The organism is Actinoplanes siamensis (genome assembly GCF_016862395.1).
In the GTDB taxonomy this organism is placed as follows: Bacteria; Actinomycetota; Actinomycetes; order Mycobacteriales; family Micromonosporaceae; genus Actinoplanes; species Actinoplanes siamensis.
The window spans coordinates 113,459-169,235 of record NZ_BOMW01000021.1 but is presented as its reverse complement, the minus strand read 5'-3'; the positions used below and the strand labels follow the sequence as shown (position 1 = coordinate 169,235).

53 protein-coding genes, 2 pseudogenes and 2 riboswitches (2 of these 57 cut by a window edge) are annotated in these 55,777 nt (G+C 70.8%); of the genes and pseudogenes, 28 read left to right on the top strand and 27 right to left on the bottom strand.

The window, feature by feature from the left end:
* Both Asi03nite_RS11995 and Asi03nite_RS11990 read right to left on the bottom strand, forming a co-directional pair.
* Positions 1–139, bottom strand: partial view of a DEAD/DEAH box helicase gene (locus Asi03nite_RS11995; RefSeq protein ID WP_203679023.1) — the start only. The gene continues 2,363 nt to the left of window position 1, outside the view; 139 of the gene's 2,502 nt are visible here — the first part of the coding sequence; it begins with the start codon at positions 137–139; its stop codon lies beyond the left edge, outside the window.
* Positions 140–353: 214 nt separating this feature from the next.
* Positions 354–707 carry a BlaI/MecI/CopY family transcriptional regulator gene (locus Asi03nite_RS11990; protein WP_239102629.1) on the bottom strand — a complete coding sequence of 118 codons (354 nt, stop codon included), beginning with the start codon at positions 705–707 and terminating at the stop codon, positions 354–356.
* A gap of 402 nt (positions 708–1,109) precedes the next feature.
* On the opposite strand from Asi03nite_RS11990, the gene Asi03nite_RS11985 reads away from it, so the two are divergent.
* Complete coding sequence (locus tag Asi03nite_RS11985) at positions 1,110–1,469, top strand: hypothetical protein (RefSeq protein ID WP_203679094.1); 360 nt, start codon at positions 1,110–1,112, stop codon at positions 1,467–1,469.
* 33 nt (positions 1,470–1,502) lie between these two features.
* Positions 1,503–2,399 carry a M48 family metalloprotease gene (locus tag Asi03nite_RS11980; protein WP_203679022.1) on the top strand — a complete coding sequence of 299 codons (897 nt, stop codon included), beginning with the start codon at positions 1,503–1,505 and terminating at the stop codon, positions 2,397–2,399.
* 109 nt (positions 2,400–2,508) lie between these two features.
* On the opposite strand, the gene Asi03nite_RS11975 is transcribed toward Asi03nite_RS11980, so the two are convergent.
* Positions 2,509–3,936, bottom strand: a complete 1,428-nt coding sequence (locus Asi03nite_RS11975) for a GGDEF domain-containing protein (protein WP_203679017.1) — start codon at positions 3,934–3,936, stop codon at positions 2,509–2,511.
* Between the two features lie 4 nt (positions 3,937–3,940).
* A complete protein-coding gene (locus Asi03nite_RS11970) occupies positions 3,941–5,107 on the bottom strand; it encodes an FIST signal transduction protein (protein WP_203679016.1) in 1,167 nt (388 codons plus the stop codon).
* Between the two features lie 116 nt (positions 5,108–5,223).
* Here Asi03nite_RS11970 and Asi03nite_RS11965 point away from each other — a divergent pair, with 116 nt between their 5' ends.
* Complete coding sequence (locus tag Asi03nite_RS11965) at positions 5,224–6,417, top strand: cytochrome P450 (RefSeq protein WP_203679092.1); 1,194 nt, start codon at positions 5,224–5,226, stop codon at positions 6,415–6,417.
* A 12-nt stretch (positions 6,418–6,429) separates the two neighbouring features.
* Here Asi03nite_RS11965 and Asi03nite_RS11960 read toward each other — a convergent pair whose 3' ends face one another.
* Complete coding sequence (locus Asi03nite_RS11960; RefSeq protein WP_203679015.1) at positions 6,430–7,368, bottom strand: TIGR03557 family F420-dependent LLM class oxidoreductase; 939 nt, start codon at positions 7,366–7,368, stop codon at positions 6,430–6,432.
* Positions 7,369–7,515: 147 nt separating this feature from the next.
* Positions 7,516–7,935, bottom strand: coding sequence for a nitroreductase family deazaflavin-dependent oxidoreductase (locus Asi03nite_RS11955; RefSeq protein ID WP_203679008.1), 420 nt, complete (start codon positions 7,933–7,935; stop codon positions 7,516–7,518).
* 275 nt (positions 7,936–8,210) lie between these two features.
* Here Asi03nite_RS11955 and fliQ point away from each other — a divergent pair, with 275 nt between their 5' ends.
* Together fliQ and Asi03nite_RS11945 are read left to right on the top strand one after the other, a co-directional pair.
* On the top strand, positions 8,211–8,480 hold the full coding sequence (fliQ, locus tag Asi03nite_RS11950) for a flagellar biosynthesis protein FliQ (protein WP_203679006.1): 270 nt from the start codon (positions 8,211–8,213) through the stop codon (positions 8,478–8,480).
* 302 nt (positions 8,481–8,782) lie between these two features.
* Entirely contained in the window at positions 8,783–9,322 is a 540-nt protein-coding gene (locus Asi03nite_RS11945; protein ID WP_203679004.1) for a DUF5565 family protein, read from the top strand.
* A 174-nt stretch (positions 9,323–9,496) separates the two neighbouring features.
* Here Asi03nite_RS11945 and Asi03nite_RS11940 read toward each other — a convergent pair whose 3' ends face one another.
* Positions 9,497–10,369 (bottom strand): hypothetical protein, encoded by an 873-nt coding sequence (locus tag Asi03nite_RS11940; protein ID WP_203679003.1) that lies wholly within the window; start codon positions 10,367–10,369, stop codon positions 9,497–9,499.
* 432 nt (positions 10,370–10,801) lie between these two features.
* Between Asi03nite_RS11940 and Asi03nite_RS11935 the strand changes: the two genes are divergently transcribed.
* Genes Asi03nite_RS11935 through Asi03nite_RS11925 form a run of 3 tightly spaced genes read left to right on the top strand, consistent with a single transcriptional unit; the run spans position 10,802 to position 12,519 of the window.
* Entirely contained in the window at positions 10,802–11,803 is a 1,002-nt protein-coding gene (locus tag Asi03nite_RS11935; protein WP_203679001.1) for a zinc-binding dehydrogenase, read from the top strand.
* 24 nt (positions 11,804–11,827) lie between these two features.
* On the top strand, positions 11,828–12,322 hold the full coding sequence (locus Asi03nite_RS11930) for a hypothetical protein (RefSeq protein ID WP_203678998.1): 495 nt from the start codon (positions 11,828–11,830) through the stop codon (positions 12,320–12,322).
* Positions 12,319–12,519: a winged helix-turn-helix transcriptional regulator gene (locus tag Asi03nite_RS11925; protein WP_239102627.1), complete on the top strand. Its 201-nt coding sequence runs from the start codon at positions 12,319–12,321 to the stop codon at positions 12,517–12,519. The genes Asi03nite_RS11930 and Asi03nite_RS11925 overlap by 4 nt, the downstream gene beginning before the upstream one ends.
* Positions 12,520–12,751: 232 nt before the next feature.
* Here Asi03nite_RS11925 and Asi03nite_RS11920 read toward each other — a convergent pair whose 3' ends face one another.
* Entirely contained in the window at positions 12,752–14,398 is a 1,647-nt protein-coding gene (locus Asi03nite_RS11920) for an MDR family MFS transporter (protein WP_203678994.1), read from the bottom strand.
* A 514-nt stretch (positions 14,399–14,912) separates the two neighbouring features.
* Here Asi03nite_RS11920 and Asi03nite_RS11915 point away from each other — a divergent pair.
* The 3 genes from Asi03nite_RS11915 to Asi03nite_RS11905 all read left to right on the top strand — a co-directional run bounded on the left by Asi03nite_RS11915 (position 14,913) and on the right by Asi03nite_RS11905 (position 18,000).
* Positions 14,913–15,362 (top strand): MarR family winged helix-turn-helix transcriptional regulator, encoded by a 450-nt coding sequence (locus tag Asi03nite_RS11915; RefSeq protein ID WP_239102626.1) that lies wholly within the window; start codon positions 14,913–14,915, stop codon positions 15,360–15,362.
* Between the two features lie 53 nt (positions 15,363–15,415).
* Positions 15,416–15,512, top strand: a riboswitch (glycine riboswitch).
* A gap of 4 nt (positions 15,513–15,516) precedes the next feature.
* Positions 15,517–15,600: riboswitch (glycine riboswitch) on the top strand.
* A 35-nt stretch (positions 15,601–15,635) separates the two neighbouring features.
* Positions 15,636–16,682: a glycine cleavage system aminomethyltransferase GcvT gene (gcvT, locus tag Asi03nite_RS11910; RefSeq protein ID WP_203678992.1), complete on the top strand. Its 1,047-nt coding sequence runs from the start codon at positions 15,636–15,638 to the stop codon at positions 16,680–16,682.
* Between the two features lie 7 nt (positions 16,683–16,689).
* Positions 16,690–18,000 (top strand): L-serine ammonia-lyase, encoded by a 1,311-nt coding sequence (locus Asi03nite_RS11905; RefSeq protein ID WP_203678990.1) that lies wholly within the window; start codon positions 16,690–16,692, stop codon positions 17,998–18,000.
* A gap of 93 nt (positions 18,001–18,093) precedes the next feature.
* Here the strand turns inward: Asi03nite_RS11905 and Asi03nite_RS11900 are convergent, their stop codons facing one another.
* From Asi03nite_RS11900 to metX, 3 genes are read right to left on the bottom strand one after another with little or no spacing between them, the layout of a single operon-like run.
* Entirely contained in the window at positions 18,094–18,549 is a 456-nt protein-coding gene (locus tag Asi03nite_RS11900) for a CoA-binding protein (protein WP_239102625.1), read from the bottom strand.
* An 11-nt stretch (positions 18,550–18,560) separates the two neighbouring features.
* On the bottom strand, positions 18,561–19,850 hold the full coding sequence (locus Asi03nite_RS11895) for an O-acetylhomoserine aminocarboxypropyltransferase/cysteine synthase family protein (RefSeq protein ID WP_203678986.1): 1,290 nt from the start codon (positions 19,848–19,850) through the stop codon (positions 18,561–18,563).
* Positions 19,847–21,001, bottom strand: a complete 1,155-nt coding sequence (metX, locus tag Asi03nite_RS11890; protein ID WP_203678984.1) for a homoserine O-acetyltransferase MetX — start codon at positions 20,999–21,001, stop codon at positions 19,847–19,849. Before metX ends, Asi03nite_RS11895 begins: the two co-directional genes overlap by 4 nt.
* 90 nt (positions 21,002–21,091) lie before the next feature.
* Here metX and Asi03nite_RS11885 point away from each other — a divergent pair, with 90 nt between their 5' ends.
* The 4 genes from Asi03nite_RS11885 to Asi03nite_RS11870 all read left to right on the top strand — a co-directional run bounded on the left by Asi03nite_RS11885 (position 21,092) and on the right by Asi03nite_RS11870 (position 26,502).
* Positions 21,092–21,640 carry an OsmC family protein gene (locus Asi03nite_RS11885; RefSeq protein WP_203678982.1) on the top strand — a complete coding sequence of 183 codons (549 nt, stop codon included), beginning with the start codon at positions 21,092–21,094 and terminating at the stop codon, positions 21,638–21,640.
* A gap of 1 nt (position 21,641) precedes the next feature.
* Positions 21,642–22,868: an NAD(P)-binding domain-containing protein gene (locus Asi03nite_RS11880; protein ID WP_203678980.1), complete on the top strand. Its 1,227-nt coding sequence runs from the start codon at positions 21,642–21,644 to the stop codon at positions 22,866–22,868.
* 90 nt (positions 22,869–22,958) lie between these two features.
* Positions 22,959–23,576: a class I SAM-dependent methyltransferase gene (locus Asi03nite_RS11875; RefSeq protein WP_203678978.1), complete on the top strand. Its 618-nt coding sequence runs from the start codon at positions 22,959–22,961 to the stop codon at positions 23,574–23,576.
* Between the two features lie 130 nt (positions 23,577–23,706).
* Positions 23,707–26,502 (top strand): RICIN domain-containing protein, encoded by a 2,796-nt coding sequence (locus Asi03nite_RS11870; protein WP_203678976.1) that lies wholly within the window; start codon positions 23,707–23,709, stop codon positions 26,500–26,502.
* A 140-nt stretch (positions 26,503–26,642) separates the two neighbouring features.
* On the opposite strand, the gene Asi03nite_RS11865 is transcribed toward Asi03nite_RS11870, so the two are convergent.
* Positions 26,643–28,553: a SpoIIE family protein phosphatase gene (locus Asi03nite_RS11865; protein ID WP_203678975.1), complete on the bottom strand. Its 1,911-nt coding sequence runs from the start codon at positions 28,551–28,553 to the stop codon at positions 26,643–26,645.
* Positions 28,554–28,669: 116 nt separating this feature from the next.
* Between Asi03nite_RS11865 and Asi03nite_RS11860 the strand changes: the two genes are divergently transcribed.
* The 4 genes and pseudogenes from Asi03nite_RS11860 to Asi03nite_RS11845 all read left to right on the top strand — a co-directional run bounded on the left by Asi03nite_RS11860 (position 28,670) and on the right by Asi03nite_RS11845 (position 32,221).
* A complete protein-coding gene (locus Asi03nite_RS11860; protein WP_203678973.1) occupies positions 28,670–29,008 on the top strand; it encodes a hypothetical protein in 339 nt (112 codons plus the stop codon).
* Between the two features lie 137 nt (positions 29,009–29,145).
* A complete protein-coding gene (locus Asi03nite_RS11855; RefSeq protein WP_203678971.1) occupies positions 29,146–30,552 on the top strand; it encodes an APC family permease in 1,407 nt (468 codons plus the stop codon).
* Positions 30,549–31,534 (top strand): annotated as a pseudogene (locus Asi03nite_RS11850) (acetamidase/formamidase family protein). The gene Asi03nite_RS11855 and the pseudogene Asi03nite_RS11850 overlap by 4 nt, the downstream one beginning before the upstream one ends.
* 6 nt (positions 31,535–31,540) lie before the next feature.
* On the top strand, positions 31,541–32,221 hold the full coding sequence (locus Asi03nite_RS11845; RefSeq protein ID WP_203678967.1) for a GOLPH3/VPS74 family protein: 681 nt from the start codon (positions 31,541–31,543) through the stop codon (positions 32,219–32,221).
* A gap of 160 nt (positions 32,222–32,381) precedes the next feature.
* Here Asi03nite_RS11845 and Asi03nite_RS11840 read toward each other — a convergent pair whose 3' ends face one another.
* Positions 32,382–33,365 carry an arabinan endo-1,5-alpha-L-arabinosidase gene (locus tag Asi03nite_RS11840; RefSeq protein ID WP_203678965.1) on the bottom strand — a complete coding sequence of 328 codons (984 nt, stop codon included), beginning with the start codon at positions 33,363–33,365 and terminating at the stop codon, positions 32,382–32,384.
* 319 nt (positions 33,366–33,684) lie between these two features.
* On the opposite strand from Asi03nite_RS11840, the gene Asi03nite_RS11835 reads away from it, so the two are divergent.
* A complete protein-coding gene (locus tag Asi03nite_RS11835) occupies positions 33,685–33,828 on the top strand; it encodes a hypothetical protein (protein ID WP_203678963.1) in 144 nt (47 codons plus the stop codon).
* 210 nt (positions 33,829–34,038) lie between these two features.
* Here Asi03nite_RS11835 and Asi03nite_RS11830 read toward each other — a convergent pair whose 3' ends face one another.
* Positions 34,039–34,773: a GH25 family lysozyme gene (locus Asi03nite_RS11830; RefSeq protein WP_203678962.1), complete on the bottom strand. Its 735-nt coding sequence runs from the start codon at positions 34,771–34,773 to the stop codon at positions 34,039–34,041.
* Between the two features lie 1,708 nt (positions 34,774–36,481).
* On the opposite strand from Asi03nite_RS11830, the gene Asi03nite_RS11825 reads away from it, so the two are divergent.
* The 4 genes from Asi03nite_RS11825 to Asi03nite_RS11810 all read left to right on the top strand — a co-directional run bounded on the left by Asi03nite_RS11825 (position 36,482) and on the right by Asi03nite_RS11810 (position 40,049).
* A complete protein-coding gene (locus Asi03nite_RS11825; protein ID WP_203678960.1) occupies positions 36,482–37,258 on the top strand; it encodes an SAM hydrolase/SAM-dependent halogenase family protein in 777 nt (258 codons plus the stop codon).
* Positions 37,259–37,660: 402 nt separating this feature from the next.
* Positions 37,661–38,245, top strand: a complete 585-nt coding sequence (locus Asi03nite_RS11820) for an NADPH-dependent FMN reductase (protein WP_203678958.1) — start codon at positions 37,661–37,663, stop codon at positions 38,243–38,245.
* Positions 38,246–38,592: 347 nt separating this feature from the next.
* Complete coding sequence (locus tag Asi03nite_RS11815) at positions 38,593–39,012, top strand: NUDIX hydrolase (RefSeq protein WP_239102624.1); 420 nt, start codon at positions 38,593–38,595, stop codon at positions 39,010–39,012.
* Between the two features lie 668 nt (positions 39,013–39,680).
* Positions 39,681–40,049, top strand: a complete 369-nt coding sequence (locus tag Asi03nite_RS11810) for a hypothetical protein (RefSeq protein WP_203678955.1) — start codon at positions 39,681–39,683, stop codon at positions 40,047–40,049.
* A gap of 320 nt (positions 40,050–40,369) precedes the next feature.
* On the opposite strand, the gene Asi03nite_RS11805 is transcribed toward Asi03nite_RS11810, so the two are convergent.
* From Asi03nite_RS11805 to Asi03nite_RS11780, 6 genes and pseudogenes are all read right to left on the bottom strand, one after another.
* On the bottom strand, positions 40,370–41,188 hold the full coding sequence (locus Asi03nite_RS11805) for a hypothetical protein (protein ID WP_203678953.1): 819 nt from the start codon (positions 41,186–41,188) through the stop codon (positions 40,370–40,372).
* A gap of 8 nt (positions 41,189–41,196) precedes the next feature.
* Positions 41,197–41,976, bottom strand: a complete 780-nt coding sequence (locus tag Asi03nite_RS11800; RefSeq protein ID WP_203678952.1) for a hypothetical protein — start codon at positions 41,974–41,976, stop codon at positions 41,197–41,199.
* An 87-nt stretch (positions 41,977–42,063) separates the two neighbouring features.
* Positions 42,064–43,209 (bottom strand): PucR family transcriptional regulator, encoded by a 1,146-nt coding sequence (locus Asi03nite_RS11795; RefSeq protein ID WP_203678950.1) that lies wholly within the window; start codon positions 43,207–43,209, stop codon positions 42,064–42,066.
* A 111-nt stretch (positions 43,210–43,320) separates the two neighbouring features.
* Positions 43,321–43,442 (bottom strand): annotated as a pseudogene (locus Asi03nite_RS11790) (VOC family protein); the annotation flags it as partial.
* Positions 43,443–43,705: 263 nt separating this feature from the next.
* Positions 43,706–44,188: a heme-degrading domain-containing protein gene (locus tag Asi03nite_RS11785; RefSeq protein WP_203678948.1), complete on the bottom strand. Its 483-nt coding sequence runs from the start codon at positions 44,186–44,188 to the stop codon at positions 43,706–43,708.
* Positions 44,185–45,249 (bottom strand): Gfo/Idh/MocA family protein, encoded by a 1,065-nt coding sequence (locus Asi03nite_RS11780; RefSeq protein ID WP_203678946.1) that lies wholly within the window; start codon positions 45,247–45,249, stop codon positions 44,185–44,187. Before Asi03nite_RS11780 ends, Asi03nite_RS11785 begins: the two co-directional genes overlap by 4 nt.
* A 56-nt stretch (positions 45,250–45,305) precedes the next feature.
* On the opposite strand from Asi03nite_RS11780, the gene Asi03nite_RS11775 reads away from it, so the two are divergent.
* The gene (locus tag Asi03nite_RS11775) at positions 45,306–46,430 is read left to right on the top strand and encodes an ROK family transcriptional regulator (RefSeq protein ID WP_203678944.1); all 1,125 of its coding nucleotides are present in this window, start codon (positions 45,306–45,308) and stop codon (positions 46,428–46,430) included.
* A 527-nt stretch (positions 46,431–46,957) separates the two neighbouring features.
* Positions 46,958–47,875 (top strand): CHAP domain-containing protein, encoded by a 918-nt coding sequence (locus Asi03nite_RS11770; RefSeq protein ID WP_203678942.1) that lies wholly within the window; start codon positions 46,958–46,960, stop codon positions 47,873–47,875.
* Between the two features lie 284 nt (positions 47,876–48,159).
* Here Asi03nite_RS11770 and Asi03nite_RS11765 read toward each other — a convergent pair whose 3' ends face one another.
* From Asi03nite_RS11765 to Asi03nite_RS11735, 7 genes are all read right to left on the bottom strand, one after another.
* Entirely contained in the window at positions 48,160–49,311 is a 1,152-nt protein-coding gene (locus tag Asi03nite_RS11765) for an FUSC family protein (protein WP_203678935.1), read from the bottom strand.
* A 168-nt stretch (positions 49,312–49,479) separates the two neighbouring features.
* Positions 49,480–50,664 (bottom strand): acyl-CoA dehydrogenase family protein, encoded by a 1,185-nt coding sequence (locus Asi03nite_RS11760; RefSeq protein WP_203678933.1) that lies wholly within the window; start codon positions 50,662–50,664, stop codon positions 49,480–49,482.
* Positions 50,665–50,679: 15 nt separating this feature from the next.
* Entirely contained in the window at positions 50,680–51,171 is a 492-nt protein-coding gene (locus Asi03nite_RS11755; RefSeq protein WP_203678925.1) for a flavin reductase family protein, read from the bottom strand.
* Between the two features lie 2 nt (positions 51,172–51,173).
* Positions 51,174–52,361: a dimethylsulfone monooxygenase SfnG gene (gene sfnG / locus Asi03nite_RS11750; protein WP_203678924.1), complete on the bottom strand. Its 1,188-nt coding sequence runs from the start codon at positions 52,359–52,361 to the stop codon at positions 51,174–51,176.
* Positions 52,362–52,364: 3 nt separating this feature from the next.
* A complete protein-coding gene (locus Asi03nite_RS11745; RefSeq protein WP_203678923.1) occupies positions 52,365–53,504 on the bottom strand; it encodes an LLM class flavin-dependent oxidoreductase in 1,140 nt (379 codons plus the stop codon).
* Positions 53,505–53,608: 104 nt separating this feature from the next.
* Positions 53,609–54,520 carry a LysR family transcriptional regulator gene (locus Asi03nite_RS11740; RefSeq protein WP_203678922.1) on the bottom strand — a complete coding sequence of 304 codons (912 nt, stop codon included), beginning with the start codon at positions 54,518–54,520 and terminating at the stop codon, positions 53,609–53,611.
* A gap of 60 nt (positions 54,521–54,580) precedes the next feature.
* Positions 54,581–55,006: a response regulator transcription factor gene (locus tag Asi03nite_RS11735; RefSeq protein ID WP_239102623.1), complete on the bottom strand. Its 426-nt coding sequence runs from the start codon at positions 55,004–55,006 to the stop codon at positions 54,581–54,583.
* 116 nt (positions 55,007–55,122) lie between these two features.
* On the opposite strand from Asi03nite_RS11735, the gene Asi03nite_RS11730 reads away from it, so the two are divergent.
* Together Asi03nite_RS11730 and Asi03nite_RS38875 are read left to right on the top strand one after the other, a co-directional pair.
* Positions 55,123–55,413, top strand: a complete 291-nt coding sequence (locus Asi03nite_RS11730; RefSeq protein WP_203678921.1) for a DUF1330 domain-containing protein — start codon at positions 55,123–55,125, stop codon at positions 55,411–55,413.
* A gap of 139 nt (positions 55,414–55,552) precedes the next feature.
* On the top strand, positions 55,553–55,777 hold the 5' end (the start) of the coding sequence (locus Asi03nite_RS38875; RefSeq protein WP_203678920.1) for a CPCC family cysteine-rich protein. 315 nt of this gene lie beyond the right edge of the window; the window shows 225 of its 540 coding nt (coding positions 1–225); its start codon is at positions 55,553–55,555; its stop codon lies beyond the right edge, outside the window.

Below are 55,777 nucleotides of genomic sequence, written 5' to 3'. Positions count from 1 at the left end.
TCTCGATCAGCGCCTCCTCCTGATGCGGGTACAGGGTGATGCCCTGCTCCGTCACCCAGGACTGGAAGGCTTCGAAGACGGCGTCGGGCTCGGCGGGGCCCGAGGAGGCGGAGCCGGGAAGGCGATCGGTCAGCGTCATGATGTTGCAAGTTTGTCAGTTCGCCCCGAACATCGCGTAAAGGGGACCGGCCAGGCCGCCCGCGATGCCGACCACAGCGGCGATGACCGCGACGGTTGCCGCGATGCGTGTGCGCATGTCCGTTTCTCCCAGTCAGCGTCTGATCCTGAAGAGGCGAACTATGCCCGGCGACGGTTGCGGGCCGGGGTGCGATCCGGTTGCATCGCCCGCGGGTTCACTCGTTGAGCAGGTCCCGCAGCAGCTGCTCGTCCTTGGCGTCCAGGTTCCCGACGAAGCGGCGCAGCACCGAGGCGCGGTCCGCCTCGTCCGACAACAGCCGGGTCATCCGGTCGGCGACCAGCGCGGCCGGGCCGTGCGGCGCGCCGTAGCGGAAGGCGCGCCCGTCCCGGTGCCGGGACGCCGAGCCCTTCTCGTAGAGCCGGGTGAGCGTGGTGACCACCGTGCTGTACGACAACTCACCGGACGGTTCCAGGCGGTCGCGGACCTCGCCCGGGGTCATCGGCCGGTCGCCGGCGCCCAGCACCGTCATGATCTCCGTCTCCAACTGGCCCGGCCGCCGTCTGCTCACGATGCGACTGTATCGATCGGCCCGGGGAAAGCGGGAGACCGGGCGGCCGCGCCATGACCGGGCCGCAGCGGGCCCTGGTGGCCTCGAACCTGGTCTACACGATCGGGGCGGCAGGGCTCGTGGCGCAGGCCGGGACGCGCGCCTCGTACCAGATCATGATCCTGGGCATCAGCGCGGCGAGTCTGGCACGCGACCGGCCAGTACCTGGGTGTTTTCGGACTCGGGGCCGGGCTGGCCGAGACGTTCGGCCCGGCGTTGCTGATCTGGCTCTGCATCACCTGGGGACGGCCCGGGTGGTTATGTGACCGGGGCCGTGTTGCCCTGACCGGCTTCGCCGTGCCGGTCGCCGTCCGGCGGGCCGTAAGGTGATCGACTGTGAGTGAGCACGAGCGGGGCTGCACGGTGACCGTCTGCCGGGACTGCTGCTGCGGGAACCCCGGCAAGCACCCGGCCGTCGACCACGACGCGCAGATCGAGAGGTTGCGGTCGGCGCTGGGCCCGGCGCACCGCGTCCGGACCAGCCTCTGCCTGGACGTCTGCGCCCAGTCCAACGTCCTGGTCGTGCAACCCGCCCCGGAGGCGCGGCGGCGTGGCGCGCGGCCGGTCTGGTTCGGGCTGGTGCTCGACGACGTGGTGCTCGACGACATCGCCGGGTATGTCCGGGCCGGTGGGCCGGGGCGGGCGCCGATGTCCCCGATGCTGGAGCTGTCGGTGATCACGGCGCCGGGCGGCGCCCTCGGCGCGGCCGGAGTGAGAGCATGACCTCCGGCTCCCCGCGCGCGGAGAGGTAGCGAGATGTTCGATCATTTCGTCTGGTCGGTGGTCGTCGTCCCACCGCTGGCCGTGATCGTGGTGCGGCTGCTCGCCGACCGGCTCGCGCCCGGACGGGCGGCCTCGGTGATCGCCTGGACGGCGGTGACCGTCGCGGTGACCAGCACGGTCAACCTGCTGCTGCTGGCCGCGCACGCGCTCGCCCAGGTGCCCGCGATCGGCCGGCTGTTCGGCTGGTCCGCCGCTGTCGTCGCGCACGACACGGCCGGCGTCGAGTGGGTGCCGTGGCTGAGCCTGATCCTGCTGGCCGCCGCGGCCGTCTCGGTGGGCCTGCGCTGGCGACGCCAGCGGAAGGTGCTGGCCATGGTCCCGGCCGGCGGCCCGGGAGGCCTGGTGGTCGTGCCCGAGGACGCGCCGCGGGCGTTCGCGGTGCCCGGCGAGCCGGGGCACGTGGTGGTCACCACCGGGATGCGCGCGCTGCTCACCGAGCCGCAGTTCGAGGCGCTGCTCGCCCACGAGAAGGCGCATCTGGCCGAGCGCCATCACCGGCTGGCCCGGGCGGCGGAGCTGGCGGTGGCCGCGCACCCGGCGCTGTGGTGGGTCGGCCGGCACGTCGACTACCTGATCGAGCGGGCCGCCGACGAGCGGGCCGCGGCGTCACTGGGCGGCCGTCGCACGCTGGCCCACGCGATCGGGGTGGCGGCGCTGGCCGGGGCGGGGAGCCCGTTCGCGGCGGCGCTGCACGCGGCGGTGCCGGGTGGGGTCGTACCCCGGCGGGTCGCCCACCTGTTGCGGCCCCGACCGCGTGCCGCGTCGCGGGCCTTCCTGCTGCTGCCGGTCGCGGTGGCGCTGAGTTCGGTGGTCTGGACCGGCGAGGCCGCTCTCGACCTGGTCGAGCTCCTCCACGCCGCGCTTCGCTGAACGCCTGCGCGCGGGGGGGCCTCGACGGTCGTGAGACACCCCGGAACGCCGGCCGCCGGCGTGCGCGCGGAAATCGCCCGGAACGGCCGCGCCCGCCGGGATGGACCGGTCAGGCGGCGTGACGGTCCGTGCCCCGGGAGTCGGCGCGCATGCGCGGCTCGAACGCCCGGCAGGTGCCCGGCATCGTCTTCTTCGCCCGGTACATCGCCAGATCCGCGTCCTCCAGCAGGCCCGCCGCGGTCCGCCCCGGCGCCGCGCAGGCGATGCCCACACTGGCCCGGGTCACCACGGACCGGCCGGCGATCTCGAACGGCTCGCCGATCGCGTCGATCACCCGCTGGGCGATCGTCCACGCCTGCCCGTCGCCGGAGATCGGCTCCAGGAGCACGGCGAACTCGTCACCGCCGAAGCGCGCCGCCATGTCGGTGTCCCGCAGGCAGGCACGCAGCCGGTCCGCGACGCCACGCAGCAGCTCATCCCCGGCGGTGTGCCCGAGAGTGTCGTTGACCTGCTTGAACAGGTCCAGGTCGAGGTAGAGCAGCGCGGCCCCGGCGCCCTCGGCCGCGGCCTGCTCGACCCGCCGCAGGAACAGGGTGCGATTCGGCAGGCGGGTCAGCGGGTCGTGGTGCGCCTCGTGCACGGCGGCCTGGGTGTGCGCTCCGGTCAGCGCCAGGCTGGCCTGTTCGCTGAAGGCCGCGAGGACGTCGCGCCGCTCCGACTCGCGCAGGTCGCCGCCGTGTCCCGCGATCACGAAGGCCCCGGCCAGCCGGTCACCGATGAACACCGGCGCGGCGGACAGCCCGCCGTCCGCGACCGGGCCCCGCGCGTCCATCGCCCGGCCGGCGGCCAGCAGCACGGTGTCGCGGCCCGACGAGGGACAGCCGGACGCGGACGCCACGGTCAGCCGCGCCGGGTCGTCGACGTCGTGCAGCACCAGCGCGGCGACGCCGTCGTCGAGCAGTCGCCGGGCGCCCAGCGTGATGGCGTCCAGCACCTCGCCGAGCGGGGTGCCCTGACCGGCCGCCCGCTGCACCCGCAACAGCGTCTCCAGCAGGCGTTCCCGCCGTTCCAGCGCCTCCAGCAGAACCAGCCGCGCCTCCGCCTCGCGCTCCCGGTCCAGGCGCAGCTGCTGCTCGGCGGCGAGGGTCCGCAGCCCGCGCAGGGCGAGACCGAGCACCTTCGCCATGCCCTGCAGCATCTGCCGTTCCTCGGGCGTGAACGGCTCCCCCGCGCGGGCCACGACCAGACGCTCGTCGTTGCCGCCGGCCAGCGCGTGCACGCTCAGGAAGGCCTCGCCGAGCCCCGGGAACGACGCCGTCCCGGCGCCCACGCGCAGGCCGGTGAACAGGGCCGGGTCGGGGGAGCGGCCCAGGCCCACCGACGCCGTCACGGTGTCGCCGCGGATCACGGCGCCCACCTCGGCGTCGGTGGCCTCGGTGGCCTGTTGCGCCGCGATCCGGGCGGCGGCCGGCTCGTCACCGGCCCGGGTGATGGCGCTGAAGTACTCGCTGAGACGCAGCATCGACCACGCGGTCATGGCGTCAGCTCACGGCCAGGGCGGCCACGGTGAGGTGGTGCATGCCCTTCGCGCCGCGGGTCAGCACGATCTCGCCGTTGGAGTAGAAACCGCTGAACGGGATCGGGTCCAGCGCGGCGCGGAGCCGCTCGGCGGCCCGGTCCGTGTTGTCCTGGCCGAGCGCCATCGGCCGTACACAGCAATCGAAGACCAGGACCCCCAGCGGCGTCGCGCCGTCCAGCGCCTCGGCCGCGGCGCGGCCGGCGGCCGCCGCCGCGTCGACCACCGCGTCCACGTCCTGCTCCATGAGCCACACCATCGCGCCCTCCGGGGTGTCCGCCAGGCTGTAGATGGACCCGGCCTCCGGGTCGCAGGCGAAGATGATCCGGATGTCCTCGCCGGTGCGCCGCGCCAGGCCGAGCGGCCGCACGGCGGCGAACGGGACGAAGGCGCCGGCGTCCCCGGCCAGATCCGGCGAGCCGCCGGTGCGCCGCAGGTAGACGTCGAGCGCCGGCTCCCCGTCGAGTTCCAGAATGGTGCCACCGGCACTGCGGGTGACCACCATCGGCTCGCCCGTGCGGTGCCAGCCGTGCGACATCGCGATCCCGAACGGCGCCGGCGCGCCGAGCGCGGCGCCGAGCACCGCGTTCTTCAGCACCCGGACGTCCGGGCCGGAGCTGAAGAACGCGTACGTCCCGGTCTGCGTCACGTCGTCGCCCGCGCAACCGCCGACCAGCGGGACCCGCGCGCCGGCCACCGAATACGCCCCGCGCACCACCTCCTGCTGGTCGCCGCTGCGCCCGTCGCCGAGCATCAGCAGCACCCGGTGCTCGGCGACGACGTCGTCGAGCGCGCCGGCGAGGGTCTCGCCGGCCCGATAGAGATCCATGCTGTTGTACGGGACGGCCCGCACCGACGCCGCGAACCCGTCCCCGCCGAGCGCGTTCACCACCACGCCCGACCCGCGGCCGACCGCGGTGAACTCGCCGGACGTCGAGCAGCCGATCATCAGCACGTCCCCGCCGGCCGCCGCGTGCACGGCGGCGGCCATCTCCGGCGTCGCGTGCGACAGCGCGGCGAAGACGATCAGCAGGCCGGCGCGGCGCCCGCCGAGCGCCTCGCGGCACGCCTGCGCGCCCGCCTCGGCGGGATCCGCCAGCAGGCTGCGGCCCACCCCGAACCAACGCTTCATCTCGCCCCCTCACGCCGGGCCCGCGGCGGCCCTCAGAGGCAGCACATCGGTCCCGCGTACGGCGATCTGAGCGTTCGGCGGGTGTGGACATCACCGGGCATGATGTCCGGATGGGGATGGACTTCGATACCGCGCTCGCATCACTGTTCCAGCCCGAGGGGCGACTCGATCCGTACCCGGCCTACGACGTGATCCGGGACCGGGCGCCGGCCGTCCAGGCCTTCGAGGGACAGTGGTTCATCACCACGCATGCCCTGGTCAGCCGCCTGTTGCGGGATCCCGGCCTGCGCGTGGCCGACCCGGGCGACTACGACCGTTCCTGGCCGGGCTGGCGGGAGAACCGCGGGGTCGCCTCGGTCGTGCTCTCCATGCTGCAGACCAACCCGCCGGACCACTCCCGGGTGCGCCGCGCGGCCGCCTCGACGTTCACCGCGCGCCGGGTGGCCGCGATGCGCGACGTGATCACCGCCCTGGCCGGGGAGCTGATCGACGAGATGCCCGCCGAGGCGGATTTCATCAGCGCGTTCGCGTACCCGCTGCCGATCGCGGTGATCTGTGCGCTGCTCGGCATCCCGGAGTCGGAGCGGCGCTGGTTCCGGCAGCGGGCCGCCGACCTGACAGTGGTGCTGGAGCCGATCAGCACCGAGGAGGAGATGCGGCGGGCGGACAAGGCCGGCCGGGAGCTGGAGGCGTACTTCACCGGGCTGATCGCCGACCGCCGGCACACGCCGCGGGAGGATCTGACCAGCGCGCTCGTCGCCGCGCAGGACACCCAGCTGACCGGCGAGGAACTGCTCGCGAACCTGGTGCTGCTGCTCGTCGCGGGTTTCGAGACCACGACCAACCTGCTCGGGACCGGGTTGAAGATCCTCCTGGAGCATCCCGGACAGGCTGATCGGTTGCGGTCCTCCGTGGATCTTGCGCCCGCGTTCGTCGAGGAGATCCTGCGGTACGACTCGCCTGTGCAACTGACGTCCCGGTTCACCGGCGAGCCGCTCGAGCTCGGCGACGGTGTGACGCTCGACCGCGGGGTGATGCTGACCATGCTGCTCGGCTCGGCGAACCGGGACCCGGCACGGTACCCCGACCCGCACCGGTTCGACCCGGATCGCCCGAACGTCCAGCCGGTCTCCTTCGGCGGCGGCGCGCACTACTGCCTGGGCGCGCCGCTCGCCCGGCTGGAGGCGCAGGTGGCGTTCCCGCTGCTGCTCAACCGGCTGCCGGGGCTGGCGCTGTCCGGCTCCCCGGTCCGCCGCGATCGCCTGGTGCTGCGCGGGTACTCGTCGCTGCCGGTCACGACCTCGGCTTGAGCTCGCTGCCCGTCACAGCTTCGGCTTGAGCTCGCTGCCGAAGAACTCCAGGAATCCGTCCGGGTCCGGACCCGCGTTCTGCAGGACCAGGTGATCAAAACCAGCCTCGGTATAGGTTTTCACCGCGTCCAGGTAGGGCTGCGGGTCCGGGCCGCAGACGAATTGCCGCTGCACGTCCTCGACGCGCACCGACTCCGACGCCGCGTCGAAGTTCACCGGGTTCGGCAGCTCCGCCATCACCTTCCAGCCGCTCAGCGACCAGCGGGAGGTGCGGTGCGCCTCCGTGGCGGCGGCCTCCACGGTCGGCGCCCAGGCCATCGGGATCTCCGCGTACTTCGGTCCCGTGCCGGTGTAGGCCTCGACGAGATCCTTGCGCGGCTCGGTGGCGAACAGGCCGCTGCCGTGCGTCGATGCGAGCTCGGCGGCCCGCTTGCCGCCGGCCGCGACCGCGATTACCGGCAGCTTCTCCGGCAGGTCGAACACGCGGGCGTCGTCGAGCTGCAGATACTTTCCGCGGTACGACCGGTAGCCGCCCCGCCAGAGCAGGTTGATGATGTCCAGCGCCTCGGCCAGCATCTCGTGCCGGACGCTCACGCTCGGCCAGCCCTGGCCGGTGACGTGCTCGTTGAGCCGTTCACCGGAGCCGATGCCGAGCGTGAACCGGTCGTCCGAGATGATCGCGAGCGTCGCCGCGGCCTGCGCGATGATCGCCGGGTGGTAGCGGACGGTCGGGCAGGTCACCCCGGTGGCCAGGCCGAGCCGGTCGGTACGGGCGGCGATCGCGCTCAGCACGTTCCAGGCGAACGGGGAGTGGCCCTGCTCCTCCAGCCAAGGGTGGTAGTGGTCGCTGATCTCGACGAAGTCGAAGCCGGCCTGTTCGGCGCGGATCGCCTGGCGGATCAGTTCCTTGGGGTCGAAGGCCTCGGCCATGAGTTTGTATCCGAATCGCATGGCCTTCGCCTTCCCGGCCGTCCGGTGGGTAAACGTCGCGTTCGGGGTTGCCTTCGGGATGTCGTGTCCCTCGGCCCGTCGGCTACGTCTCCCGCTCCTCCGTCGGCTCGCTGTTCCCGCGTTGGCCCCCCGGTCCCGCGTCCGTTCTCAGGCGCGTTCGAGGACGACGACCGGGATCTCCCGGCCGGTGTTCTTCTGGTACTCGTCGTAGTCGGGCCAGACCTCGACCATCTTCGCCCACATCGCCGGCTTCTCCTCGGGCGTCGCCACCCGGGCCGTCGCCGGGAAGCGGTCGCCCTTGATCTGCACCTCGACCCGCGGCTCGGCGCTGAGGTTGACGAACCAGGCGGGCGGCGCCGCGGCCCCACCCTTCGACGCGACCACCAGGTACTTTCCTTCGTGCTCACGGAAGATCAGCGCGTGGGTGCGCTGCTCGCCGGACTTGCGGCCCGTGGTGAACAGGATCAGGATCTCGGTCCCGTTGCGCCAGTGGAAACCGTCCTGGCCGTCGGTCTCCAGATACCGCGCCACATGCTGATCGCCGTGCAAATCCATCGCAGAAACCATGCCGTCACCGTACCCGGATCTTGATCTACTTATCCGCGCGCGCCCTCTCCCGCTCGTGATCAGCCTCCTTTCCCTCCCGCCGGCCCCGCTTTCGGCGCAGCCTTCCCCAGGCCCGAAGCGTCTCCTGCCCGGACCCGCCGTCGCAGCCTTGCCCGGCGTCTCCGGCCCGGCAGGGAGGCGGCCCACTTGAGGATTGCGGAGCCGTGAACCCAACCGCAACCGTGCGGCCACCGGTCCGCACTCCCCGGCCCCGCGAAGCGCCCGAACTGATGGGCATGACCGACACGATGGTGGTTGAGCTGGGACTGCAGGCCATGACGATCGCGGCGAAGCTGTCCGCCCCGGTGCTGCTGACCGCGCTGGCGGTCGGCTTCGCGATCTCGCTGTTCCAGTCGGTGACCCAGATCCAGGAGGCCACCCTCTCCTTCGTCCCGAAGGCGGTCGCGATCGGCGCGGTCCTGCTGTTCGCCGGCAACTGGATGCTGCACGAGATGATCACCTACACCACCCAGCTCTTCGAGCGGGTTCCGGACCTGCTCCGCTGACCGCGACGTGCTCCGCCGGCCGCGAGCCATCCCGGATCCCCAGCCGCTTTCCTCCAGCCGGCACCCGCAAGCCCTCTCCAGACCAGGACCCACCCCTCCGCCCCAGCCGCCCCCACGCGGCTGGCCATGAGAGGTGTCTCACGGGTCGGCAGCGGCTCGTGGGCGCCGGCTGGCTTTGCGCGGCTGGTCGTGGGGGTGTCTCGCCGGCTCGGGCGGGTCTCGCCGGGGGACGGGTCCGCGGGGAAGGCGGCGGTGGGCCGGGCGCCGGAAAATCGGTGGACCGCGGCTGCGAGCATTTCGACATGCGCAAGATTCCGACGCTGTTCCAGCGTGACCCTGACGACCGCAAGCGGGTGCTGCCCGTGGCGAACCCGGAATGTGCCTGGGTGCTTGCCGGGGAAGGGGTCGCCACCAGGAAATACGACGGAACCTGCGTGCTCCTCGACGAGGACGGCGTCTGGTGGGCCCGTCGCGAGGTACGCCCCGGCCGGGCGACGCCGCCCGGATATCGGGCCGTCATGACCGACCCCACCACCGGCAAGACCGTGGGCTGGGAGCCGATCGCCCAGTCGTCGTACGCCGCCTGTCACGCCGAGGCCGTGAGCCGCTCGGCGGACTGGAGGCCGGGAACGTACGAGCTGATCGGTCCTAAGATCAACGGCAATCCGGAGCGGACCGGCGGGCACGAGCTGATCGCGCACGCGGACGCGGAACGTTTCGAGACCCCGCGTGACCTGGACGGGCTGCGGGAGTGGATCCTGGCGCACCCGCAGTTCGAGGGGATCGTCTGGCATCATCCGGACGGACGGCGCGCCAAGCTCAAGTACCGCGACTTCGGGTAGCCGGCGCCGGGTCTGCTTCCGGGCCTGGCCGGCGATTACGACCTGGTCACCGCCCACCGGCTGGCGCACAGCCCCGCCCTGACCGGCCGGCCGGACGTCACATCGACGTGCCGGCCCGGCCGGAAACCCCGCACCGGGCCGCGGTCCGGGCGGTGCTCGACGCGCTGCGGGAGATCAGCCGTGGCGGTGGTGCTTCTTGACGAAGGTGTAACCCGGCTCCAAATGCTCGTCGATCTGCTCGGTCTCCAGCGCGCGCTGGTAGGCGGCCATCTGCTTCTCGGAGGGCTGCGCACCGGGCGGCAGTTTGCGGATGAATCCCTTCACCCAGTGTTCCCGCCGGTCGTGGTGCTCGCCGCCCTCGCCGTCCGTCTCGCCGGGATGCTGTGCCGGATCCACCAGCGGCGCGTAGAACAGCAGCTCCACCGGCTCCTCACCGTCGACCGCTGGGTAGGAGGGGCGCCCGCTCGCGTCGGCGCTGCCCTCGACCCGGGTGACATAGCCTTCGCGGATCAGCTGCTCCACCGCGTTCTTCAGCAGGAACGCGCCTTTCTGCCCGCGTCCCAACCCGGCCTGCTTGGCCAGCGCCTCCTCCGGGAACACGGCACTGCCGTCCTCGAAGACCTGGCCCAGCCCGCGGATCGCCCGGAGCACCTGACCCCGGTTCGACGGGCGGGGGTCGTAGTCGCGGGTGACGGTCTGCGGGTCGTACTCGTGGTAGTAGTTGACGCCGTCGATCCGCAGCGGATCCTCCAGGACCCTGGTGCGCAGCACCACCGCGTCGCGCCCGGCCTGCCAGGCGACGTTCACGAACATGCCGGTCCGGATGTCGGCCGGCCAGGTGATCCCGGTGAACCGCCATGCGACGTCCTGCTCGAGCCTGGCCTCGAAGACCTCCCGGGTCGGAGTGATCCCCTTGACCTTGTGCTCCAGGACCACGAGGACCACATCCCGGTCGCGCAGAGCCTCGGCGATCTCCTCCGGGGCGGTGCAGACCGAGCCGTCCAGGTCGGCCCTCCGCAGGGTCACCCGGTGCGTCACCGTACGCATGTTCCCCTCCCGGTAACCGCAGGTCAGATCACGATGCTCGCATGCGCGCCCGGCCGGTCGGCAGCCAGCTCCCGACGATCAGCGCGGTCCGGCCCGTCCGCGCGCCGTGGAGCGACATGTCCGGATCGGCACGCGCCGGAGAGATCAAATGACAGTGCGTCTCGCCGGCAACCGCCCTGGCCACGGCGACGATCCCGTCACCCGGAAGCTGTCGTCAGGCGGCCGGCCCGGCATCGAGCAGGGTGCCGCACCTCCGCATCGTTGCGCCGGACGGCGGCCGACGCGGGCCCGTACCCGTACTCCGGCGAAGAGATCTGATGCCGGAAGCGTGAGCAAACCGCCTGGCGTCGCGCTGGTATGTCCTGACTCGGATCGTCCGCTTTCGTGATACCCCTTTGGTCAAGAGCTGCCGAAAGCTGGAGGAGTCGGAAAATGCTGGCTGGCCGTCTGAACGTGTCCACCCGGACGTTCGCCGTCGAGGAGGTCGAGGAGCCGCACGCGGGACCCGGGCAGGTGCGTATCGCGGTGCGCGCGGCCGGGGTGTGCCTCTCCGACGTGCACCTGATCCAGGGCATTCTCAAGCCGCTGCACCTGGCCGGCGACAGCGTGACCCTCGGGCACGAGACGGCCGGGGTGATCGACGAGGTAGGCGAGGGGGTGGCCGGGCTGACCGTCGGGGAGCGGGTGCTGCTGCAGGCCGGCGAGCTGGCCGGCGGGACCGTGCTGACCCGGGGCGTCGACTACGACGGCGGCTGGGCGCAGTACGCGGTGGCCAGCGCGGTCACCGTGGTGCCGATCCCGGACACCCTGTCGTTCGAGCAGGCCTGCTTCATCCCGGACGCGGTCTCCACCCCGTGGGGCGCGATCACCGCGACCGCCGGGGTGCAGGCGGCCCGGGCCGTCGGTGTGTGGGGTGTCGGCGGGCTCGGCGCGCACGCCGTGCAGCTGCTGCGGATGATCGGCGCGGCTCCGATCGTCGCGGTCGACCCGCTGCCGGCCGCCCGCGAACGTGCCCTGCAGTTCGGCGCCGACCTGGCGCTCGACCCGGCGGACCCGGAGTTCGCCGGCCTGGTCGGGGAGGCCACCGGCGGGACCGGACTGGCGTACGCGTTCGACTTCGCCGGCGTGGCGCCGGTGCGCGTGCAGGCCGCGCGAAGCCTGGCCCGGTGGGGCAAGCTGATCCTGGTCGGGCTCACCGACCAGCCGCTGGTCATCCCGGACGGCACCCGGTTCAGTTATCTGGAGCAGCAGGTCCGCGGGCACTACGGCTCCGGGCCGGAACAGGTGCTGGAGCTGTTGTCGCTGGTCGCGCTGAAGCGCCTGGAGTTCTCCCGGTCGGTGAGCGGGATCCTGCCGCTGACCGAGGCGGCCGAGGCGGTGCGGCAGCTCGACCAGAAGGAGGGTAATCCGATCCGGTTGATTCTCGTGCCCTGAGCGGGAATACGCGACCATGGATCGGTGAGCGGAACCAGGTCGATCGGCTGCTACGGGGAACCGCCGCCGGATCTTCCCGACCCGCGGCGGGAGATCTGGGCGTACGACGGCGCCCTCTCGATTCTGCTCGGCCAGTTGCTGCGCGATGTCGACGGCGTTCCGCCCGAGCGTCGCCCGGGCTGGTGGGCGTCCTGCGTGGAGGAGCTGCGCACCCAGGCGAGGGTCAGTGACCTGTTCTTCGACGTCGCGCTCGGGCTGGACGCCGACGCGCGCGAGGAGCTGGCCGAGATGTTCGACGCCACCGCGGACCGGTTGCGGGAGCGGGCGCCGCGCACGCCCGGCCAGGCCGACGACCCGTACCTGGTGTTCCGCGGCGACCACGCGCACGACGTGGGGCCGATCGCGGAGCTCGGCCAGGCGCTGAGCGCGCTGCTGCGGGGCACCCTGCCGGCGCCGCCGCCCGGCGCCCTGTGGCTTTACGGGGCGCCGGGCGGCCGGACGACGATCAGTCCACGGTGAAGACCGCGGCGCGGGCGCGGTGCAGGGTCGGCCTGATCACCCGGTCCGCGTACGAGGAGAACCCGCCCCGGGTCGAGTACCGGCTGACCCCGCTCGGCCGCAGCCTGCTGACGCTGGTGGACGCGGGCCGGGCGTGGTGCGCCGAGCACCTCGACGACCTGGTCGCCGCCCGGGAGGCCTTCGCCGATCGCGCCTGACCCTCGGTGCGTGCGGCCGTGCTTGCGGCGTGGCGGGGAAGCGGAGCGGAAAAAGGGGCCCAGGCGTTCGTCGCAGTAGGGATGCATCGGTGGCCCGGGGGCGGCCGAAGTGCTGCCTGGGCGGGGACGCCGACGGGCCGGGCGGCGGCTGATGGCTCCGCTGCGCCGGCGGTAGCGCGCGATCCGGCCCCGTCCCGGCGGCGACGGACATGCCGGGACGGGGCGCGGTAGGTCAGCGGCGCGGCGCCGGGTCCTCGTCCCGCGCGACGCCGATCTGGTCGACCGGCGGCGCGCCGTCGATCGCGTCCGCGGCCACGGCTGCCGCCTTGGCCTCGGCCGGCAGGTCCAGGCTGTCCCGCAGCAGGACCGGCCGCATCGCGAGGGCGGCGAGGATGCCGACCACGCCGATGATCGCGGAGATCAGGAAGATGTGGCCGGTGGCGTCGCCGTAGGCGGCGCGGATGATGTGCACGATCGGCTCCGGCAGGGCGCTGAGATTCAGCGTGCCGCCGCCGCTGCCCGAGGCCGGGATGCCGGCCGCGGCCAGGTCGTGGGTGATCTGATCGGTGACCCGGCGGGCCAGCACGGCGCCCAGGACGGAGACCCCGATGGTGCCGCCCAGCGACCGGAAGAAGGCGACAGTGGAGCTGGCCGCGCCGATGTCCTTGAGCGCGACGCTGTTCTGCACGGCGAGCACCAGGTTCTGCATGGCCATGCCGACGCCGGCGCCGACGCCGAACATGCCCAGGCCGACGAACCACAGCGCGGTCCGGTGATCGATAATGCTGAGCACCGCGAAGCCGGCCACCAGGACGACGGCGCCGGCGATGATGTACGGCTTGATCCGGCCGGTCTTGGTGATCAGGCGACCGGAGATGATCGAGGTGAGCAGGACGCCGGCCATCATCGGGATGGTCAGCAGGCCGGCCTCGGTGGGGCTGTAGCCGCGTCCGATCTGGAAGTACTGGCCGAGGAAGACGGCGCCGCCGAACATGGCCATCCCGACCGCGAGGCTGGCCAGGATCGCCAGGGCGGTGTTGCGCTCGCGGATGATCGGCAGCGGCACGATCGGCTCGGCGGCCTTCGACTCGACGAGCACGGCGAGCGCGAGCAGCACCAGCGAGCCGCCGACCATGGCGTAGGTCTGCCAGGAGAGCCAGGCGAACGAGTCGTCCACGAAGGAGATCCAGATCAGCAGGACGCTGACGCCCGCGGCGATCAGGGTGGCGCCCAGGTAATCGATCTTGACGTTCTCCCGGCGCAGGGTCGGCAGGTGCAGGGTGAACTGCAGCAGGGCCAGCGCGATCACGGCGAACGGGACGCCGACGAAGAAGCACCAGCGCCAGCCCAGCCAACCGGTGTCGACGATCAGGCCGCCGAGCAGCGGGCCGCCGACGGTGGCCAGGGCCATCACGCCGCCCAGGTAGCCGTTGTAGCGCCCGCGCTCGCGGGGCGGGATCATCGCGGCGATCGCGACCTGGACCAGGGCCTGCAGGCCGCCGACGCCGATGCCCTGGAAGGCGCGGGCGGCGATCAGCGCGCCGGCGCTCTGCGAGAAGCCGGCGACCATCGAACCGACCACGAAGATGACGATCGAGATCTGGATCAGCAGCTTCTTGTTGAACAGGTCGGCGAGTTTCCCCCAGATCGGGGTGGTCGCGGTCGCGGTGAGCAGGGTGGCGGTGACGACCCAGGTGTACTGCGTCTGGGAGCCGTTCAGCGCTCCGATGATCTTCGGCAGCGCGGTGGAGACGACTGTGCTGCTGAGCATCGCGACGAAGAGCACGAGCAGCAGGCCGCTGAGGGCCTCCAGGGTCTGCCGGTGAGTTTTCGCGTTGCCTTCCGCGGCTGCCGCTGTCGGTGTTGTTGATGCGCTCATGGCGCGGCCTCCGGGGTGGGTTCGGTCGACCTTTTGGTTGCCACAACCAAGTATCTACAAATAGTGCTCACTGAGCAAGTTTTCTCAGGGCGCAAGCATTGGAGGTGGCTTGTGGGAGGCCTCGGGAGACCGGCCCCGGAGTGGGGGCCGTCCTCCAGGGGTGTCTCCCGGGGTCGGGTGGAGCCTCGGAAGTCGGCGGGAGCGGACTTCCTTCTCGAAGTCGATGGCGTCCGGGGCGCCGCCGAACTCGTCGGCGATCTCGCCGGCCACGTCATCCGCGGACGCGGCGGGATAGGGCGCGGCGCCGGCGGGAGTGGACGAGGCGTGGGCTGACGCGGCGCCGGCGGCCGGGGCGTCGGCGGGCGCGGAGCCGGCGGGTGACGACCCGGGCGAAGGCGACCGCGAAGACCGCCCGGGGTTGCTGAACAAGGATTGACCGGGAGCCGCACTCACCGGACCACCTCCGCGTACGACAGGATCTGGATGATTTCCGCACCAGGTTCATAATGAGGTTATGCAAATGGTGAGCGGCGAGAGTCGTGGGTCACAGTTGTTGCCGGTGCTCGCGCAGCTGGTGCGTTTCCTGCGCCAGCTGGAGGGGCCGGACAATCCGAGCTCGGTCGCGCTGTCGGTGCTGCGCCAGCTCGCCGACGAGGGGCCCGGCCGGGTGACAGATCTCGCCCGCGTCACCCGGGCCTCGCAGCCGGGGATGACCCAGCTGGTCGGCCGGCTGGAGAAGTCCGGCCTGGTCCGGCGGGTGCCCGACCCGACCGACGGGCGCGGCGTGCTGGTCGAGGTCACCCAGGAGGGGCGGGATCTGCGAACCCGGACGTACACGCTGTACGCCGCCACGCTCGACGGCCTCTTCGACGAGCTCGACGCCGCGGACAGCGACGCCATCCTGTCGGCGTTGCCGGCGCTGGCCCGCCTCGCCGAAGCCGGCGAGAAGAAGAGTCGATCTTGACGGGTTCCGGGCGGCCCGATAGCGTCCGGGGCACAACCGAAGACTTCGCCGCGACAGCCGCTGCGGGAGAGCACTCGCCGGGAAAACGCGGGTCGCCGAAGGAGCAACTTCTCCCTCAGAATCTCTCAGGCCCAGTACCGCAACGGTCAGGCGACTCTGGAAAGTCAGCGCCGCGAGGCGCTGCGCCCAAGGTGCAAGCCGCTCTCCGCGGTGAACCTCTCAGGCATCGATGACAGAGCGAGGGAGGCCCCGACAACCCCAGGAGCCTCCCCGTTGAGACGCACCGCGCTTCATGACGTGCACCGGCGCCTCGGCGCGACCTTCACCGGCTTCGCCGGATGGGAGATGCCGCTCAGGTACGGCAGCGACGTCGCCGAGCACCACCTCGTACGGAGATCCGCAGGTCTTTTCGATCTCGGCCACATGGGCCAGATCGAGGTCGCCGGGCCGGACGCCGCCGCCTTCCTGGATCACGCTTTGGTCGGCCGGCTCTCCGCGATCGCGATCGGCCGGGCGAAGTACACCATGCTCTGCCACACCACCGGCGGGGTGCTCGACGACCTGGTCGTCTACCGCCTCGAGGAGCAGCGTTTCCTGGTGGTGGCGAACGCCGCGAACGCCGCCGTCGTGCGCGCGATGCTGGGCGAGCACTCGGGCGGGTTCGCGGTGAGCGTCGCCACGCTGGACCGGGCGCTGATCGCGATTCAGGGCCCGGCTGCCGTCAGGATCGTGGGGGAACGCCCACACCTGCGGTACTACGCCGTGGAGCCCGCGCGGCTGGCGGACCGGGACGTGCTGCTGGCGCGCACCGGGTACACCGGCGAGGACGGGTTCGAGATCTACTGCGAGAACGCCGGCGCCGAGGCGATCTGGGCGTGGGCGACCGCGGCCGGGGCGGAACCGGCCGGGCTGGCCTGCCGGGACACGCTGCGGCTGGAGGCCGGCATGCCGCTGTACGGGCACGAGCTCACCGTCCGCACGACGCCGTTCCACGCCGGGCTCGGCCGGGTGGTGGCCCTGGACAAGCGGGACTTCGTCGGCGCGGCCGCCCTGCGCGACGCCGAGCCGGACACGATGCTCGTGGGGCTGGTCACCCGGGGGCGCCGGTCGCCGCGCGCCGGCCACGCCGTGATCGACACCATGACCGGCGCGAAGGTGGGCGAGGTGACCAGCGGCGCGCCGTCGCCGACGCTCGGCCACCCGATCGCGCTGGCATATGTCACGAAAAATCTGGGCAACGCCCGCCTGGCTGTCGATGTGAGAGGCACCCACGAGGATGCCGAGATCGTCGAGCTCCCGTTCTACCAGCGCGCCCGGTAGGAGAATCATGGCTGTCTCGGTCTTCGACCTGTTCTCGATCGGCATCGGCCCGTCCAGCTCGCACACGGTCGGCCCGATGCGCGCGGCGCGGATGTTCACCCGGTTCCTCGACGAGCGGGTGGCAGGCGTCCGCGCGGAGCTCTTCGGCTCGCTGGGCGCGACCGGGCACGGCCACGGGACGCCGCGGGCGGTCCTGCTCGGCCTGATGGGCGAGGACCCGGAGACGGTGGACACCACCCTGGAGCCGCCGGCCGGCGGCCGGATCACCGTCGCCGGCCGCCCGGTGGACGTCGACCTGGTGCTGCACCGGCGGCGGTCGCTGCCGGAGCACCCCAACGGGATGATCTTCACGGCGCTCGGCGCCGGCGGCGCCGAGTTGCTGAGCAGGACCTACTTCTCGATCGGCGGCGGCTTCGTCGTGGATCAGCACCGGGCGTCGGTACGGGCCGACGACACGCCCCTGCGCTACCCGTTCTCGTCCGGCGCCGAGCTGCTGGAGCTGACCCGCACGACCGGGCTGTCGATCTCCCGGCTGATGCTGGCCAACGAGACCGCGTGGCGCCCGGAGTCCGAGGTACGCGACGGGCTGCTCGGCATCTGGACGGTGATGCGCGACTGCGTCCGCGCGGGACTGGACGCCGAGGGAGTGCTGCCCGGCGGGCTCAAGGTGCGCCGCCGGGCCGCCGCGACCGCCCGCCAGCTGCGCGCCGCCGGGGATCCGGCCGTGCACGCGATGGAGTGGCTCACGGCGTACGCCATGGCGGTCAACGAGCAGAACGCGGCCGGAGGTCGCGTGGTGACCGCGCCCACCAACGGCGCCGCGGGCATCATCCCGGCGGTGCTGAGCTACTGCGAGGCGTTCGTGCCGGGCTTCGACGGGGCCGGGGTGGTGCGCTTCCTGCTGGCCGCGGGCGCGATCGGGCTGCTCTTCAAGGAGAACGCGTCGATCTCCGGCGCCGAGGTGGGCTGCCAGGGCGAGGTCGGCTCGGCGTGCGCGATGGCCGCGGCCGGACTGGCCGAGGTGCTCGGCGGCACGCCCGAGCAGGTGGAGAACGCCGCGGAGATCGGGATGGAGCACAACCTCGGGCTGACCTGTGACCCGGTGGGCGGGCTGGTGCAGATCCCGTGCATCGAGCGCAACGGGATGGCCGCGGTGAAGGCGGTGACCGCGGCGAAGATGGCGCTGCGCGGCGACGGGAAGCACCACGTCTCGCTCGACAAGGTCATCAAGACCATGAAGGAGACCGGCGCGGACATGAAGATCAAGTACAAGGAGACGTCCCGCGGCGGGCTCGCGGTCAACGTCATCGAGTGCTGAAAGTCCGGCACCGATGATCACCGTGATGGCGCCGGCGTCGCGCACCACCGGGCACATCCGCGGAAGCTGACACCGCCCGGGCCGCCTGGGGGATCACTGCAGGCCGGTGCGGACCGACGTGATCCGGTGCGTGTTGAAGCCGAGCCAGTGCATCCGGCCCAGGTAGCGGGCGTGCTCGATCTTGAGGCAGCGGTCGGCCACCACCGGCAGGCCGCCGTCGGTGGCGATCCGGAATCCCTCGTCGTCGAGCACGCCGAACTGGCACCAGAGCGCGCCCGCGCCGATCGCCACGGCCTCCCGGGCGATCTCCGGCAGCGCGCTCGGCGCCCGGAAGACGTTCACGATGTCCACGTGACCGGGGATCTCCGACAGGCTCGGGTAGCTGCGCTCGCCGAGGATCTCGGTCTCCCGCGGGTTCACCGGGATCACCTGATAGCCGTGCCGCTTGAGGTAGTACCCGACGAAGTGACTGGCCCGCAGCTCGTTGCCGGACAGCCCGACCACCGCCACCGTCCGCGCGGTGTGCAGCAGCCGTTGGATCGTCGTCACGTCCTGATGGTTCACCGCTGCCCCCGCAATGCCCGGTCCAGGTCCCAGATCAGATCGTCCACCGACTCGATGCCCACCGACAGCCGGATCGTGCCGGGCCCGACCCCGGCGGCGCGCAGCTCGTCGTCGCTGAGCTGGCGGTGCGTGGTGCTGGCCGGGTGGATGATCAGGCTTTTCGCGTCGCCCACGTTGGCCAGGTGCGACCAGAGCGTGACGCCGCGGATCAGGTCCTGGCCACCCGGCCGGCCGCCGGCGGCGTCGAACGAGAACACCGCGCCGGCGCCGAGCGGCAGGTACTTCGCCACGAGCGCCTCGTACTTGCTGCCCGGCAGGCCGGCGTAGGTCACGTTGGAGGCCCGCTCGTGCGCGTCGAGGAACGCCGCGACCCGGCGGGCGTTGGCGACGTGCCGTTCCATCCGAAGCGACAGCGTCTCCAGGCCCTGCAGGAACAGGAACGCGTTGAACGGCGAGAGCGCGCCGCCGAGGTCCCGCAGCGTCTCGGCGCGCAGTTTCATCAGGTAGCCGTACGTCCCGAACGTCTCGTGGAACTTCAGCCCGTGGTACGCCGGGGACGGGTCGGCGATCACCGGGAAGCGCCCGTTGGACCAGTCGAACGTGCCGGACTCGACCACCACGCCGCCGATGCTGGTGCCGTGCCCGCCGAGGAACTTGGTGGCCGAGTGGATCACGATGTCCGCGCCCCACTCGATCGGGCGGCACAGGTACGGCGTCGCGAACGTGTTGTCCACGATCAACGGCAGCCCGTGCTCGTGCGCGACGGCCGCGACCGTGGCGATGTCCAGCACGTTGCCGGCCGGGTTGCCGATCGTCTCGGCGAAGAACGCCTTCGTCTCCGGCCGCACCGCCGCCCGCCAGGCCGCCGGGTCGTCCGGGTCCACCCAGGTCAGCTCCACCCCGAGTTTGCGGAACAGGTGCTTGAGCTGGTTGACCGTGCCGCCGTAGAGCGCCGACGAGGAGACCACGTGGTCGCCCGGCTCCAGCAGGGTGAACAGGGCGGCCGCCTGGGCGGCGATGCCGCTGGCGAACGCCACCGCGCCGGCGCCGCCCTCCAGGCTGGCGACCCGCTCCTCGAAGACCGCCACGGTGGGATTCATGATCCGGGAGTACGTGTTGCCGTACTCCTGCAGGTTGAAATACGCCGCGGCGGATTCCGGATCCTCGAAGACGTAGCTGGTGGTCTGGAAGATCGGCACCGCGCGGGCGCCGGTGTTCGGGTCGGGACGCTGGCCGGCGTGCAACTGGCGGGTCTCGAACCCGAACTCGTGGTCCTCTTCGCTCATGATCGGCCTTCGGCTAGGAACTGGCGGACAACGGGGGTCTGGCGGGCCTCTTCGAGCAGGAAGCAGTCGTGTCCGTAGGGTGCGTCGATCACCTGCAGGTCGACCGGCTTGCCGTGGTTCTTCCACGCGAGCGCGATCTCCTCCGAGGCGGCCGGCGGGTAGAGCCAGTCCGAGCTGAACGCGATCAGCAGCGTCCGGGCCCGGATCGCCGCGGCGGCCGCCGGCAGGTCCAGCTCGAAATAGGTGAGTGCCCTGGACAGGTGCAGGTAGGTGTTGGCGTCGAACCGTTTGACGAACGAGCTGGCCTGGTGGCGCAGATAGCTTTCCACCTGGTACTCCGGCTCGCTCAGCGTGTACCGCAGGTCCCCACCGGACTGCAGCCGCCGCCCGAACCTGCCGGCCAGCGACGGCGCGGAGAGATACGTGACGTGCCCGACCATCCGGGCCACGCCCATCCCCGCGTCCGGCCGTCGCCCGGTCCCGTAGTAGTCGCCGCCCTGCCAGTCCGGATCCCGCATGATCGCCTCCCGGGCGATCGCGTTCCAGGCCACCCCCTGCGGTTGCAGCGCGTGCGTCGAGGCGATCACCACGATGTCGTCGACCTGATCGGGGTAGCGCACCGCCCATTCCAGCGCCTGCATCCCGCCGAGCGAGCCGCCGGCCACCGCGGCCAGGCGCTCGATGCCGAGGGCGTCGAGAAACGCCCGCTGGCACGCGACCATGTCGCCGACGGTGATGACCGGGAAGGTCGAGCCGTACGGCCGGCCGGTGCCCGGGTCGGTCGAGGACGGCCCGGTCGTGCCGCGGCAGCCGCCCAGCAGGTTCGTCGAGACCACGAAGTACCTGTCGGTGTCGAACGCCTTGCCGGGCCCGATCATGCCGTCCCACCAGCCGATCCCTTTCGGGCCGGCGGCGGCCGCGAACCCGTCGCGGGTGCTCTCCGCGGGCGTCACCCGGGAGATGCCGGCGGCGTGGGCGTCGCCGCTGAGGGCATGACAGACCAGGATCACGTTGTCCCGGGCGGGGGAGAGCGTTCCGTAGGTCTCGTAGGCGACCCGGACCTGCTCCAGCCGGCGCCCGGAGTCCAGGGACAGTGATCCCGGTAGATCCAGGTACTGGGTCTCGACGGTGCCGACGGATCCGGGGCTCATAACTTCCCGAAGTTAGGCCAGGTGCCGACTATTGTCTAGCATCTTGATGGGTCTTGTAGAAAGCGGGGCGCAGGGGGAAGGATCCAGGCCATGACGACCATTGATAACGGAGTCAACGTCCAGGCGCTGCTCGACGCGCGGGAGGCGCTCAAGTCGGCCCCCGAGGCCGCCCAGTTCACCTGGCGCGCCTCCAGCACCTGGACCAAGGGCGTGCACAGCACCACCACCGTGCAGAAGTTCTTCGGCCTCGGCCAGGAGCAGACCCACAAGAACGAGACGGTCTTCGCCGCCGACCACCCGGAGGTGTTCGCCGCCGAGGACAACGGCATCACCCCGATCGAGTACCTTCTGGTCGGCCTGGCCGGCTGCCTCACCGCGGGCGTCGCGTCGGTCGCCCAGAACCGGGGCATCCAGCTGCGCTCGGTGGAGGCCACCGTCGAGGGCAACCACGACATCCGGGGCATCCTCGGCGCCGACAGCGACGTGCGCAACGGATTCAACGACGTCAAGGTGACCTTCCACATCGACGCCGACGCCTCCAAGGAGGAGATCGAGGCGCTGGTGGCCCAGTCCCAGAAGCGCTCGGCGGTCTTCGACGCGCTGACCAACCCGACAGACGTCACCGTGGAAGTCGCCTGAGTTGTCCGTCGAGCGCGTCACCACTGTCGTCGTCGGCGCCGGGCACGCCGGCCTGGCCGCCAGCCACTTCCTCACCGCCCGGTCGATCGACCACGTCGTCCTCGAACGCGGCGAGGTGGCGAACTCGTGGCGGCGCGAACGCTGGGACTCGATGCGACTGCTCACGCCGAACTGGCTGACCCGGCTGCCCGGCCTGGCCTACGCCGGCCCGGACCCGGACGGCTACCTGACGGCCGGCGAGGTGTCCGCTTTCATCGAGCACTTCGCCGCCGTCGCCCGAGCCCCGGTGCGGGCTCGCACGAACGTCGAACACCTCGGGCGTACGGACACCGGTTATCGCCTCACCACCAGCGGCGGCGAGCTGGAGTGCCGGTCGGTCGTGCTGGCCACCGGCGCCTGCAACGTCCCCACCGTGCCGGCGTTCGCGGCAGCCGTGCCGTCCGGGGTGGAGCAGCTGACGCCGTTCGGCTACCGCGACCCCTCCTCGGTGCCGGAGGGCGGCGTCCTGGTCGTCGGCGGGTCGGCGACCGGCGTCCAGATCGCGGCCGAGCTGCAGCGATCCGGGCGGCAGGTGGTGTTGTCGACAGGCGGGCACGTCCGGCTGCCCCGCCTGCACCGCGGCCGTGACGTGCTGTGGTGGATGGACCGCTCGGGGGTCTGGGACCAGCGATACGACGAGATCGAGGATCTGCCCCGGGCGCGGCGGCTCCCGTCGCCGCAGCTGGTCGGCAGCCCGGCGCGCGAGACGCTGGATCTCAACGCGCTCACCGATCTGGGCGTCTCGCTGGTGGGCCGGTGGGCCGCGGTCCGGGACGGCTGGGCGCTGTTCTCCGGTGGGCTGCGGAATGTCTGCTCGCTCGCCGACCTGAAGATGAACCGACTGTTGTCCGGGTTCGATCAGTGGGCCGGGATCACTGAGCCGGGCGTTCCGCTCGCGCCGACCCGCGTGCCGGACCGGCCGCGGCTGAGGCTGGACCTGCGCGGCGGCGAGATCAGGACGATCGTCTGGGCCACCGGTTTCCGCCCCGACTACAGCTGGCTCGACGTTCCGGTGCTCGACGGGAAGGGCCGGTTGCGCCACGAGGGCGGGGTGGTGGACAGCCCGGGGTTGTACGCGCTCGGCCTCCCGCTGCTGCGCCGCCGCCGCTCCACGTTCCTCAACGGCATCGAGGACGACGCCCGGGCCGTCACCGATCACCTGGCCGGGGCCCTGGCCGTGGCCCGCTGATCACGCGGTGGTTGCCCGAGCGGAACCTCGACGGTCATCCGGGGCGCCCCCTCCAGCGGCTCGTCGATCGCGTGGGCCTATGGTCGCGCGATGGATCTGGCAGAGGTTCGGGACGCTTACGGCTCGCTTTCGCGGCTTTACATCTCGCTGGTCGGCTCCATCGAGCAGGTGCACGCCGACGATCTGGACATCATCGGGCGGCACCTGACGATCCGGCCCGGCCGGGTGCTCGACCTGGGCTGCGGGCCCGGCCACCTGACCGGACACCTCCGGTCGCTCGGGGTCGACGCGGTGGGCGTCGACATGGTTCCCGAGTTCATCGCTCACGCGCGGGCGACCCATCCGGACGGTGAGTACCACCTCGCGTCGATGCGGGACCTCGGCGTGGCGGACGGTTCCGTCGCCGGGATCCTGTCCTGGTTCTCGCTGATCCATCTGCCGCCGGAGCAGGTCGACGAGGCGCTGGCCGGGTTCCGGCGGATGCTCGCGCCCGGCGGGGTGCTGGTGATCGGGTTCTTCCCGGGTGATGCGGTGGCCGCCTTCGACCACAAGGTGGTGACGGCTTACCGCTGGCCGGTCGACGAGCTCTCGCGGCGGCTGCGGCGGGCCGGCTTCACCGAGGTCGAGCGCCGGCAGCGGCCGGCCGACGGCACGCATCGGCCGGTCGCCGCGATGGCCGCCGTGGCGCGCCCGGCGCCCGTCGGGTAGCGCGCCCGGCCTCACCACGGGTGGCGACGGTCGACTGGACTCCTTGTTTACAGAGAGGAATTTAAGTTTTACGATCCCTTAACGCAAGGTTTCGCACATCCTCGCGCACAACCGAACACCGGAGGCCGCCGTGCAACGTCGTACGCTCCTGGCCGCAGCGGCCGCCGTCCCGTTCGCCGGCGTCGGCCTGACAGCGGCGCCCGGCTACGTCACCAACCGGGCCCCGCTGCGACCCGACGCCTTCCTGCGGCTGCCGCCCGGCGCCACCCGGGCCGGCGGCTGGCTGGCGACACAGCTGAATCACCAGCTCGACGGCATCAACGGCCGGATGACCGAGATCTCGCACTTCCTGCGGTACGACGAGACCGGCTGGATCCACCCGGATCTCGAGGGCTGGGAGGAGGTGCCGTACTGGCTGAAGGGTTTCGCCAGCCTCGGCTTCGTGACCGGCGACGCCCGGGTCCGGGCGGAGACCACGACCTGGGTGAACGGGGTGCTGGCGACGCAGGCGGGGGACGGCTTCTTCGGGCCGTCCGCGCTGCGCGCCAGCCTGGGCGGCGGCCCGGACTTCTGGCCGCACATGCCGATGCTGCACGCGCTGCGGTCGTACGCCGAATTCACCGGCGACGCTCGCATCGTACCGTTCTTCACCCGGTTCTTCCGGTTCGTCAACGCGCAGGGAGCCGGCGCGTTCAACCAGAGCTGGGGGAGTCTGCGCTGGGCGGACACGCTGGAGGTGGTCTTCTGGACCTACAACCGGACCGGTGACGCGTTCCTGCTCGACCTGGCCCGCAAGATCCACGCGAACTCGGCCGACTATGTGAACAACCTGCCGTCGCCGCACAACGTCAACCTGGCGCAGGGGTTCCGCGAGCCGGCTGTCTACTCCGTGCTCAGCGGCGACGCGGCACATCTGCGGGCCAGCTACGACGACTATCAGACCGTCATGAGCACGTACGGGCAGTTCCCGGGCGGCGGCTTCGCCGGTGACGAGAACGTCCGCCCCGGGTTCGGCGACCCGCGGCAGGGTTTCGAGACGTGCGGCATCGTCGAGTTCATGGCCAGCCACGAGATCCTGGCCCGGATCACCGGCGACCCGGTCTGGGGCGATCGGGCCGAGGACCTGGCGTTCAACTCGCTGCCCGCGGCGCTGGACCCGCGGCAGCGCGGCATCCACTACGTCACCAGCGCGAACAGCATCGCGCTGCTGGACCGGCCGGGACATGCCGGGCAGTTCCAGAACGGGTTCGCGATGCAGGCGTACATGCTGGGCATCGACAACTACCGGTGCTGCCCGCACAACTACGGGATGGGCTGGCCGTACTACGTCGAGGAGATGTGGGTGGCCACGCCGGACGGCGGACTGGCCGCGACGCTGCACGGGCCGGCGACGGTGACCGCCGCGGTTGGCGACGGGACCAAGGTGACCATCCGGGCGGACACGGCGTACCCGTTCGAGGACACCGTCACCTACACGGTCTCGGTTCCCGAGGCGCTCGCCTTCCCGGTGTACCTGCGGGTGCCGGGGTGGTGTGCGGATCCCGCGCTCAGCGTGAACGGGAGCGCTGTGCCGGTGACCGCCGGACCGTCGTACGCCCGGATCGTGCGGACCTGGGCGAACGGCGACCGGATCGTCCTGCGCCTGCCGATGCGGGCGAGGACGCGGACCTGGGCGGCCAACCACGGCTCGGTGTCCGTGGACTTCGGGCCGCTCACGTTCTCGCTGGCCATCACCGAGAACTGGGCGCAGACCGGCGGGTCGGCGACCTGGCCCACCCGTGAGGTGCGGCCCGGCTCGGCGTGGAACTACGGCCTGGACGGGGCGACGCGGTTCGCGGTGACGACCGGGCTGGGCAACGCCGACGACCCGTTCACGCCCGCGAACGCCCCGATCCGGATCACCACGCCGGCGCGCCGGATCCCGGGCTGGCAGGCCGACGCGGACACGATCGTGACGCCGCTGCAGGACAGCCCGACGCCGTCGGCCGAGCCGGTCGAGCAGGTCACGCTGATCCCAATGGGAGCGGCCCGGCTGCGGATCACCGCGTTCCCGGTGATCGGCGCGGGCACGCCGTGGCAGACCGCCGGGGTCGCGTTCCGGCTCCAGAACCAGAACAGCGGCAAGGTGCTGGGCGTGGACCGGATGTCGACGGCGAACAGCGCGCGGGTGGTGCAGTTCGCCGACAACGGGACGGCCGATCACCGGTGGCGGTTCGTCGACGACGGCGACGGCTGGGTGAAGATCCAGAACGTCAACAGCGGCAGGCTGCTCGGGGTGGACGCGATGTCCACAGCCGACTCCGCGCAGGTGGTGCAGTACGAGGACAACGGTACGACGGATCACCTGTGGCAGGTCCTGGACAACGGCACCGGCTACGTCCGGCTGCGGAACCGGAACTCCGGCAAGGTCCTCGCGGTGGCCGGGGCGTCGACGGCGGATTCCGCGAACGTGGTGCAGTTCGCCGACAACGGCACCGCCGATCACAACTGGCGGCTGATCCCGGACGGAACCGTGAAACTGCAGGCCACCCACTCCGGTCAGGTGCTGGCGATCAACAACATGTCGACGGTCGACGGGGCCCAGCTGCAGCAGTACCCGGCGGTGGGGTCGGCGGACCACGTCTGGCGGTTCCAGGACGCCGGCAACGGGTGGTTCGCGATCGTCAGCGCGATGGACGGCAAGTGTGTCGACATCTCCGGCCAGTCGACTGCCGACGGCGCCAAGGCGGTGCAGTGGGGCTACCTGGGCGGCGCCAACCAGCAGTGGCGGCTGGCCTGGTCGGCGGCGAACGTCTTCGCGCTGGTGGCCCGGCACAGCGGCAAGGTCCTGGAGGTCCAGGGCCGGTCGACGGCGAACAGCGCCGACGTCGGCCAGTGGGCGGATCTTGCCCTGCCCAGCCAGCGCTGGCGCATCATCCCGGCCTGAACCGCGCTCCGCCGGGTCCGGGCGACGCCGTGAAATGGGGGCAGGCGGCGCGCCGCGGCGTGGGGTAGGCGGCGCGCCCGGCGGTTCGGGCGCACGGCGGCCGGGCCGGGGCCGCGACGGCCGTCCGGCGGGGCCAGTGGTCACCCGGGGTCCGGGTCCACGGTGACGTGGGGCAGGTCGGCCAGGGTGAGGACGTGCTGGGCGACGCTGCCGGCCGGGGCGTACAGCCGCACGCCCGGCGCCCGGTAGAGGACCGCCACCGCGGCGCTGGCCAGCAGCGTCACCGCGGACAGGTCGACGGTGACCTCCCGCGTGCCACCCAGTGAGCCGCGGCCCAGCTCGGTGGCGAGCCGCTCGGTGTTCACCGCGTCCAGCGCCCCGCGGACGACGAGCCGGCCGCCCCGGGTGTTGAAGATCGCGGCCGGGTCGGCGGGCCGGAACTCGGCGCCCCGGCCGATCTGGTCGTCGGTCAGCGCGGTGGCCGGGCAGGACAGCCGGTGCCGGACGGTGACCGTGGTGCCCGACCCGCTCCGGTCGACGTCCAGCTCGTCGACGAGCGCGGTGGTCATCGACAGGCCCAGGCCTTTGTCCCGATCGTCGTCGTGACCCTCCCGGGCGCGCCAGCGGCCGTCGTCGGCCACCACGACCCGGGCGGTGCCGTCCGGCTCCAGGTCGGCGGTGACCGTGACGGTGTCGCCTCCGCTGTGCTCCGCGGCGTTGGTGACCAGCTCCACCACGGCGTGGGCGAGCGCGGACAGGTCGCCCTGACCGGTGGCCTGCGCCAGCAGCCACCGCACGAGCGCGTCGCGGGCCGGGCGGATCGCGCCGATGTCGGCCGGCTGCCGCAGCCGCAGCGGGGCCGCCGCGGTGCGGCGCTCGGCGGCCAGCAGGGTGATGTCGTCGGTGTGACCGGTCTGGCGGACCAGCAGCTCGAGGCTGTGCAGGCAGACCCGCTCGGCCGCGGGGAGCTCCGAGTCGTCCAGGCCGCGCCCGGCGACGGCGTCCATCGCCACCTGGGAGAGCTCGACCGTGGCGGCGGCCGGGACACGCCCGGGGCGCTCGATGATGCCGTCGCTGTAGAGCAGCAGCACCTCGCCCTCCTCGAGCCGGTCGGTGGCCAGCGTGTAGTCCGCGCCGCTGCCCAGCGCCCCGGCTGCCGGGCAGGTCAGGTAACGGGCCTGGCCGGGGCCGGCGACCAGCGGGGGCGGGTGGCCGGCCGAGCAGTAGGTGAGCGTGCCGTCGGCGGGGTCGAGCACGGCCACGCACATGGTCGCGGACCGGGCGCCGGGCGCCCGGCGGGCGAGCCGGTCGGCCGCGGCGATCGCCACCAGCGGGTCGCCGGTCTCGTCGAGCCGGTCGTGCAGCACGGTCCGCAGCTCGCCCATCGCCACCGAGGCGGCCACGCCGTGGCCCACCACGTCGCCGACGACCAGGGCGATCCGGCCGCCGGAGAGCGGCACCGCGTCGAACCAGTCGCCGGCCGCGGTGTCACCGGACTCGGCCGGCAGGTAGGTGCCGGCCATCTGGACAGCAGGCAGCACCGGCAGACCGGTCGGGAGCAGCTGCTCCTGCAGCGCGGTGATCACCTCGCGAGCGTCCTCGTAGCGGCGGGCAGCCTCGGCCGTCTCCAGCCGCGCGCGCTGCTGCTCCAGCACCCGGTCGGTGGCGTCGAGCCCGACGAAGTTCAGCCCGGTCACGCGGCCGTCCGGCCCGACCCGGGGCGAGATGGTGAAGTCGAGATACATTTCGACGAGCTGTCCGGAGCCGGGCTCGCGCTCGATGTGGGTCCGCCAGCCCTGCCCGACCTGCGGAACGCCGGTGCGGTAGACGCGGTCCACCATCTCGGCCAGTTGCTGCCCGGCGAGCTCGGGGAACACCTCGGACAGCGGTGAGCCGACGACCTCGGAGCGCCCCAGCAGCGTCCGGTAGGCGGCGTTCGAGGCGATCACCCGGTGCTCCGGGCCGGCCAGGCCGCAGAGCAGGATCGGGGCGGTCTCGAAGACCTCCCGGACGGCGCCGGCCTCGCCCACAGACTTGTCGAGAGAACCCATCTTTACTCTCCGGAGTCGGGCTTATCTACATATTGTAGTTTATTGTCGCGGTCCTGTTTTTGCCCGAACGGGCGGTACCATGCGATCTATCACCCCGACAACCCGGGAGTCCGCCGGTGGCCGAAGCTGATGTCCAGAATTCGTTGGCCCAGGTCAGCAAAGCGGCCGAGCAGTACGGCGTGACGGACGCCGAGGTGGATCGCTGGCGTGCGGGCATCCAGGAGCGCCCGGCGTGGGCCCAGCGCGCCCACGTCTCCGGCATGCTGGCCCAGCGGCTGGTGATGACCGCCCTGGAGCATCGCCAGGAGTGTGACCGCGCGGATTGCCGCACGTGCGCCGGATTGCGCGAGATGCTGGTGATCGCGTTGGCCGGGGTGCGCACCGTGGTCGACGACCGGCTCGACGAGCTCTACCGCCGCCCGGCCCGCTGGCCGTGGCGCCGCCGGAGCCTTTAGGGCCTTGCGGCAGTCCTGCTGTAGGTATTTACTTTCCTCGCTCTCGCGGTTGCCTGTGGGCGCCGTTCGCCATGCCGTCAGTCCACTGTGGAGGCTGCGGCGCCCGATCCTCTGCGGGGAAGAGGTGATTGTGCCGCATGTCCATCGACAAGTTCGGCTACCGGCAACAGCTGCGGCGTGAGTTGCGGATCCGGGACCTGATCGCGTACGGCCTGGTCTTCATGGTGGTGATCGCGCCGTTCGGCATCTTCGGCAGCGTGTTCCAGGCCAGCGGCGGCATGATCGCCCTGGCGTACGTGGTCGGCGCCCTGGCCATGATCCTGACCGCCTCGTCGTACGGCGTGATGGTGGAGAAGTACCCGGTCGCCGGCTCGGTCTACGGCTACGCCGGCCGGGCCATCGCGCCCGCCGTCGGCTTCCTCACCGGCTGGGCCATCCTGCTCGACTACGTCTGCATCCCGCTGCTGCTGTCGCTGGTCGCCGGCGCGGCCATGAACTCGATCGTGACAAGCGTGCCGGTCTGGGCCTGGGTGATCATCTTCGTCCTGGTGAACACCGTGACGAATGTGCTCGGAATCAAGACCACCAAGCTGCTGAACTGGCTGTTCCTCGCCGCCGAGCTGATCATCCTGGTGATCTTCCTGGTCTTCGGCCTGATCGCGATCGCGGACGGCAAGGGCCACGGCTTCAGCCTCGACCCGTTCTACAACGGCACCAGCTTCACCTGGTCGCTGATCCTCGGCGGCGTCTCCATCGGCATGCTCTCCTACCTGGGCTTCGACGCCTTGGGCCTGCTCGCCGAGGACGCCGCGGACGGCGCCCGCACGGTCCGCCGGGCCATGTACCTGTCGCTGCTCGTGGTGGCCGGCCTCTTCGTCGCGCAGACCTACGTCGCGGCGCTGCTCGTGCCGGACCCGGCCGGCCTGATCGCCGACGGCGACGCGACCGGCTCGGCGTTCTACGACGCGGCCGAGATCGCCGGCGGCCACTGGCTCGGCACGCTCACCGCCCTGGCCACCGCGTTGGCCTGGGGGATCGCGAACAACATGGTCGCCCAGGTGGCCACCAGCCGGCTGCTGATGGCGATGTCCCGGGACGGGCAGCTGCCCACGTTCCTCTCCCGCGTGTCGCTGGCCCGCTCGGTGCCGACCAACGCGATCCTCACCACGGCGACCATCTCCCTGGTCGTCGGCCTCTGGATGGCCAGCCGCGAGGACGGCATCACGCTGATGAGCGCCATGGTCAACTTCGGCGCCATGATCGCCTTCATCGTGCTGCACGCCTGCGTGGTCTGGGAGTGGATCCGGACCGGCCGGCAGGGCGGCGCCGGCCGCAACCTGATCGTCCCGGTGCTCGGCGCGGCCGTGCTGATCGCGGTGATCTGGAACGGTAACCTGCTGGCCCAGACCGTGGGCCTGATCTGGCTGGCCATCGGCGCGATCGTGCTGATCGTTCTGCTGGCCACGGGCCGCAAACCGACCCTGCCCGAGGTGCCCGCGGACGACGAGCCCACCACGAACCCCACGGCGGTGTCCCATGTCTGACCCGATCCACCTCCCGGCCGACCCGGGACAGTACGGCTACACCTTCGGCGGGCGGGAGCCGATCGTCTCGGTCAAGCCCGGCGCCCCGATCGCGCTGCGCACGCTGGACTGCTTCGGCGGCAAGGTGCGCACCGTGGACGACCTGCCCAGCCAGGTGTGCGAGTTTCCGTACCTGAACCCGGTCACCGGGCCGATCTTCGTGGAGGGCGCGCAGCCGGGGGACACCCTCGCGGTGCACATCGTGTCGCTGACACCGGCCTCGCCGGTCGGCATCTCCTCCACGTTCCCGCACTTCGGCGCGCTCACGTCGACCGGCTACACCCGTACCCTCCAAGCTCCGCTCGAAGAGCGGGTCTGGCTCTACGACATCGACCTGGCCGCGCGGTCGGTGCGCTTCCGGGCCCGCCGCAGCGAGTTCGCCGTCGACCTGCCGCTGGCGCCGATGCTCGGCACGGTCGGCGTGGCGCCGGCCGCGAACGAGGTGCGGCAGACCATCGTCCCGGACGTGCACGGCGGGAACCTGGACACTCCGCTGCTCGGGCCGGGCGCCACGCTCTACCTCGGGGTCAACGTGCCGGGCGCGCTGCTCGCGCTCGGCGACGGGCACGCGCGGCAGGGCGACGGCGAGGTCTGCGGCGTGGCCGTCGAGGTCGCCATGGACGTGACAGTCGTGGTCGACGTGATCTCCGGTGTGCCGACCGGCACCCCGCGGCTGGAGACCGACACCCAGCTGGTCTCGCTCGGCGCGGCCCGCCCGCTGGAGGACGCCTTCCGGATCAGCCAGGACGACCTGGTCCGGCACGTGGCCGAACTGACCGGGTTGGACCTGCTCGACGCGTACCAGCTGGTCTCGCAGACGACCAGCGCCCGCGCCGGCAACGTCGTCGACCCGCAGTACGTGATGAGCGCCGGCATCGACAAGAAGTACCTGCCCGGCACCGTCGCCTACGGCGGCGTGCACGATCGGCTGCGGGCCGGCTGATCCCCGATGCGACGCCCCGGACTCGACCCGACCCTCGTCCGTGAGCAGTTCTTCCTCCTCGCCCATGACGAGACCAAGCACATGCGGCCCCGGCTGCACGTGCCCTCGCTGGCCGCCGGCCTGGCCGGCGCGACGGTGATGGATCTGCTCATCAGCCAGCGGGTGACCGTCGAGTCCGGGACCGTGGTCCCGGACTGGTTCCAGCGCGAGACCACCGGCGACCCGGTCACCGACGACGTGCTGGCGCTGATCATGGAGAAGGCGCCCGGCCCGGCCCTGCCGGTGCTGATCCGGGCCGCCGCGCCCGGGCTGTACGAGCGGACCACCGCTGCCCTGGTCCACAAGGGCGTGATGGTGGAGGGCCCGCCCCGGCGGTTCCGCAAGAGGGAGTACGAGATCGCCGACGAGGGCGTGGCGGTCCGGGTCCGCGCCAAGGTCGGCTACCGCATCGACGGCCGCGACGCCCCGACCCCGGAGGCCGACTGCCTCTGCGCGCTGGTCGCGGTGCTCGGCCTGCACAGCGCCCTGGTGCGCGGCACCCGGTCGCAGGTCGATCCGCTGCTGCAGCGGGTGGTCCGCGGGCTGCCGGAACGGGCCCGCGCCACCGGGCACCCGGTCGGTCACGCGCCGGCGGTCGCGGCGGCGGTCCTCGGCGTGGTCCAGGACATGGCGACCTCGGCCATGTGAGCGCCGGCCCGGTGGTCAGCCGTCGCGGCGCCCGGTGCGGAACTCTCCCGCCGGCACCGCCGCGACGGCCACGCCGGCGCCACCGCGTCGAATGTGGCGGTTCCGGCCAGGGCCGGCGGCCCCGATTCGGGTTCGGGGCCGCCGGCGGGGTGGGGCCGGGTCAGTACACGTACGGCCAGGCGGACGAGTCCCAGCCGATCAGGTTGATCCCGAGCCGCGCGTCGCCGGCCGACGTGTAGTAGTGGTAGACCAGCACGTCGGCGTCGCTGTCGGTGAAGACCGCCGGATGCCCGGGGCCGTAGACGCTGCCGTGCGTGGCCAGGATCTCCGTGCCGCCGCCGGCCGTGGCCAGGGTGCCGGCGCGGTCCCTGTACGGCCCGGTGATCGACGCCGACCGGGCCACCATCACCCGGTACGTGCTGGACGCGCCCCGGCAGCAGAAGTCGAACGACATGAACAGGTAGTAGTAGCCGCCGTGGTGGAACACGAACGGCGCCTCGACCGACTTGCTGTTCACCGAGCGCTCCGCGATGTTGTGCATCGCGCTGTCGGCCCGCTTCCCGGTCGACGGGTTGATCTTGATCATCTTCAGGCCGGACCAGAACGAGCCGAACGTCAGCCACCACTCGCCGGACGGCGTGACCGTCAGGTTCGGGTCGATCGCGTTCCAGTTGCTGCCGGCCGTCGACTCGATGATCTTGCCGTAGTCGGTCCAGGTCCCGGCCGCGCCGGTGGTGGACCCGGCCAGGAAGATCGCCGACTTGCTGGAGCCGAACGTGGAGGCGGCGTAGTACATCAGATATTTACCGCCCTGGTACGAGATGTCCGGCGCCCAGAGGTTGGCGCTGCCGCCGGTGTACGCGTTGGCCCACGGCGTGCCGCTCGGGAAGGCCTTGCCGGCGTCGGTGAACCTGGTCCGGTCCGGCGACGTCTTCAGGGTGATGCCGTCGCCCGTGGTGGCCAGGATGTACCCGCCACCGGGCTTCTTGACTATGGTCGGGTCGTGCGCGCCGGTCGAGCCGGTCACCACGCCGGGATCGGGGTACGTCGCCGCCTCGGCGCCCCGCACGCCGTAGGTGCCGGCCGCGAGCGCGAGCACGCCGGTGACGCCGGCGAGCAACAGTTTGCGGAAGCGAGACTTCATGGGGATTCGCCTTCCGGGAACAGTGCGGCTCCGATCGGGGACATCGGGCCGCCGGGGAGGAGGGGAACGGCTCCTCGCAGAGTGCGGAAATTTATCGGCATCGATTCAGTTGCCATCATGTTAACGATCACATTCGACAAGTCAAGACACTGCTCGGCAGCATCTGAAACCCACCCGAACGGCGGCACCCGCTCCGGGCCGGCGGCCCGGTCAGCGCGACCGGCCGAAACCCGCCGCGGTGGCCCGGCGCAGATCTCCTTGCGGTCCAGCGGACCCGGCCGGTCCGGGCGCGCTCCGGCGGCGGCCCCTGGACCGACGCGTGGTGATCGAAAGCGCTCTCCAGCACGCCCTCACCCCGGGTCACCGCCGGCGCGCGGTGAACCACATCCCGCCGGTCAAGCGGCGGATGGTGCTGGCCGAGTCCAGCTTCCGGGGCGGCGGCCGCCCCGAGGACCAGCCCTGAGACACGCCGGCGACGGGCGGCAGGCGGTCCTGCCGCCCGTGCCCGGCTCACGCTCCGGTGATCAGATGCTCGTGCCGGCTCAGCCAGTACGCTGCGGGGAACACTGGCCGATCACCGTCGACCTTGGCAGCACCGCCGCCGCGAAACCGTCGCGGACAGTCTCCCGGCCGGGCGGCCGGGCCCCGCAGGACCCGGCCGCTGCGGTTCCTCTCAGCAAGCGCCGTTGCAGGCGAGGGCCTTGAGGCGGTCCAGTGCGCCGTTCCACTGGTTGGAGTCGCCGGCGAACGGGCCGCTGCTGGAGTACTGCCAGAACGACCACGTCGGCGCGCCGGCGGGCAGCGTTCCGGGGGTGCTGCTGTAGCGCGCGAGCCACAGTGGTGAGTTGGCCCAGAAACCGCTGTAGTTTCCGGTACAGGTGGTCCACCAATCCGTGGTGGTGTAGATGGTGGCCCACCGGCCGGTCCGGGCGTGGTAGCGGTTCAGGAACGCCGCGATCCAGTTGACCATGCCGGACTGCGACAGGCCGTAGCAGGTCGCCCCGTACGGGTTGTACTCGATGTCCAGCGCCCCGGGCAGCGTCTTGCCGTCGGCCGACCAGCCGCCGCCGTGCGCGATGAAGTAGTCGGCCTGTGCGGCGCCGCCGGCGCCGTTGGGCAGGGCGAAGTGGTAGGAACCCCGGATCATCCCGATGTCGTACGAGCCGTTGTACTGCTGCGCGAAGTACGGGTTGGTGTACGAGGTGCCCTCGGTCGCCTTGACGTACGCGAACCGTGACCCGGCCTGCCATTGCGCTGACCAGTTGACGTTGCCCTGGTATCCCGACACGTCCTGCCCGTACGTCACCGTGGCGGCGTACGCACCGCTGCTGAACAGTGCGGTCGCGAGCAGGGTGGCTGCCGCGGACAACAGGGCCAGTAATCCCAGCCGCGGCCTGCGGGTGATCATGACGCGCCTCCTCGATCCATCTCGTGAACAGATTCCCATGATTAAGTCATCGTTAAGGCGAAGTTTCAAGTGATGTGCATCTATTTCCTGGACGCCGCCTATGTGTGCGGGTCCTATGCGGAGCGATGCCGGGCGGCGACCGCCCTGCGGTGACCCGCTCGGTCCACCGCCCGTGCCCCGAAGAAGACGCTGTTTCTGGACAGACCGATCGTCACGGTCGTCCACGCCACCACGCGCAAAGCGAGCCGCGTGCTGCTGATCCCGGAAACCGCCAGCCCCCGGACCCGCAGCGGGACCGTGCCGTGCTGGTCGCGTACGAATGCCCGGCCAGCGCGGCGAACTGCGCGCCGCTGTGGTCGCTGGCGCAGGCGCCGGGCACACCGGCGGATGTGGTGATCGCAACGACGAGCCGTACCCCTGGACGCGTCCTCCGGCGACCAGAACCGGCACCGGCTGTAGCGAGCCGGGAACCGGCGAATCAACCGCACTTTGGACGTCCCAGCCGTCGTTCAGCTACGCAAGGACACCGAAGGCCGTGTCAAGCCCCGCGTTTGACCAGTTCTTCGCGGCGCGGGCCGGTGCCGAGCAGGGTGTGCGCGATCGCGCGGTCGCGTAGCGGCCGGGCATGGCCGTGCAGGTCCCTGCGAGATTGGCGGCCACGGTCACCGCCCGGACCGCCGCAGCGCCGACACGGGGACGGCCTCGCCCGCTACCCGCAGTGCTTGACCTCGGCACACCCCCGACCACCCCGAACCTGCCCGCCAGGCCGCCGCCCGGCGTGCCATACCCGGCCCGACACCAGCACTACAGCGCGCGACCCCACGATGATCAGCAACCGTACCGTCCTGGCCGAGCACTCTCATACCGTGGGCCAGCCGCTACGCGCAGTCACGCCTGCGTCGTCGACGATTTGGGCTCGTGCCGAGTTGAGTGCGTCCGAGCACGTCGAGACCGCCGTCGAGACGCCCCTCATCTACGGAAGGTGATCAAGCTGCGAGAGCGACGACGACCGCTAACACGAATCCGGCCATTGCTCCCCGCGCGAGAGCTGCGGCCAGCGCCCTCGCGCGGCCCGAAAGAGCCAGTAGGCCGCACCCGGCCAGGGACCAGAAGAGGAACACGGCGGCGGCGAACAGCCCGAGTTGCGACTGCATCTTCGCGTCGCTGCCAGACAAGCCCTGGCCCTGTAGGAGTAGCAGCATCGCAAGGAGAATCTGGGGCAGCGATCCCAGAAAGCCGAACAACCAAGTCCGACGGGAGCCTGTGGCCGATCGGCGGCTTGATCCTGAGTCCGCTTGCCGGAACATGCATCCCCTTCGCCCGTGGTGACTGGTGGTAGGACTCTGCGTTCGTGGCAAATCATCTCCTGTTGCAGGGAAGGCCAGGATCGGTTCGCTCAGAATCAGTGACGCCAACCGGCCAACGCCCTGGTCTGCCGCGATCCGGCCGTCCGAGGTGGCGTCGTCGCTGCCGACGGTGACGTCTGGCGGGCTTGAGCGATGCAGCTCAACGTGCGGATGCCGGCTGGCAGACGGAGTGCTGCGGTACGCCTTTCCGAAAGGCCGCCCGGCTCGGGGCTGACCGCCCCGCGTGAGCCCACCGATCTGGCCCGTCTGCGGGAGTGCTGGATTCTCGGCCCCGGTGCCGGGCTTCGGTCAGGATGGATGGGCGGCATGCCTCATGCCGTCCGTCGACCCGGAGGTGCCACGTGCTGCTTACCATCGTCGCCGACTACGGCACCGGTGATCTGGCCTTCGCCGAGGTACGTCAACGGCTGGCGCTACTGCTGCCCGAGGCGGACGTGACCGCCATCCCGGTGCCCCCGTTCGACACCGTCAGCGCCGGATTCTGCGTGGCTCAGCTGGCGTTCGGGGAGGGACCCGCGGACCGGGTGATCTACGCCAACGTGGCGCCTCGTCAGGACAGCGATGCGCCGCGGGCCGGCAACGCCGGGGAGCGGCTGGTGGCATGCCGGCTCCGGACGGGTGTCCTGGTCGTCGGCGTCGCCGCCGGAGCCAGCATGTCTTTCCTCGCCGAGGCCGGGTTGCCGCTGCGCGCGGTGCGGGTCCCGGATGCCGGTTCGCAGTTCCGCTCGCGCGATGTGTTCCCCGGCGCCGTCGCCGCCCTGGCCCGGGGCGACGCCTCGCTGCTGGGACCGGAAGTGACCGTGGCGGCACCTCCGCCACGGTCGGTCGTCTACGTCGACGGCTACGGCAACCTCAAGACCAGCTGGTACGACGCGCCGGCCGACGTGGGTGCGCGGGTCCGGGTCGACATCGGTGGTCGGCAGGTCGTCGCGGTGGTCAGCGACGGCGTCTTCGCGGTGCCCGACGGGCAGATGTCCTTCGCGCCCGGTAGCTCCGGCTGGCCGACGGGCGACGGCCGGCACCGCGCCTGCTACGAATTGTTCGCCCGTGGCGCCAGCGCCGCGGAGCTGTTCGGCCATCCCGGCGCTGGCACCCCGGTGCAGATCCTCGCCGGGTGAGCCGGCGGGACGACCGGGGGTCCGACCGGTCCCTGAGCGCCCCGCCGCGGGTACTGTTCGGGCCTTGGAGGCTGTCGCCGCGGACGACCTCCGTATTACCGAGTCGCCGATTACTCTCCGTGTATGCCGAACCGGATAATGCGTGAAACGCACCGGAGTCCCGTGGCGGGATGGCGCAACGAGCCGACGAGCCTGGCCAAAGGCGACCGGTATCGGGCTTGTCGGTCCAGGCTCCGTCCAAACGCCGGTGAGAGCGGGCGCGGCTGAAGGCTGCCGTGCGCGTGCCGCGCTCAGCGGCTGTCCCGTAGGCGGCAATCGCTCTGAAAGGCCGCGCCCCCATGTCCGTAGTGAGAGGCTTTGAGGCGGTATACGCACCACTCACGAGGGACACGCGGGGGAGAAATGAAGATTGCTATCGTGCTGGGCAGCACCCGGCCGGGCCGCAACGGCGAAGCGGTGGCGCGGTGGGTGTACCAGCTCGCCAGCAAGCGCAACGACGTGCAATTCGAGCTGATCGACATCGCCGAGTACAACCTGCCGCTGCTCGACGAGCCCGTACCACCGTCGATGGGGCAGTACGGCAAGGAGCACACGAAACGGTGGGCGGCCAAGATCGCCGAGTTCGACGGGTACGTCTTCGTCACCGCGGAGTACAACCACGCCCCGTCCGGCGCCCTGAAGAACGCCCTGGACTACCTCTACGCGGAGTGGAACAACAAGGCGGCCGGTTTCGTCGGGTACGGCTCGGCGGGCGGCGCCCGCGCGGTGGAGCAGCTGCGCTTGGTCGCGGCCGAGCTGCAGCTGGCGACCGTACGCGCCCAGGTGGCGCTCTCCCTGTTCACCGACTTCGAGAACTTCAGCAAGTTCCAGCCGGGCACCCACCACGAGCCGGCCCTGAACACGATGCTCGACCAGCTCGTTGCGTGGAGCCGCGCGCTGAAATCGATGCGTGAGCAAAGCCAGCTCGGCACCGTCTACCAATCCTAGGGCGTCGGCGCGCCCCTGCTGGACGCGATCCACAGCGTGCACGGCCGGCCGGGCGCTGCTCCGGACGAGCAATCGCCGTCCCGCGCCCACCTGGTGCGGGACGGTGGAGCTGGACCAACGATCCGGAATGATTTCCATCGATGTGGGTGCTGCCTTGTGGGGCGTACCGAACCGCCGATGGGAGCCGATCCATGCACCGAATCCCCCGATTGCCTCCCGGCTCGCTGGGCTCCGTGATCGCTGGGGTGAACGGTTGCTGGAGGAGGCGCATCGGATCGGCCGGCGAGTGGTCGAAGGAGGAGGGGCCGGCTCCCGCCGCCGGCATTCCCGGTAGTAGCGTGTCGGCGGTGACCGACCAGAGCCGATCAACGTTGATTGACAAGATCGCGTGGATCCACCTGAAGGACCGGCGAGTGCTGAGCACCAGGTCTACCGGTAAGGACGTCTATTACCTTCCGGGCGGCAAGCGTGAGGCCGGCGAATCTGACCTGGAAACGCTGGTCCGCGAGATCCATGAAGAGCTGTCGGTCCAGATCGATGCCTCGAGCGTTGTGCATTTGGGAGCCTTCGAGGCCCAGGCACACGGCCATTCCGCCGGCGTCACCGTCCGAATGACGTGCTACACGGCCGGCTACACCGGCGAGCTGACTGCCTCGAACGAGATCGCCGAAATCATCTGGCTGACCATGCGTGACCGGGAGAGGGTCTCACCCGTCGACAAGATCATTTTTGATCATTTGTACGAAAGGGACTTGCTGAGAGATTGACTCGGTGGCCCAGCATCTTGCCCGACTCCGTTCACGCGCAGTGCCGGACCCCGCGGGCTGGGCGCGCCTTGTCCGCGGCTGATGCGGACGCATGGACCGGCGGCTGGATCCGTCCTCATCCGATCGGCTAAGTGCTTCAGCTCGTAAGTCGTTCGGGGGTTGACGGTTGGGCGTATCTGTTCCTCGGCGGCTTGACGCTGCTCGGGGGTCAACCGGATCAGTTGCAGGCGCTGACGCAGCTCGGGCCGACCGGAATGCGGCGTGACCCTGCCGTGGCAATCGCCGCATCACCGAGGCCACCCACCGGGACAATCTCGACATGACCAGGCCATTTCCCATCCTCGGCCGCACCGGACGATGTTGAAACGGCCGTGCTTACTGAATAGTCAAGACGATTTTGCGCGGTGCCCCGGCCCCGCCGACAGACGTCAGTCTTTCTGCCTCCGCAGTCCGCCTGATCTATCAGGACACATCCGGTAACCCTGCGGCCCCTATCGGCAGCAACGGAAAGTATCAACGTGCTAGCATAGCCAATTGACGAACGCATGATCCACCATTCGGCCTCCAGATCCGGCCACAAAAGTCACACTTATCCGATGTGATTATTGTTTGGGAAGCGCCGTCACGCGGGGGCCTTTCACTCGGCATGAGGAAGGTTGGAAAGACAGATGCGCTTTATCAAGAAGCTGGCCGCCGGCCTTGCCGGGACAGGAATTGTCGCCGGTGCGGTCGTAACGTCCGCAAATCCGGCGCTCGCAAGCAATGAAACCCGCGCGGGATGCCCGTCCGGGTACGTTTGCCTTTACAATACGACCAGCTACGACTCGGGCATCCTGGCGAAGTGGTCCAGCAGCGGTGCGCACAATCTGAGCAACGTCTACAACGACCACGTCATCTACAACAACCAGACGGACAACTGGATCTTCAAGGTCTGCACAGGCTACAACGGCGCCGGTTGCGGCGCGGCCTATCCCCAGGACACCGCGTGGGTCCTTAACTTCACTCCGATCAACTCCGTCTACGTCGGACCATCCTGAGCGTGGCGTTCTACAACGGAACTGATCAGTTTGTCGACCAGGGCGATTGAGCGTCCCCGACACAGCCGATCACGAGCCGCTCGCGCCGTACGCGCGGCAGTCGCGGTCGGCGAAACCAGCTCAACCTCGTAGCTCCGCCACGACGCAAGGTCGCAAGCGGGTCAGCGGCATGAGTGGAGGTTGCAAACTCTCGCTCACAGCCCGGAGACAGGGTGCCGTGACATCTGGCGGAGTGGCAAGGACGAAGGCGGTGAGGAGCTGGCGGGACGTGCTAGGGCCGCACGGGCCGGTGGACGGCCGTGCGGCCCGGTGGTGGTGGATCAGACTCCCAGGGCGCGGAGCTGAGGCAGGGCGGATTTGGCGGTGGGGCGGCTGGTGTTCCTGGTAGCGCGGTCCTCAGCCTCGGTGCGGTCAGGTTCGCGCAGGTTGCCGGTGACCCAGTCGGAACTGCCCTTGTCACCGTTGTAGGCGGTGCACTCCCACCACTTGTCGACCGGGTAGCCGGGATCGCGGGCGCGCATCTTCACGCAGTCGGTCGGGGTGAGCTTGGCGACGACCGCTTCGTAGGCGCGGATCTCGCTCCGAAGGACGAGGTCGGTGCCGTTGACGAAGCCGGCCTGGGCACGGGCCGCGAGAACGATGGCGAAGATCGGACCGATAACGAAGCCGATCTTGTCGACCGCCTGGGGGCTCTGCACCGCGTTCGCGAACGCGCTGGCCTGGGTGGCGCAGCTCGTGGCGTTCTGAGCCCACGCCCGCAGTGTGTACTCGTCCATGAAGTCGATGTTGAGGAACTCGATGGTGTGGGCTTCGAGGCAGCCTTCCACCTCGGCGGCGGCGATGGCGTCGATCTGCGCGATGATCTCGGTTCTGTTCTGCGCGATAGCCGCCTTGATCTCGCGGATCGCGGCGTCGAGGTCGCCGCCCCCGCCCCCGCCTCCGCCCCCGAGCAGGTAGCCAGCCACGTTGATGCCCAAGCTGACCCAGTCGATGGCGAACGCCTGAGCGGCGGCGGTTTCGGTCGGGGGCCTGGTCTCGCTGGTGGTCGCGGCGGCCTGGGCCGGCACACTGGTGCCGGCCACCGCGATCGACACCGCCAGGCCGGCGGCGGCCAGGCTGTTCAACAGTCGTGCTCGCACTGGGACTCCTATGGCTGCTTCAACGTGGGCAGGGTTTCCTTGGCTACTTTCCAGCTGGAGTTGACCGCGGCGGCGACCTTGAGGTCATCCACATTGACCTGCGGACGTGTCCATTCGCCGGTCACCTTGTTGAGAGTTTCCGTGGCCGTCGCCGTCTCACCATTGGCCGCCTTGCACAGCCAGGTCTTCGAGTACCAGTAGGCGTCGTTCTCGGTCCAGGTCGGCTCGCACTGCGGCTCCAGCTTCTCCACGATCTTCTCGTTGGCCTGGATGTACCGCTGGCGGAGCAGGCTTCTGGACTCCGGGGTGTACCCGGCGTCTCCGGCGGCCACCTCCGCCATCGCGTACTTGACGTTGAGGGCGTGACCGATGGCGTCGGCGGCCTTTTCGTCCTGGGTGGCGTCCAGCTCTCTCTTGTCGACCGAGGCGGAGGTGATGATCCTGCTGGTGAGGTTCCGCACCCACCGTTGGTCGTGGCGGAACTGCTCATAGTTGGCGTACTCGATGGCGAATCCGTCCATCTCGCCCAGCGCCCGGGCGGCGACGTGCCCGTCGATGTGGCTGATGACCTCGTTCCGGGCCTGCCCGACCAGGCCGACCACCTGTTGGACCAGCGCCTCGACCTCAGCCTGGGTCAGACCCCCACGGGCGATCCTCAGGGCGGTGAACACCAGACTGATGACCGAGCCGCTGACGTCCTGCGCTCGGGCCGGCTGAACGCTGCTGGGCACCGCGACCCCGACCGCCAACAGCGTGGCGATCAGGCCGCGTACCAGTCTTCGTCGCACATCTGCTCCCTTCGTCCTGCCGGGAGTCTGTCGGCGCCGAAGGGCGCGCGTCTTCGTCAGCCGTGCGCATTTCCTCAGTGACGTTTGTCAACCCGCGTAGTGGTCCACGGCGAGCGTCCGCGCTACCGTCGCACTCAACAGCCGCACGCCGGCGGTCGAGCTGGGGTCGATGCCGGTGACCTCGCCCACGCGGCGCAGTCGGTAGTCCAACGTGCGGGGGTGGATGTGCAGCGCGGTGGCGGTGCTCGTGCGGTTCATGTCGTGGGCGTAGTAGGCGTACAGCGTCGCCACCAGGTCCGGGCCGGTAGTGAGCGCCCTGGCGTAGCTGCGCAGCCAGCCGTCGACCGCCGGGGCACGCGCGACCGCCATCTCCACGAACAGGTCGGTGATGCCGGGCAGGCGGTCCGGACGCTCCTGCGGCGGCGCCACCCGGCTCGCCTCCCGGGCCCAGGCGAGCGCCTCGGCCAGCCCGCCCGGCGGGCCCTGCGCCGCGCCGATGCCGCAGGGCTGCCCGATCAGCGCCGCTGCGGTCCGTACCCGCTGGAGGATCTTCGTGTACGGATTGTGGCCGGGGGTGAGCACGACAACCTCGTCGGCGGCGAGCCAGGTCACCGGGATCCGGTCGGCGGCGAACGCGGCGACCACCTCGGCCTGCGCCTCCGCGCTCACCGGCCGCGTCGTTTTCAGGACCGTGAGATGGTACTGCCCGGCAAGGCGCAGGTCGGCGACGAACGGCTCGACCGGCTCGTCGGCGAGCAGCGCCCTGGCCAGGATCTCCAGCCGCGTCGACAGCATCCGTGCGGCGCCCACGCCCCGGGTGTAACCGCGCAGGTAGGCGCTACGCGCTGGAACGCCCTGGGTGCCGAGCCACCCGACGATGCGCAGCAGGTCGGTGACGTCCTCGGGGCGGGCCAGCTCGTGCACCTCGCGCACCATCACCGCGGTGTGCAGACCGAGCACCTGCTGCTGCGACGGCAGGGAAAGGCCGATCTCGGCCCGCTGCCGGCCCACCGTGGCGATGCCGGCCAGGTCGGCCTTGCTCAGTGGCAGCTCGGCCGCGGCAAGGTCGAGTGAGCGGCGCCGGATGAAGACCGCGAAGTCATACATCCCGATGCGCTCGTCGGAGCCCGGCCGCATGGTCTGGTACTCGTCGACCTCGTTAGTGAACGTCTCGACCGCGTGCCGGGCATTGACCTCGACCCGTTCGCGCAGGGCGTTGAACAGTGCACTCATCCGGCTCCTCCCCGTCGAGCACGCTTCGACGCAGCGTCGGTCACGGATGGCCGTTCCAGTGTATCGACCGTAACAGATGCGTTTCTGGTGACACGTTTCCTGCCGGCAGCCCTATTCCGGGCCGTGGCAGACCGCCTCGACGGTGTTGCCGTCCGGGTCGCGGACGAACGCGCCGTAGTACGTCGGGTGGTATCCCGGCCAGACCCGGGCGCGTGCAGCACCTCCGCGCCAGCCCAGCGGGCCTGGGCGCGCTGCTCGGCCCCGGCACGGAGCTGGCGTTCGGCGCGGACGGTCTTGGCGAGTTCCTCCAGCGCCGGCGGACGTGCTGATCGCCCGCTGCGACGGCTTGCGGGGCGCCCTCCATCAGCCGCCGACAGACTGGTGGTCGGAGCATCACTCCGGCCACCAGTCGGATGCTCGCGACCGCTGGCGGCGGATACGCTGACCGATCGGTCGAGGTTCCCGCTTTACGGGGACGCCTGTTCCGGTTGTCCGGTCACCGTGCGGCGAAGCGGCGTAGCGCCTCGACGACGAGTGCGTGGTCGTCGGCCTGCGGCAGCCCGGACACGGTCACGGCGCCAACGGCGCCCGTCCCGGCGATGGTGATCGGGAACGATCCGCCGTGATCGGCGTGGTGGAGGGGGTCCATTCCCCGGTCCTGCAGTGTTCGGCCGGTCATTCTGGCTTTGACGCCGACGAGGTAGGAGCTGTTGCCGAACCGGGCGACGACGTTGCTCTTGCGCTCGATCCAGGCGTCGTTGTCGGCGGAGGTGCCGGGCAGCGCGTAGTGGAACAGCTGGTGGTTGCCGCGGCGGATGTCAATGGTCACCGGGGCACGCCGCTCGCGGGCCAGGCCGACCAGGAGTTGACCGAGATGCCAGGCGTCGTCGTGGTCGAAGCGGGTGAGGACCAGTTCGCGCTCTTCGGCTTCGAGCCGGGCGATCAGGTCGGTCTGCGCTGACTGCTCGACTGGTGTCATCGGGCGTCTCCGAGGGTGACGACGCGCTGTTCGGTGGCCGAGCGACGTGCGGCCTCCAGGACGGTGAGTGCGGCGATCGCCTCGGCGGGATCGACCGGGGGCGGGGCATTGTGGCGCAGCATCGCGACGACGCCCGTGTAGAAATCCGGGTACGCGCCGGGCTCGCTGGGCACTGGCTCGCTGTGGCCGTCGACGATCAGCTGGCCCCACTGTTCGGCGGGTTCCCGACCCCAGTCCTGTCCGGTAGGCAGCCCACCGGAGCGCAGAACTTCCTCCTGGCCGTCCATGCCATGGATCACGAAGGCGCCCTGGGTGCCCAGCAGTCGCAGCCGTGGTCCCGGCTCGGCGGCGACGGCGCTCATCCACAGGTGCGAGCGGGCACCTCCGGCGTGGTGCAATGCCACGAACACGTCGTCGTCCACGCGTGCCCCGGGCCGCCGCCGGTCGAGTTCCGCATAGACCTGCGTGGCCGGTCCGAGCAGCTGGAGCGCCTGGTCGACCAGGTGACTGCCAAGGTCGTACAGCAGACCGCCGGCCTCGGCCGGGTCGTCGTATTCGCGCCATCCCGCCTTGAGCTCCGGCCGCCACCGTTCGTAGCGGGACTCGAAGCGCAGCAGGTCCCCGAGCCGGCCGTCGGCCACCAGCCGGCGGGCGGTACGGAAGTCGCTGTCCCATCTCCGGTTCTGGAAGACCGTCAGCGGCACGCCGCGTTCGGCGGCGAGCCGGGCCAGCTCGGCTCCTTCGGCGGCGGTGGCCGCCAGAGGCTTGTCCACCACGACGGGCAGTCCTGCCTCGATGGCGGACGTGGCCAGCGGAACATGGCTGCGGTTGGGGGTGGCGACCACGACGAGGTCGAGATCCTCGGCGCGGGCCCAGAGATCTTCCACCCGCTCCAGCACTGCGGCGCCGGGGTGGTCGCGACGGACGAGGTCCTGCCGTTGCGGCTGCGCCGTGACCACCGCGCTCAGTCGCAGGCCGGCGGTCGTGCTGATGAAGGGGGCGTGAAACATTGAGCCGGCCAGACCGTAACCGATCAGACCGACCCGTAGCGGCTCGTTCATGAACCCAGTTAATCAACAGCGTTTACTTATGGCAAGAGAAGCGAGAGAATGGCCGCATGCCCAGTCCCGCACGACGCGCCGCGGGGGCGAACCTGCCCCAAGTCCGTGACCACAACAGCGCCCTGGTCCTCGACCTGGTGCGCCGCGGCGGCGCCATCAGCCGAGTCGAGCTGGCGGCGCAGAGCGGTCTCACAGCGCAGGCCATTACCAAGATCGTGAATCGGCTGGTGGCCGACGGACTGGTCACCGAGGCCGGCCGCATCGGCTCCACCGGCGGAAAGCCGCGGACCTTGCTCCGGCTCGATCCCACCGCCCGCTATGCCGTCGGCGTGCACCTCGACCGTGACGACACGACAGTCGTGCTCACCGACCTGACCGCGCAGAAGGTGACGCGCCGGCACGTGCCGCAGGGCATGACCGCCGACCCGTCCGCCACCCTCGACCGGGTGGCCGACGCGGTACGTGCCGTCCTCACCGACATCGCCGATGCCAGCCGTCTCGTCGGTGTGGGAATCGCCTGCCCCGGACCACTCGACCACACCACCGGCGTCCTGCACCGGGTGACCGGGCTGCCCGACTGGGACGGCTTCCCCTTGGGCGCCGAGGCAGCCGATCGGCTTGGCGCGCCGGTCACCGTGGACAAGGACACCAACGCCGCCGCGATCGGCCAAACCCTGTCCAGCCCGGACACCCCGGTCAACTTCGCGTACCTCTACCACGGTCAAGGAATCGGAGCCGGCCTGGTCCTCGGCGGCCGGGTCTACCGGGGACGACGAACCAATGCGGGCGAGTTCGGACACCAGGTCATCGACCTGAACGGGCCACCCTGCCGGTGCGGCAACCGCGGCTGCCTCGAAGCACTGTGCCGAGCCGCCCTCGACACCGGCAACCCGGTCCGCGCGGCGCACCTGGTGGGGATCGCCACCGCCAACCTGGTTCACCTGCTCGACATCGATCACATCGTCCTCGGCGGCCCGGTGGTGCTCGCCGCCGCAGAGCAGTACATGCAAGAGGTGGCGACCACCGTCAACGCGCTGCTGCCCGAACCGGACTGGCAACGCGTCATCGTCGGCCTCGCCGCCGACCGCGCCGACACCATCGCGACAGGCGCGGCAGCCCTTGCCCTCGCGCCGCTGTTCAACACCAGCACCAGCGACGACGGCGCCGACCGCGCCGCCTGAAAACGGTAAGGACCCCGACGCCGTACGAAACCATCTACGGCCCCCACCGGGCCTTCGTCCACTCCTTCACCCGGTCCCCGCGGCAGGAACTGGGCGAAACCGGAGTCGCCGTCACCGCACTGCCGCCCGGCGCCACCGAGTTCCACGAACGCGCCGGCATGCGTACGGCGAACCACCCTGGTCACGGCCACGGGATCGTCACGGCTGACTACTGCGCACGCGAACGGACGCCTCACCCACGGGGGCCGCTCAGCTCGTGATCCCCGTGGCCGGGCAGTGCTGCGTCGGCGCCGCCCGGCAGGGAAGCGGAGCACCCATTGGCCCTGCGTCCCGGCGTGCTTCGCGACCGAGACGGCTGCGTTGCGCCGATCCGGTCGACCGGCGCTGGCCCTTCGGATGAGCCCGACCAGCCGACCAGTGCAACCCGGTTGCACCAATCGGAGACCGGAACCTGCCATCCGGCGACGACAACCTGATCTGGCCAGCACGGATCGTCCCGATCCGGCCGACGACAGGAGAACCGCCGCATGACGCACACGCACAACGACGTGACCGAGACCGCCTACACCGCCCGCCGCCGCCAGCTGGCCCGCGTGTTCACGGTCGGAGCCCTCGCCGCTGGTGCAGTCGTCGCCCTCGCCGTTCCCGCCCAGGCGGCCGGCACCGGCGCCAGCGATTACCCCTTCGACGGTGCGTGGCGTAGCGGGTCACACAGCGTCGCCGATCCCGGTAACCCGACGCTCGTCGACGGCACCACGACCACCGAGTGCGGAGTTCGTGGCAGTGGCATGTACGGCGACTGCTCACCGCGACAGACGTCGGACTGCTCGCAGACCACGCCGCGTTCGCCAGGGCGAGCGCCTCGTTCCCACAACGGGTGGCACCACAACACGGCACCGGTCACGGGCTACGACAACGACGACTACACCGATGCCCGCGGCACCGGGCGGTTCACCCGGGGCGGGATGACCTGCCCGACCACCACACCGGGCCAGCCCGACATGACGTCGACGATCCCCGCCACCACACCCGGTACCGCCCCGGGCACGCCCGCCAACACCACGCCCGCCACCGCGCCGGCTGTCACCCGCGGCGCGACCATGGACTACAACGAAGGCGTCGGCGGCTCCTGCGTCTACTACGCGCTCAACCGCTTCCACGACGCGACCGGCGTCTACCCGAAGGCGATCGGCGACGCCCGCCTGTTGGCCACCGGCGCGGCCGCCAGCGGCTGGTCCGTCGGCAGCACACCTCGTGTGGACAGCATCGTGATCTTCCAGCCCGGCCAGAACGGTGCCTCCGCTCCGTACGGGCACGCCGCCTGGGTCGAGCAGGTCTCCGGCGACCGTATCTACATCGCCGAGATGAACGCGCCCACCGCGTGGGTCGTCACCCACCGCTGGCTCACGCCCGTCGCCGGCGTGAAGTACATCTACACCTCCTGACAACCCGAAACCCCCAACGCGCCGGTGGGCGTGCGACCGCGGGTCGCACGCCCACCGGCGTTGGTCTGCCATCAGCAGCCGGAGGCGCTGGAACTCCGCCAGGGCCCGCCAGGCCGGCCCGTGTTCAGCGGCCCGGCGCCTTCGGGCCCGTTGCCAGGTTGAAAATGGTGGACAAGCGCCGGATCCCCGGCCCACCCGGACGAAGCCCTGGCCGGGATGCTGGCGCCGCTGCACCGGCTGCCCGGTGTGGCTGACCTGCTTGCCTTCCGTCGGCGAGAGGGTGATCAAGCCGAGGCCTCTCCTTCGGCCGCCCGCGGTGGGGGAGGCCGATGACTGTTCGACGCCGCGGCGTTCCATCCGGGGCCCGGCTGACCGAGTTGTGGTGTGGTCAGTCCGACGGCTTCGTCGACTCGGCTGAGGATGTCGTCGTCGTGGCCGACGCCGCGGAGCAGGTCGATGGCGGTGGCCCGGATCTGGCCGATGATCATGGTCAGGGGTAGGGCGGGCTGGGCCTCGAGAAGTTTGGCGGCGATCCGTACGGCCTCCAGCGCGGTGTGGTCGGCGCGGCCGGCGTGCTGTTGAGGATCCTCGGTTCCGGTGAGGTCGGTGGCCAGCGATTCACCCGCGGCGCGGATCGCGTCGCCGAGCGCGGTGAGGGCGTGGCTGAGTTCCGGGGGTGTCGGTACGTCGAGGCGGGTGAGGGTGACGGCGTTGCGGGCCAGGACCCAGATGTTGTCCACGACGCGGTCCAGTTCGACGGCGGTCGCCTGCACCTGGCGCACCTGGTTCAGGTTCCGTCGCCGGCGCACCCGCAGTTTGAGGGTTTCGCCGGTCGCCAGCACAGCGGCCTGCAGCCGCTCCACCCGGGCGTGGGCTTGGCGGGCCCGGCGCAGGGCGTCGTCCGCTGCGGTGTGGTCGCGGTCGCGCAGTGCTTGGTCGACGGTGTCGATCAGAGCGGCGAGGTCGGTGAAGGTTCGGCGGGCCTCGCCCACGAGTGGGGCGAGGGGGTTGCGGGCGACGGCGAGCTGGCTGACCGTGAGGGCGAGCGCGCCACCCACGAGCGCGTCGACGCAGCGCCATTGCATGACGTCGGTGCGGGGCTCGGCCACGGCGATCAGGTAGATCGCCGAAATCGCGGCCTGCACGATCAGGGTGGTGCTCGCGCCGAAGGCGATCATCGGACCGACGGTCAGCAGCAGCACCACGGCGATCGTGACCGCGCCCGGCCCGAGGACCTGCATGGCGAGGTCGGCGACCAGGACGCCGGCCGCGACGCCGAGCACGATCTCGATACTTTGCCGAAGCCTGCGCCCGCGGGACTCGGCGAGCGCCACCAGGGCAGCTGACGGCGCGAACACCGGCGCCGGATGACCGATGAGGTTGGCGGCGATGAGCCAGGCCGCGGTGGCGGCCAGGACGGCTTCCGCCGCCGGCACCGCGGCCTGCTTGAGGCGTCGGGCTGCTGACCGGCTTCGTCGCCGGACGCCGGTACGAAGGTCGCGGATCGCTGGCAGCGTATGCCTCCAAGGGTCATCGCTGCCCTGGAGCCGGGCAACGGGTCAACCCCGGTTACCCAAGATCATCGAGGCGGTAACGACGGTCACTCAGTTGTACGAGTCGACCGGGGGCAGACGGTCGTTGAGCAGGTAGTCGCCGGCGTGCATCGACTTGAAGTCGAGCGGGTTGTGCAGCGACAGCGTGCGGGCGTTGCGCCAGTGCCGGTCGAGCCCGTACTTCTCCAGGACGCTGCCGGCGCCGCAGACCTTGAACAGCGTGGAGCCCGCGTACATCGCCGCCGACGCGGCCGCCTCCCGCGCCTGGCCGGTGACGACCGACGCCTCGCCGCGGATCCGTTCGTCGCCCGGATTGTCGACGGCCCGGTCGCACAGTTCGGCCGCGCGCAGCGCCAGCAGCTCGGCCGCGTCGACGGCGGTCTTCATCTCGCCGACCCGCAGTTGGGTGTAGAGGTCGTCGGTGGCACGGTCGGCGCTGCTCTCGTACCACAGCCGGGATTTCGTCCGGACGAACTCGACGGCGTCGTCGAGCGCGTTGCGGGCGATACCGACGAACACACCGGTGTGCACCACCTGGTAGTTCAGCGAGGTGATCGCGCCGCCGCCACCGCCCGCGCTGTCCGGGCTGCCGAAGCACAGCTCGCCGGGGACCCAGACGTTGTCGAACTCGGTCGTGCCGCTGGCCGTGGTCCGCTGGCCGAACCCGCTCCAGTCGTCGTGGATCGTCACGCCCTCGGCGTCGGTACGCGCGAAGAACACCCGCACCTCGTCGGAGCCGGCCACCCGGCACGGCCCGAACGTGATGTCGCCGGCCAGGCTGCCGGTGCAGTAGAACTTGCGCCCGTTGAGCCGCCAGCCGTCACCGTCGGGGGTCACCGTGGTGTTGAAGTCGTTGACGCTCTTCGTGCCCACCTCGGAGTAGGCGTTCGTGATCCACAGCTCGCGGGTGAATCGGGGCAACCACTTCGCCTGTACGGCCGGTGAGGCGAACTCCTGAAGCAGCCGGATGCCACCGGTGTGCAGCTGGTACATCTGGCCGATGTTGGAATCGCCCGCGGAGATCGCGATGACGACCTTCGTCAGCTCGACGAAGGAACCGCCGTGGCCGCCGTGCTCCCGCGGGACCATCAGCCCGAGCAGCCCGGAGTCGCGGAACGCGGCGCACTGCTCGTAGGGGAACTGGCGGTTGCGGTCCCGTTCCGCCGCGCCGGCGCGGAACTCGTCGCGCAGCTGCTCGGCGATCCGTACCGGGCTGGAACTCTCGATGATGGTCACTGACGGTCCCTTCCGCTAGGCCGCATTCTGTTGGTCGATCTCCGCGTACGCGCCGCGCCAATACAGCAGCGGCGTGGCGCCGGTCTCGGTCACCTCCACCTCGCCGACGCGGCCGACGACGATCTCGTGGTCGCCACCGGGCAGCCGGTGCTCCACGGTGCACTCCAGCGAGGCGAGTACGTCGTGCAGGCGCGGGCTGCCGGTCGTGCCGGGCCGGTGGCCGACGCCGTCCCACGCGGTGGCGGATCCGCGCCGGGCGAAGGCAGCCGACAGGTGGCGCTGCGGGGCGGCGAGCACGTTGACCACGAACGCGCCGTGCCCGCGGATCGCCTCCAGGGTCTGGCTGGCGCGGTCGAAGCAGACCAGGACCAGCGGCGGGTCCAGCGACAGCGAGCTGACCGCGCTGGCGGTCGTGCCGACCGGCTCGCCAGCGGCGTCGACCGAGGTGATCACGGTGACGCCGGTGGCGAAATGGCCCATGGCGCGGCGGAATTCGGAAGCTGACATGGCTACACCTGCCCGTGGTGGGATGGCGGACGTCGTTGAGGAGCTCGTTGCCGCCCCGGAACCGGGTCGGGCAGCGCGGAGGGGTCGAGGCCGGCTGCCACCTCCAGCTCGCGGACGATCGGGAGTACGTCGCGGCCGAACCGCTCGACCTCCTCGTGGTAATGCAGGAAGCCGGCCAGGATCAGGTCCACGCCGATCTTGCGGTATTCCACGATGCGGGTGGCGACCTGTTCGGGCGTACCGATCAATTGGGTCCGGAATCCGTCGTTGTACTGCACCAGGTCCTCGAAGGAGGAGTCCGCCCACATGCCCTTCTTGTCGCCGGTCGACTGGCCGGCCTGCTTGACCGCGGAACCGAAGCCCTCGACGGCCTCGACGTGCGCGTTGGCGATGATCTCGCGCAGCTGTTCCTTGGCCTCCTTCTCGGTGTCGCGGACGATCACGAAACCGTTGAGACCGAATCGGGGCCCGTCGGCGCGGCCCACGGCGGCCGCGTGCTTCGCCAGGTCGGTCAGCTGTTCCCGTACGCCGTCGAAGTCCTTGCCGTTGGAGAAATACCAGTCGGAGAGCTGTCCGCCGTTGCGGCGCGCGGCGCTGGAGTTTCCGCCCTGGAAAATCTCCGGGTGCGGGCGCCCCGGCCAGGACAGCGGCTTGGGCTTGAGGCTGAAGTCGCGGATCCGGTAGAAGTCGCCGGCCAGGTTCGCCTCGTCCTCGGTCCAGATCCGCTTGAGCGCGGTGATGAATTCGGCGGTACGGCGGTAGCGCTCGTCGTGCTCCAGCCACGGCTCGCCGAGCTGCCGGAACTCGTCGGCGAACCAGCCGGAGACGACGTTGACCGCGACCCGGCCCTTCGACAGGTGATCGGCGGTGGCGACCCACTTGGCCAGCACTGCCGGATGCCACAGTCCGGGGTGCACGGCGGCGATCAGCTTGAGCCGTTCGGTGCCCAGCAGCAGGGCCAGGCTGAAGCTGGTCGACTCGTGCTGGAACTCGGCGCCGTAGCTGGCGGTGTAGCGGACCTGGCTGAGCGCGTACTCGAAACCGGCCTGCTCGGCGAGCCGGGCGAGCTTCAGGTTGTAGTCGTAGGACCAGTCGGTGCGCTGCTCGATCGTGCTGGTGACGAGCCCGCCGCTGACGTTGGGCACCCAGTACGCGAACCGCAGCGGCTCGGTCGTCGGGTCGGTGGGCATGGGTCAAACCTCCGTGAATCTGGGATCGGAATGCGGCGCGGCCAGCAATCCGCGGCGCCGCAGCGCCGGGATCACCCCCTCGCCGACGCGGTAGGCCTCTTCCAGGTGCGGGTAGCCGGAGAGGATGAACTCGTCGATGCCGAGGTCGTGGTACTCGGCGATCCGGTCGGCGACCTCCTCGTGGCTGCCGACCAGAGCGGTCCCGGCGCCACCGCGGACCAGCCCGACGCCGGCCCACAGGTTGGGGGAGACCACCAGCGCGTCGGTGCGCCCGCCGTGCAGCGCGGTCATCCGGCGCTGGCCCTCGGACCCGGACGCCTGCTGGATCGCCTGGGCCCGCTCGATCGCGGCCTCGTCGAGCCCGGCGAGCAGCCGGTCCGCCTGCTCCCACGCCTCGTCGGCGGTCTCGCGGGCGATGACGTGCAGCCGGATGCCGAACCGCAGTTCCCGGCCGGCTTCCTTGGCTCGGCGGCGGACCTGGTCGAGCTTCTCGGCGACCGCGGCCGGTGGTTCACCCCAGGTCAGATAGACATCGGCGTACGCGGCGGCGACGTCGACCGCGGCCGGTGAGGAGCCGCCCAGGTAGATGTCGGGCCGCACCCGCGACGGAATGATCCGGGCGTCCCGGATGTCGTAGTGCTCGCCGCTGAAGTCGACGCTCTCCCCGCTCCACAGCTCGCGGAAGACGTGCAGGAACTCGCCGGCGCGGGCGTAGCGCTCGATCTTGCTCAGGTGGTCGCCGAATCGTCGCTGTTCGGCGTCGTCGCCCCCGGTCACGATGTTGAGCAGCAGCCGGTTGCCGGAGATCCGCTGGTAGGTCGCCGCCATGTGGGCCGCGAGGGTGGGCGACATCAGGCCGGGACGGGCCGCGACCAGGAACTTGAACCGTTCGGTGACCTGGGTCAGCCCAGCGGTCATCACCCAGGCGTCCTCGCACCAGGAACTGGTCGGGGTCAGCGCGCCGGTGAAGCCGAGCAGCTCGGCGGAGCGGGCGATCTGGCCGATGTAGGAGATGCCGGGCGCGCGTTCGGTGCCGCCGTCACCGGTCACCCGGCTGCCCTCGACGCCGACCGCGTTGCCTAGGCTGAGGTCGGTGCGGGAATCGCCGTTGGTGGGCAGGAACCAGTGCAGAACGATTCCCATCAGGAACGCCCTTCGGAAGTAATCGATGATCTGGGGACCAGAATGTGTGGTCGGGGGCGGTGAAGTCCAATACCGCTTGCCTTACCGGCGATCAAAAAAACCTATCACACCCGTAGGCTTTGTATGTTACGGCGAACGTGCTGGAGTTGGCCGATCATGTCCTGGACCACGGCCGGGACCCGGGCCTGCCGTCGGCGGACCGCGACCATGGTCACCGACGTGTGGTCGCTGGTGAGCGGGCGCGCAACGATGAGCCCGGCCCGTTCCAGAGGATCGCCCGTCACGCTGTAGTCCGGCAGCAGGGTGATCCCGATTCCCTGCGCGGCCATGATCTTGCCCATTTCGGCGCCGTCCGCGGCGTACCACTCCAGCGGTAGATCGTCGCCGAAGAGCCGGTGCGCGAAGCGGTGCATCAGGTATCCGGCGCGCATCGCGACGAAGTGCTCCCCGCGCAGATCGTCGGCGCTGACCTCGTCGCGTTCGGCGAGCGGGTGCCCGGCCGGGATGACCGCCACCGGGCGGCCGGTCGCCAGCGGGGTGTGATCGAGCTCGGGTGGGACGTCGTCGCCGTCGAGCAGGTTGACCAGCCCGACTTCGAGGGTGCCCTCGGTGACCCGCCGGTAGATGTCGTCCTGCTGCAGGTTGCAGACCTCGACGAGCGAGCTGGGATGCTGGGTCTGGAAGGAGCGCAGGGCCGGGAGCAGCAGGGTGACCGTCCCGGCGTTGACCGTCCCGACGCGCAGCAGCCGCCGCGAGGCGAGCTGGTCACCGGCGGCGGCGCGCAGCCGGGCGACGGCGTCGAGCACCTCGCCCATGGGTTGCAGCAGGTCACTGCCGGCGTGGCTGATCCGGGCGCCGGAGCGGCGCCGGTCGAGCAGGGTGACGCCGAGCTCGCGTTCGAGCTTGGCGATGGCCTCGCTCAGCGCGGGCTGCGAGACGTGCAGGTGCTCGCTTGCGCGGCGCAGTGAGCCGTGCTTGCTGACGGCGACGAGGTATTCGATCTGTTCCAGGCGCATGGGGACTCCGGGCGGCGGTTGGCGGGTGATCGGCTGCGCCTCTCACCGGATGCTGCCGCCCTAACCTACACCGCCTACCGTTTTAATAGGAATCATGATCCGCTCGCGGAGGTGATCGACCGGGCCGGAGCCGTAGGCGATCACCACCAAACCGGCACGATCGTGGACGCCAAGCTTGGTCCTGGCCCGGTTGACGTGGGTCTTCACGGTGAGCGTGGCCAGGTTGAGCCGCTGCCCGATGTGCTCGTTGGGCAGGCCCTCGGCGGCCAGCGCGACCACCTCCAACTCCCGTTCGGTGAGATCGCCGAGACGACGCTCCGCGGCGGCCGGCACCGCCGCCCGATCGGCGGGGAACCGCTGGATGAGCATGTCGGTGGCGACCGCGGACAGCAGCGGTCGGCCCTGCGTGGCGGCCCGGCCGATCCATCCGATCGCGATCAGCCCGGCGGTGCCGGGTGTGACGGTTGGCCACAGCGCCGAACTCACGCTCGGACACAGCGCGGCCAGCACGGCCGCGATGAGCGACCGCCCGCCTGGCTACCCAGTCGATCTTGGGATGAAATGTGATCGCTACGGAGTGGCGAGTCGAGTACGGTGCGACCGTGACCGCCTATCTGATCGCGAATGTGCAGTTGACCGGGGACGCAGAGGAGTTGGCCGAGTACCGCTCGCGAGTTGCCGCGACACTCGAGCCCTATGGCGGCCGGTACCTCGCCCGAGGCGGTGCGGTCGAGGTCGTCGAGGGAGATTGCCAGCCGGGCCAGATTGTCTTGGTGGAGTTTCCCGACGCCGTTGCGGCGAAGTCCTGGAACGAATCGCCGGAATACCAAGCCATCGCCCCCCTTCGTATCCGTAACACGGATAGCACAAGGCTGATCGTCGACGGCACCTGAACGACAACTCCACGATCTCGGCCTTCGTTTCCAAGACTGGGCGCGGGCCGCCGTCCTGAACCTCACGCGACGGGGGTCATGGAGACCTGGAGCAGCCTCCGACCGCAAGGATCGCGCGTTATCGGCGGCAAACCACCATATGGAAGCGGATCCAAATTCCCGAGACAGCCCTGCCGTAGCCCACCAGTCGACGGAGAATGCTCCCGTCCAAGACGACCTGACCCGCCGCAGGACGGATTGGCTACACCATTACGTCTCGCTGAAGAACGTGATCGCGGCGGTCCGCGATGCTCCTTACACCTGTCCGTGCTGCGGCCACGCCACGTTGTCGGAGCGAGGGAGCTACGAAATCTGCGATGAGTGC

What these genes read in the sequence shown, in the direction of transcription:
- Asi03nite_RS11980 (WP_203679022.1), top strand. Translation starts at nt 1,503, where the DNA reads ATGTTCGATCATTTCGTCTGGTCGGTGGTCGTCGTCCCACCGCTGGCC.
- Asi03nite_RS11975 (WP_203679017.1), bottom strand. Translation starts at nt 3,936, where the DNA reads ATGACCGCGTGGTCGATGCTGCGTCTCAGCGAGTACTTCAGCGCCATC.
- Asi03nite_RS11970 (WP_203679016.1), bottom strand. Translation starts at nt 5,107, where the DNA reads ATGAAGCGTTGGTTCGGGGTGGGCCGCAGCCTGCTGGCGGATCCCGCC.
- Asi03nite_RS11965 (WP_203679092.1), top strand. Translation starts at nt 5,224, where the DNA reads ATGGACTTCGATACCGCGCTCGCATCACTGTTCCAGCCCGAGGGGCGA.
- Asi03nite_RS11960 (WP_203679015.1), bottom strand. Translation starts at nt 7,368, where the DNA reads ATGCGATTCGGATACAAACTCATGGCCGAGGCCTTCGACCCCAAGGAA.
- Asi03nite_RS11955 (WP_203679008.1), bottom strand. Translation starts at nt 7,935, where the DNA reads ATGGTTTCTGCGATGGATTTGCACGGCGATCAGCATGTGGCGCGGTAT.
- fliQ (WP_203679006.1), top strand. Translation starts at nt 8,211, where the DNA reads ATGACCGACACGATGGTGGTTGAGCTGGGACTGCAGGCCATGACGATC.
- Asi03nite_RS11945 (WP_203679004.1), top strand. Translation starts at nt 8,783, where the DNA reads ATGCGCAAGATTCCGACGCTGTTCCAGCGTGACCCTGACGACCGCAAG.
- Asi03nite_RS11940 (WP_203679003.1), bottom strand. Translation starts at nt 10,369, where the DNA reads ATGCGTACGGTGACGCACCGGGTGACCCTGCGGAGGGCCGACCTGGAC.
- Asi03nite_RS11935 (WP_203679001.1), top strand. Translation starts at nt 10,802, where the DNA reads ATGCTGGCTGGCCGTCTGAACGTGTCCACCCGGACGTTCGCCGTCGAG.
- Asi03nite_RS11920 (WP_203678994.1), bottom strand. Translation starts at nt 14,398, where the DNA reads ATGAGCGCATCAACAACACCGACAGCGGCAGCCGCGGAAGGCAACGCG.
- Asi03nite_RS11915 (WP_239102626.1), top strand. Translation starts at nt 14,913, where the DNA reads ATGCAAATGGTGAGCGGCGAGAGTCGTGGGTCACAGTTGTTGCCGGTG.
- Asi03nite_RS11905 (WP_203678990.1), top strand. Translation starts at nt 16,690, where the DNA reads ATGGCTGTCTCGGTCTTCGACCTGTTCTCGATCGGCATCGGCCCGTCC.
- Asi03nite_RS11895 (WP_203678986.1), bottom strand. Translation starts at nt 19,850, where the DNA reads ATGAGCGAAGAGGACCACGAGTTCGGGTTCGAGACCCGCCAGTTGCAC.
- metX (WP_203678984.1), bottom strand. Translation starts at nt 21,001, where the DNA reads ATGAGCCCCGGATCCGTCGGCACCGTCGAGACCCAGTACCTGGATCTA.
- Asi03nite_RS11885 (WP_203678982.1), top strand. Translation starts at nt 21,092, where the DNA reads ATGACGACCATTGATAACGGAGTCAACGTCCAGGCGCTGCTCGACGCG.
- Asi03nite_RS11875 (WP_203678978.1), top strand. Translation starts at nt 22,959, where the DNA reads ATGGATCTGGCAGAGGTTCGGGACGCTTACGGCTCGCTTTCGCGGCTT.
- Asi03nite_RS11865 (WP_203678975.1), bottom strand. Translation starts at nt 28,553, where the DNA reads ATGGGTTCTCTCGACAAGTCTGTGGGCGAGGCCGGCGCCGTCCGGGAG.
- Asi03nite_RS11855 (WP_203678971.1), top strand. Translation starts at nt 29,146, where the DNA reads ATGTCCATCGACAAGTTCGGCTACCGGCAACAGCTGCGGCGTGAGTTG.
- Asi03nite_RS11845 (WP_203678967.1), top strand. Translation starts at nt 31,541, where the DNA reads ATGCGACGCCCCGGACTCGACCCGACCCTCGTCCGTGAGCAGTTCTTC.
- Asi03nite_RS11840 (WP_203678965.1), bottom strand. Translation starts at nt 33,365, where the DNA reads ATGAAGTCTCGCTTCCGCAAACTGTTGCTCGCCGGCGTCACCGGCGTG.
- Asi03nite_RS11830 (WP_203678962.1), bottom strand. Translation starts at nt 34,773, where the DNA reads ATGATCACCCGCAGGCCGCGGCTGGGATTACTGGCCCTGTTGTCCGCG.
- Asi03nite_RS11820 (WP_203678958.1), top strand. Translation starts at nt 37,661, where the DNA reads ATGAAGATTGCTATCGTGCTGGGCAGCACCCGGCCGGGCCGCAACGGC.
- Asi03nite_RS11810 (WP_203678955.1), top strand. Translation starts at nt 39,681, where the DNA reads ATGCGCTTTATCAAGAAGCTGGCCGCCGGCCTTGCCGGGACAGGAATT.
- Asi03nite_RS11795 (WP_203678950.1), bottom strand. Translation starts at nt 43,209, where the DNA reads ATGAGTGCACTGTTCAACGCCCTGCGCGAACGGGTCGAGGTCAATGCC.
- Asi03nite_RS11785 (WP_203678948.1), bottom strand. Translation starts at nt 44,188, where the DNA reads ATGACACCAGTCGAGCAGTCAGCGCAGACCGACCTGATCGCCCGGCTC.
- Asi03nite_RS11780 (WP_203678946.1), bottom strand. Translation starts at nt 45,249, where the DNA reads ATGAACGAGCCGCTACGGGTCGGTCTGATCGGTTACGGTCTGGCCGGC.
- Asi03nite_RS11775 (WP_203678944.1), top strand. Translation starts at nt 45,306, where the DNA reads ATGCCCAGTCCCGCACGACGCGCCGCGGGGGCGAACCTGCCCCAAGTC.
- Asi03nite_RS11770 (WP_203678942.1), top strand. Translation starts at nt 46,958, where the DNA reads ATGACGCACACGCACAACGACGTGACCGAGACCGCCTACACCGCCCGC.
- Asi03nite_RS11755 (WP_203678925.1), bottom strand. Translation starts at nt 51,171, where the DNA reads ATGTCAGCTTCCGAATTCCGCCGCGCCATGGGCCATTTCGCCACCGGC.
- sfnG (WP_203678924.1), bottom strand. Translation starts at nt 52,361, where the DNA reads ATGCCCACCGACCCGACGACCGAGCCGCTGCGGTTCGCGTACTGGGTG.
- Asi03nite_RS11745 (WP_203678923.1), bottom strand. Translation starts at nt 53,504, where the DNA reads ATGGGAATCGTTCTGCACTGGTTCCTGCCCACCAACGGCGATTCCCGC.
- Asi03nite_RS11740 (WP_203678922.1), bottom strand. Translation starts at nt 54,520, where the DNA reads ATGCGCCTGGAACAGATCGAATACCTCGTCGCCGTCAGCAAGCACGGC.